50 protein-coding genes and 2 pseudogenes (1 of these 52 only partly in view) are annotated in these 56,654 nt (G+C 73.1%); 37 read left to right on the plus strand and 15 right to left on the minus strand.

The features are described from left to right. The 3 genes in view from ABD343_RS23870 to ABD343_RS23880 are tightly spaced (at most 53 nt apart) and all read left to right on the plus strand, a layout consistent with a single transcriptional unit that may run on beyond the window. Nucleotides 1-2,269, plus strand: partial view of an amino acid adenylation domain-containing protein gene (locus tag ABD343_RS23870; protein ID WP_344531363.1) — the 3' portion only. The gene continues 5,021 nt to the left of window position 1, outside the view; only the last 2,269 of its 7,290 coding nucleotides appear in the window; its start codon lies beyond the left edge, outside the window; it ends in the stop codon at nucleotides 2,267-2,269. A gap of 10 nt (nucleotides 2,270-2,279) precedes the next feature. Continuing rightward, complete coding sequence (locus ABD343_RS23875) at nucleotides 2,280-2,474, plus strand: MbtH family protein (protein ID WP_344531364.1); 195 nt, start codon at nucleotides 2,280-2,282, stop codon at nucleotides 2,472-2,474. 53 nt (nucleotides 2,475-2,527) lie between these two features. Next, a complete protein-coding gene (locus tag ABD343_RS23880) occupies nucleotides 2,528-3,835 on the plus strand; it encodes a DHA2 family efflux MFS transporter permease subunit (protein WP_425578288.1) in 1,308 nt (435 codons plus the stop codon). A gap of 339 nt (nucleotides 3,836-4,174) precedes the next feature. Here ABD343_RS23880 and fes read toward each other — a convergent pair whose 3' ends face one another. Then, on the minus strand, nucleotides 4,175-5,374 hold the full coding sequence (gene fes / locus ABD343_RS23885; RefSeq protein ID WP_344531366.1) for an enterochelin esterase: 1,200 nt from the start codon (nucleotides 5,372-5,374) through the stop codon (nucleotides 4,175-4,177). Between the two features lie 32 nt (nucleotides 5,375-5,406). Further along, nucleotides 5,407-7,647 carry a Fe(3+)-hydroxamate ABC transporter permease FhuB gene (fhuB, locus tag ABD343_RS23890; protein ID WP_425578253.1) on the minus strand — a complete coding sequence of 747 codons (2,241 nt, stop codon included), beginning with the start codon at nucleotides 7,645-7,647 and terminating at the stop codon, nucleotides 5,407-5,409. Between the two features lie 269 nt (nucleotides 7,648-7,916). Here fhuB and ABD343_RS23895 point away from each other — a divergent pair, with 269 nt between their 5' ends. The 7 genes from ABD343_RS23895 (at nucleotide 7,917) to ABD343_RS23925 (ending at nucleotide 15,780) form a co-directional block, all read left to right on the plus strand. Further along, the gene (locus ABD343_RS23895; RefSeq protein WP_344531367.1) at nucleotides 7,917-8,738 is read left to right on the plus strand and encodes a 2,3-dihydro-2,3-dihydroxybenzoate dehydrogenase; all 822 of its coding nucleotides are present in this window, start codon (nucleotides 7,917-7,919) and stop codon (nucleotides 8,736-8,738) included. Between the two features lie 94 nt (nucleotides 8,739-8,832). Then, on the plus strand, nucleotides 8,833-10,047 hold the full coding sequence (gene dhbC, locus ABD343_RS23900) for an isochorismate synthase DhbC (protein WP_344531368.1): 1,215 nt from the start codon (nucleotides 8,833-8,835) through the stop codon (nucleotides 10,045-10,047). Then, nucleotides 10,044-11,735, plus strand: coding sequence for a (2,3-dihydroxybenzoyl)adenylate synthase (locus ABD343_RS23905; protein ID WP_344531369.1), 1,692 nt, complete (start codon nucleotides 10,044-10,046; stop codon nucleotides 11,733-11,735). The genes dhbC and ABD343_RS23905 overlap by 4 nt, the downstream gene beginning before the upstream one ends. 22 nt (nucleotides 11,736-11,757) lie before the next feature. Further along, nucleotides 11,758-12,399 carry an isochorismatase family protein gene (locus ABD343_RS23910; RefSeq protein ID WP_344531370.1) on the plus strand — a complete coding sequence of 214 codons (642 nt, stop codon included), beginning with the start codon at nucleotides 11,758-11,760 and terminating at the stop codon, nucleotides 12,397-12,399. 11 nt (nucleotides 12,400-12,410) lie between these two features. Next, a complete protein-coding gene (locus tag ABD343_RS23915; protein WP_344531371.1) occupies nucleotides 12,411-12,680 on the plus strand; it encodes a phosphopantetheine-binding protein in 270 nt (89 codons plus the stop codon). Nucleotides 12,681-12,962: 282 nt separating this feature from the next. Further along, nucleotides 12,963-14,345 (plus strand): family 2B encapsulin nanocompartment shell protein, encoded by a 1,383-nt coding sequence (locus tag ABD343_RS23920; protein WP_344531372.1) that lies wholly within the window; start codon nucleotides 12,963-12,965, stop codon nucleotides 14,343-14,345. Continuing rightward, nucleotides 14,332-15,780: a SufS family cysteine desulfurase gene (locus tag ABD343_RS23925; protein WP_344531373.1), complete on the plus strand. Its 1,449-nt coding sequence runs from the start codon at nucleotides 14,332-14,334 to the stop codon at nucleotides 15,778-15,780. Before ABD343_RS23920 ends, ABD343_RS23925 begins: the two co-directional genes overlap by 14 nt. Before the next feature lie 6 nt (nucleotides 15,781-15,786). On the opposite strand, the gene ABD343_RS23930 is transcribed toward ABD343_RS23925, so the two are convergent. Next, the gene (locus ABD343_RS23930) at nucleotides 15,787-17,028 is read right to left on the minus strand and encodes an ROK family protein (RefSeq protein ID WP_344531374.1); all 1,242 of its coding nucleotides are present in this window, start codon (nucleotides 17,026-17,028) and stop codon (nucleotides 15,787-15,789) included. Nucleotides 17,029-17,167: 139 nt separating this feature from the next. Between ABD343_RS23930 and ABD343_RS23935 the strand changes: the two genes are divergently transcribed. The 11 genes and pseudogenes from ABD343_RS23935 (at nucleotide 17,168) to ABD343_RS23985 (ending at nucleotide 30,549) form a co-directional block, all read left to right on the plus strand. Further along, nucleotides 17,168-18,490: an ABC transporter substrate-binding protein gene (locus ABD343_RS23935; protein WP_344531375.1), complete on the plus strand. Its 1,323-nt coding sequence runs from the start codon at nucleotides 17,168-17,170 to the stop codon at nucleotides 18,488-18,490. Between the two features lie 25 nt (nucleotides 18,491-18,515). After that, a pseudogene (locus ABD343_RS23940) lies at nucleotides 18,516-19,430 on the plus strand (carbohydrate ABC transporter permease); the annotation flags it as partial. Beyond that, complete coding sequence (locus ABD343_RS23945; protein WP_344531376.1) at nucleotides 19,423-20,379, plus strand: carbohydrate ABC transporter permease; 957 nt, start codon at nucleotides 19,423-19,425, stop codon at nucleotides 20,377-20,379. The pseudogene ABD343_RS23940 and the gene ABD343_RS23945, both read left to right, overlap by 8 nt. A gap of 52 nt (nucleotides 20,380-20,431) precedes the next feature. After that, nucleotides 20,432-21,805 (plus strand): GH1 family beta-glucosidase, encoded by a 1,374-nt coding sequence (locus ABD343_RS23950; RefSeq protein WP_344531377.1) that lies wholly within the window; start codon nucleotides 20,432-20,434, stop codon nucleotides 21,803-21,805. A 196-nt stretch (nucleotides 21,806-22,001) separates the two neighbouring features. Then, nucleotides 22,002-23,756 carry a coagulation factor 5/8 type domain-containing protein gene (locus ABD343_RS23955; RefSeq protein ID WP_344531378.1) on the plus strand — a complete coding sequence of 585 codons (1,755 nt, stop codon included), beginning with the start codon at nucleotides 22,002-22,004 and terminating at the stop codon, nucleotides 23,754-23,756. Nucleotides 23,757-23,773: 17 nt separating this feature from the next. Continuing rightward, complete coding sequence (locus ABD343_RS23960) at nucleotides 23,774-25,213, plus strand: glycoside hydrolase family 30 protein (RefSeq protein ID WP_344531379.1); 1,440 nt, start codon at nucleotides 23,774-23,776, stop codon at nucleotides 25,211-25,213. Nucleotides 25,214-25,511: 298 nt separating this feature from the next. Beyond that, complete coding sequence (locus ABD343_RS23965; RefSeq protein WP_344531380.1) at nucleotides 25,512-26,318, plus strand: GHMP family kinase ATP-binding protein; 807 nt, start codon at nucleotides 25,512-25,514, stop codon at nucleotides 26,316-26,318. A gap of 11 nt (nucleotides 26,319-26,329) precedes the next feature. Further along, entirely contained in the window at nucleotides 26,330-27,373 is a 1,044-nt protein-coding gene (locus ABD343_RS23970; protein ID WP_425578289.1) for a cysteine synthase family protein, read from the plus strand. Then, nucleotides 27,370-28,587, plus strand: a complete 1,218-nt coding sequence (locus ABD343_RS23975) for an ATP-grasp domain-containing protein (RefSeq protein WP_344531382.1) — start codon at nucleotides 27,370-27,372, stop codon at nucleotides 28,585-28,587. Before ABD343_RS23970 ends, ABD343_RS23975 begins: the two co-directional genes overlap by 4 nt. Next, nucleotides 28,577-29,806 (plus strand): MFS transporter, encoded by a 1,230-nt coding sequence (locus ABD343_RS23980; RefSeq protein ID WP_344531383.1) that lies wholly within the window; start codon nucleotides 28,577-28,579, stop codon nucleotides 29,804-29,806. Before ABD343_RS23975 ends, ABD343_RS23980 begins: the two co-directional genes overlap by 11 nt. Next, the gene (locus ABD343_RS23985; RefSeq protein ID WP_344531384.1) at nucleotides 29,803-30,549 is read left to right on the plus strand and encodes a class I SAM-dependent methyltransferase; all 747 of its coding nucleotides are present in this window, start codon (nucleotides 29,803-29,805) and stop codon (nucleotides 30,547-30,549) included. The genes ABD343_RS23980 and ABD343_RS23985 overlap by 4 nt, the downstream gene beginning before the upstream one ends. Here ABD343_RS23985 and ABD343_RS23990 read toward each other — a convergent pair. Both ABD343_RS23990 and ABD343_RS23995 read right to left on the minus strand, forming a co-directional pair. Continuing rightward, the gene (locus ABD343_RS23990; RefSeq protein WP_344531385.1) at nucleotides 30,466-31,473 is read right to left on the minus strand and encodes a ferric reductase-like transmembrane domain-containing protein; all 1,008 of its coding nucleotides are present in this window, start codon (nucleotides 31,471-31,473) and stop codon (nucleotides 30,466-30,468) included. The genes ABD343_RS23985 and ABD343_RS23990 overlap by 84 nt on opposite strands. 291 nt (nucleotides 31,474-31,764) lie before the next feature. Continuing rightward, complete coding sequence (locus ABD343_RS23995; RefSeq protein WP_344531386.1) at nucleotides 31,765-32,622, minus strand: IclR family transcriptional regulator; 858 nt, start codon at nucleotides 32,620-32,622, stop codon at nucleotides 31,765-31,767. Between the two features lie 195 nt (nucleotides 32,623-32,817). Here ABD343_RS23995 and ABD343_RS24000 point away from each other — a divergent pair, with 195 nt between their 5' ends. The 5 genes from ABD343_RS24000 to ABD343_RS24020 all read left to right on the plus strand — a co-directional run bounded on the left by ABD343_RS24000 (nucleotide 32,818) and on the right by ABD343_RS24020 (nucleotide 40,927). Continuing rightward, complete coding sequence (locus ABD343_RS24000) at nucleotides 32,818-34,101, plus strand: hydroxyacid-oxoacid transhydrogenase (protein WP_344531387.1); 1,284 nt, start codon at nucleotides 32,818-32,820, stop codon at nucleotides 34,099-34,101. Nucleotides 34,102-34,128: 27 nt separating this feature from the next. Beyond that, nucleotides 34,129-35,502, plus strand: coding sequence for an MFS transporter (locus ABD343_RS24005; protein WP_344531388.1), 1,374 nt, complete (start codon nucleotides 34,129-34,131; stop codon nucleotides 35,500-35,502). Next, on the plus strand, nucleotides 35,499-38,429 hold the full coding sequence (locus ABD343_RS24010; RefSeq protein ID WP_344531389.1) for an FAD-linked oxidase C-terminal domain-containing protein: 2,931 nt from the start codon (nucleotides 35,499-35,501) through the stop codon (nucleotides 38,427-38,429). The genes ABD343_RS24005 and ABD343_RS24010 overlap by 4 nt, the downstream gene beginning before the upstream one ends. Nucleotides 38,430-38,433: 4 nt before the next feature. Further along, complete coding sequence (locus ABD343_RS24015) at nucleotides 38,434-39,246, plus strand: SDR family NAD(P)-dependent oxidoreductase (protein ID WP_344531390.1); 813 nt, start codon at nucleotides 38,434-38,436, stop codon at nucleotides 39,244-39,246. A 160-nt stretch (nucleotides 39,247-39,406) separates the two neighbouring features. Then, nucleotides 39,407-40,927, plus strand: a complete 1,521-nt coding sequence (locus ABD343_RS24020; protein ID WP_344531391.1) for a DHA2 family efflux MFS transporter permease subunit — start codon at nucleotides 39,407-39,409, stop codon at nucleotides 40,925-40,927. A 17-nt stretch (nucleotides 40,928-40,944) separates the two neighbouring features. On the opposite strand, the pseudogene ABD343_RS24025 reads toward ABD343_RS24020, so the two are convergent. The 4 genes and pseudogenes from ABD343_RS24025 to ABD343_RS24040 all read right to left on the minus strand — a co-directional run. Next, nucleotides 40,945-41,196, minus strand: a pseudogene (locus tag ABD343_RS24025) (diaminopimelate decarboxylase); the annotation flags it as partial. 122 nt (nucleotides 41,197-41,318) lie between these two features. Further along, nucleotides 41,319-41,513: an SAV_915 family protein gene (locus tag ABD343_RS24030; protein WP_344531392.1), complete on the minus strand. Its 195-nt coding sequence runs from the start codon at nucleotides 41,511-41,513 to the stop codon at nucleotides 41,319-41,321. Nucleotides 41,514-41,757: 244 nt separating this feature from the next. Beyond that, the gene (locus tag ABD343_RS24035) at nucleotides 41,758-42,225 is read right to left on the minus strand and encodes a hypothetical protein (protein ID WP_344531393.1); all 468 of its coding nucleotides are present in this window, start codon (nucleotides 42,223-42,225) and stop codon (nucleotides 41,758-41,760) included. A 56-nt stretch (nucleotides 42,226-42,281) separates the two neighbouring features. After that, on the minus strand, nucleotides 42,282-43,538 hold the full coding sequence (locus tag ABD343_RS24040) for a DUF6745 domain-containing protein (RefSeq protein WP_344531394.1): 1,257 nt from the start codon (nucleotides 43,536-43,538) through the stop codon (nucleotides 42,282-42,284). A gap of 206 nt (nucleotides 43,539-43,744) precedes the next feature. Between ABD343_RS24040 and ABD343_RS24045 the strand changes: the two genes are divergently transcribed. From ABD343_RS24045 to ABD343_RS24055, 3 genes are all read left to right on the plus strand, one after another. Beyond that, a complete protein-coding gene (locus ABD343_RS24045) occupies nucleotides 43,745-43,975 on the plus strand; it encodes a phosphopantetheine-binding protein (protein WP_344531395.1) in 231 nt (76 codons plus the stop codon). After that, nucleotides 43,975-45,249 (plus strand): beta-ketoacyl-[acyl-carrier-protein] synthase family protein, encoded by a 1,275-nt coding sequence (locus tag ABD343_RS24050; protein ID WP_344531396.1) that lies wholly within the window; start codon nucleotides 43,975-43,977, stop codon nucleotides 45,247-45,249. Before ABD343_RS24045 ends, ABD343_RS24050 begins: the two co-directional genes overlap by 1 nt. 70 nt (nucleotides 45,250-45,319) lie before the next feature. Further along, nucleotides 45,320-46,198, plus strand: a complete 879-nt coding sequence (locus ABD343_RS24055) for an alpha/beta fold hydrolase (protein ID WP_344531397.1) — start codon at nucleotides 45,320-45,322, stop codon at nucleotides 46,196-46,198. Here the strand turns inward: ABD343_RS24055 and ABD343_RS24060 are convergent. Next, entirely contained in the window at nucleotides 46,134-46,625 is a 492-nt protein-coding gene (locus ABD343_RS24060; protein ID WP_344531398.1) for a hypothetical protein, read from the minus strand. The genes ABD343_RS24055 and ABD343_RS24060 overlap by 65 nt on opposite strands. 122 nt (nucleotides 46,626-46,747) lie before the next feature. Between ABD343_RS24060 and ABD343_RS24065 the strand changes: the two genes are divergently transcribed. After that, a complete protein-coding gene (locus ABD343_RS24065) occupies nucleotides 46,748-46,993 on the plus strand; it encodes a hypothetical protein (protein WP_344531399.1) in 246 nt (81 codons plus the stop codon). A gap of 30 nt (nucleotides 46,994-47,023) precedes the next feature. On the opposite strand, the gene ABD343_RS24070 is transcribed toward ABD343_RS24065, so the two are convergent. Together ABD343_RS24070 and ABD343_RS24075 are read right to left on the minus strand one after the other, a co-directional pair. Beyond that, entirely contained in the window at nucleotides 47,024-47,785 is a 762-nt protein-coding gene (locus ABD343_RS24070; protein ID WP_425578254.1) for a restriction endonuclease, read from the minus strand. A gap of 86 nt (nucleotides 47,786-47,871) precedes the next feature. Further along, a complete protein-coding gene (locus ABD343_RS24075; protein WP_344531400.1) occupies nucleotides 47,872-49,326 on the minus strand; it encodes a glyceraldehyde-3-phosphate dehydrogenase in 1,455 nt (484 codons plus the stop codon). A gap of 399 nt (nucleotides 49,327-49,725) precedes the next feature. Between ABD343_RS24075 and ABD343_RS24080 the strand changes: the two genes are divergently transcribed. The 7 genes from ABD343_RS24080 to ABD343_RS24110 all read left to right on the plus strand — a co-directional run bounded on the left by ABD343_RS24080 (nucleotide 49,726) and on the right by ABD343_RS24110 (nucleotide 53,985). Next, entirely contained in the window at nucleotides 49,726-50,286 is a 561-nt protein-coding gene (locus ABD343_RS24080) for a hypothetical protein (RefSeq protein WP_344531401.1), read from the plus strand. A 100-nt stretch (nucleotides 50,287-50,386) separates the two neighbouring features. After that, nucleotides 50,387-50,575, plus strand: coding sequence for a hypothetical protein (locus ABD343_RS24085; RefSeq protein ID WP_344531402.1), 189 nt, complete (start codon nucleotides 50,387-50,389; stop codon nucleotides 50,573-50,575). 411 nt (nucleotides 50,576-50,986) lie between these two features. Further along, nucleotides 50,987-51,118, plus strand: coding sequence for a hypothetical protein (locus ABD343_RS24090; protein WP_344531403.1), 132 nt, complete (start codon nucleotides 50,987-50,989; stop codon nucleotides 51,116-51,118). Between the two features lie 36 nt (nucleotides 51,119-51,154). Beyond that, on the plus strand, nucleotides 51,155-51,562 hold the full coding sequence (locus ABD343_RS24095) for a hypothetical protein (protein WP_344531404.1): 408 nt from the start codon (nucleotides 51,155-51,157) through the stop codon (nucleotides 51,560-51,562). Beyond that, nucleotides 51,505-52,113, plus strand: coding sequence for a Shedu anti-phage system protein SduA domain-containing protein (locus ABD343_RS24100; RefSeq protein WP_344531405.1), 609 nt, complete (start codon nucleotides 51,505-51,507; stop codon nucleotides 52,111-52,113). The genes ABD343_RS24095 and ABD343_RS24100 overlap by 58 nt, the downstream gene beginning before the upstream one ends. Before the next feature lie 434 nt (nucleotides 52,114-52,547). Next, nucleotides 52,548-52,988 carry an STAS domain-containing protein gene (locus ABD343_RS24105; RefSeq protein WP_344531406.1) on the plus strand — a complete coding sequence of 147 codons (441 nt, stop codon included), beginning with the start codon at nucleotides 52,548-52,550 and terminating at the stop codon, nucleotides 52,986-52,988. Then, on the plus strand, nucleotides 52,981-53,985 hold the full coding sequence (locus ABD343_RS24110) for an anti-sigma factor RsbA family regulatory protein (protein ID WP_344531407.1): 1,005 nt from the start codon (nucleotides 52,981-52,983) through the stop codon (nucleotides 53,983-53,985). The genes ABD343_RS24105 and ABD343_RS24110 overlap by 8 nt, the downstream gene beginning before the upstream one ends. On the opposite strand, the gene ABD343_RS24115 is transcribed toward ABD343_RS24110, so the two are convergent. The 3 genes from ABD343_RS24115 to ABD343_RS24125 all read right to left on the minus strand — a co-directional run bounded on the left by ABD343_RS24115 (nucleotide 53,960) and on the right by ABD343_RS24125 (nucleotide 56,607). Beyond that, complete coding sequence (locus ABD343_RS24115) at nucleotides 53,960-54,682, minus strand: ANTAR domain-containing protein (RefSeq protein WP_344531408.1); 723 nt, start codon at nucleotides 54,680-54,682, stop codon at nucleotides 53,960-53,962. The genes ABD343_RS24110 and ABD343_RS24115 overlap by 26 nt on opposite strands. 82 nt (nucleotides 54,683-54,764) lie before the next feature. Continuing rightward, nucleotides 54,765-55,520, minus strand: coding sequence for a GAF and ANTAR domain-containing protein (locus ABD343_RS24120; protein WP_344531409.1), 756 nt, complete (start codon nucleotides 55,518-55,520; stop codon nucleotides 54,765-54,767). Nucleotides 55,521-56,127: 607 nt separating this feature from the next. Then, entirely contained in the window at nucleotides 56,128-56,607 is a 480-nt protein-coding gene (locus ABD343_RS24125) for a DUF5994 family protein (RefSeq protein WP_344531410.1), read from the minus strand. Nucleotides 56,608-56,654: the final 47 nt, after the last annotated feature.

Consider the following 56,654-nt stretch of genomic DNA (forward strand, 5'->3'; position numbering starts at 1 on the left):
CGCCGCGTACGTCATCTACACCTCCGGCTCGACCGGCCGCCCCAAGGGCGTCGTCGTCACGCACGACAACGCGACGCGGCTGCTGTCCGCCACGGACCACTGGTTCGGCTTCGGCCCCGACGACGTGTGGACGCTCTTCCACTCCTACGCCTTCGACTTCTCCGTGTGGGAGCTGTGGGGCGCGCTGCTGTACGGCGGTCGCGTCGTGGTCGTCCCGCACCTGACCAGCCGCGACCCGCGCGCGTTCCTGCGGCTGCTGGTGGACGAGGGCGTGACCGTCCTCAACCAGACGCCGTCCGCCTTCCACCAACTGGCCGCCGCCGACCGCGAAAACCCGGAGCTGGGCGCCCGGCTCGCCCTGCGCTACGTCGTCTTCGGCGGCGAGGCCCTGGAGCTGGCGCGGCTGGACGACTGGTACGCGCGGCACGCGGAGGACGCGCCGACGCTCGTCAACATGTACGGGATCACCGAGACCACCGTGCACGTCTCCTATCTCGCGCTGGACCGGGCCACGGCGGCGGGCGCGACATCGAGCACGATCGGCGTCAACATCCCCGACCTGCGCGTCTACGTCCTGGACGCGCGCCTGCGGCCCGTACCGCCCGGCGTGACGGGCGAGATGTACGTCGCGGGGCGGGGCGTGGCCCGCGGCTATCTGGGGCGGCCGTCGCTGACGGCGACACGCTTCGTCGCCGACCCGTACGCGCACCTCTTCGGCGAGAGCGGCGCCCGGATGTACCGCTCCGGGGACCTGGCCCGGCGCCGTGCCGACGGCACGCTCGAATACTCCGGCCGCGCCGACCAGCAGGTGAAGCTGCGCGGCTTCCGCATCGAACTCGGCGAGATCGAGGCCGTCCTGGCCGCGCATCCCGCTGTCGCGGACGCGGCGGTGACGGTACGGGAGGACGTACCGGGCGACCGGCGGCTGGTGGGGTACGTGGTCCCGGCGGGTACGTCGTCGGCGGGCACCTCGTCTGCGGACGGTCCGCCGACGGACGTTCCGTCCGCGGACGGTCCGCCGACGGACGGTCCGCTCGCCGATGATCTGCTACGGGAGCATGCCGCGGCGGCGCTCCCCGCGCACATGGTGCCGTCCGCCGTCGTGACGCTCGACGCGCTGCCGCTCACCGGCAACGGCAAGCTGGACCGCGAGGCGCTGCCCGCGCCCGGGGTGCCCGCCGCCGGGACCGGGGGGCGTCCGCCGCGCACCCCGCGCGAGGAGCAGCTCTGCGCCGTCTTCGCCGAGGTGCTGGGGCTTCCCCGGGCCGGCGTGGACGACAACTTCTTCTCGCTGGGCGGCCATTCGCTGCTCGCGGTGCGGCTCGCGAGCCGGATCGAGGCCGCGTTCGGCACCCGCGTCTCCATCGGCACCGTCTTCCAGCACCCCACGCCCGCCGCGCTCGACGCGGCGCTGGACGCGGACGGCGGAGCGGGGTCCGACGACCCGCTCGACGTGCTGCTCCCGCTCCGCCCCGCGTCCGGGGGCGGCGACGACGCGCGCGCCCCGCTCTTCTGCGTCCACCCGGCCGGCGGCCTGAGCTGGTGCTACGCGGGCCTCATCCGCAACCTGCCGCCGGACGTGCCGATCTACGGCCTCCAGGCCCGGGGCGTCGGCGCCGCCACCGCGCACGAGCCGCTCCCCGCCTCCCTGGAGGAGCTGGCCGCGCACTACGCCGACCGCGCCCGCGAGGTGCAGCCCGCGGGACGCCCGTACCGGCTGCTCGGCTGGTCGACCGGCGGCATCATCGCGCACGCGATGGCGGCGGTGCTCCAGGAGCGCGGCGAGGAGGTCGAGCTGCTCGCCGTCCTCGACGCCTACCCGGCCGAGGGCTTCCGCGAGCTGCCCGAGGCGGACGAGACCGAGGCACTGGAGTCGCTGCTGGCGATGGGCGGTTACGGGCCCGACGCGCTGGAGGGCGCGCCGGTCACGCCCGAGGGCGTGGTGGAGGTGCTGCGCCGCGAGGGCAGCCCCCTCGCATCCCTCCCGCCGTCCACGATCGAAGCTCTGGGTGCGATCTATCTCAACACCAACCGTCTGGTACGGAACTACGACCACCGGCCCCTCGACGGCGACGTGCTCTTCTTCCGCGCCACGGTCGACACGATCGACGAGGCGCTCACCCCGGACACCTGGACCCCGTACGTGCGCGGGCGCATCGACAACACCGACGTCGCCTGCTCGCACAAGGACATGACCCTGCCCGAACCGATCACGCACATCGCCCGCGTGGTCGCCGACCGCCTGACGGCCCTGGCCCTGGAGCACTGAGGCACCCGCCATGAGCGACGCACCCACGAACCCCTTCGACACGGACGACGACGCGGCGACGTTCCTCGTCCTCGTCAACGAGAGCGGCGAGCACTCGCTGTGGCCCGAGTTCGCCGAGGTCCCCGAGGGCTGGACGGCCGCGCACGGCCCGTGCGCCCGCCAGGAGGCGCTGGACTGGATCGGCCGGGCCTGGATCGGCCGGTGAGCAGAATTCTGCCGGGGCCCCGTACCTGCGTGGTCCTCGTCTACACGGCCGCGATGTGCATGAACGGCCTGGACTCGACGATCGTCAACCCGGCCCTCTTCACCATCGCGCGGGACTTCGGGCAGCCGGTGTCGGCGGCGAACACCGTGGAGACGGCGTTCCTCGTCGCGCTCGCGCTGACCCTGCCGGTGGCGGGCCGGCTCGGCGACCGGTACGGCACGAAGCGCGTCTTCCTCGGCGCCCTCGCGGTCTTCACCGCCGCGAGCGCGGCCTGCGGGCTGGCGTGGGACCTGCCCTCGCTCGTCGTCGCGCGCGGCGTCCAGGGCCTGGCGGGCGGGCTGTTGACGCCGGTCGGGATGACGCTGTTGTTCCGCGCGTTCCCGCCGCACGAACGGGTGAAGCTGTCGAAGGTGCTGATCGTGCCGACCGCGCTGATGCCCGCGCTGGGGCCGCCGCTCGGCGGCTTCCTGACCGCGCATCTCTCCTGGCACTGGCTGTTCTTCGTGAACGTCCCGGTCGGCGCGGCGGCGGTCGCGCTCGGCGCGGCCGGGCTGCGCGAGCATGTGGAGGGCACGGACGCAGCGTTCGACCGTACGGGATTCTGGCTGGTCACCCCCGCGCTGGGGCTGCTGACGTACGCGCTGGGCTTCGGGCCGACGCGCGGCTGGGCGGACCCGCCGGTCGCGGTGGCCACGGTGCTGGGCGCCGCGCTGCTGATGGCGGCGGTGGCCCACCAACTCCGGGCGCCCGCACCCCTGTTGAGACTCGGCCTGCTGTCGGACCGGGTCTACGGCGCCGCGACGGTGCTGGCCGCGCTGACCGGCGCCGGGCTGATGGGCGTGCTGTTCGTCTTCCCGCTGCTGTACCAGGCCGCGCTGGGCGCGTCGGCGCTGGACGCGGGGCTGAGCGTCTTTCCCGAGGCGCTGGGCCTCATGCTGGCCTCGCAGGCCGTCGACCGCCTCCTCCCGCGGCTGGGCCCGCGCCTCCTCACGGTCCCCGCGCTGGCGCTGGCCGCCGCGGTCTTCGCGGCCCTGGCCCTCCCCGGCGTCGCGGAGAACGTCTGGGCCGTACGGGCGCTGATGTTCGCGATCGGACTCGTCCTCGGGACGGCGGTCCTCACGATCCAGATCGCGGGCTTCGAGGGCGTGAGTCCCGCCGATACGGGCCATGCGATGGGGCTCTTCCAGATCGTCCGCACCGTCGGCGGTGCGCTCGGTATCGCCCTGTGCGCCGCCGTCGCCCACGCGTCCTCGTTCCGAGCGGCGATCGCGACGACGGCGGCGCTCCTCGCCCTGAGCGCCTTCCCCGCCACCCGCCTCCCCACGACAACCCCCGCAACCCCACAAGAGTCCCCGGCCTAACACCCCCGCGCCGTGCTGCGCTGCGCTGCGCCCGGGAGGCCTGGCACCCCGGCAAGGGGCAGGCCCCTTGCTCCCCCCTCCCGCTGCGCTTGGGAGGTCTGTGCGTGGGGGCGCCCCCTGCTCGAAGAGCTTGGGGGAGCAGGGCTGGCAAGCGCAGCCCCCTTCGCCGGGCGGGCCGGACATGAGGGCTGGGTACGGGCTGCCCCGTGCCGTGCTTTGCAGGCTGCGGCTGCGCCGTGGCCGGTCGCGCCCACGCGGCGGAGCCGCAAGACAAACACAGGCCCGCGCCCCTTATGGGGCAAGCCCCGACGTCTCGGGCCCCCTGTGGGGCCGCTGGGCCTACCGCGCCGGCGGGGCCAGCAAGGTGGTGAGGCCGGTGGCGAGGCCGCCTCGCCAGCAGGCGTAGTCGTGGCCGCCGTTGAATTCCGCGTACGCGACCTCGTAGCCCCGAGCCCGCAGCACGTCGCGCAGGCGACGGTTCTCCTCCAGGAGCATCCACTCCTGGTGCCCGACCTCAAGGTAGAAGCGGACCGGACGGCGCGGAGCCGTCCCGTACTGGCGCGTGAGCCACTCGGGGTCCTCGTCCGGCCACCAGAACGAGCCGGACTGGCAGAGCGCGAGCCCGAACGCGTCGGGGCGGCGGTGCGCCGCGTACGCCGCGGTGAGCCCGCCCGCGCTCTGGCCGGCGATCAGGGTGCGGGAGGGCCCCGGCCCGGAACCGTACGTGCGGGCCGCCCACGGCAGCACCGCGTCCGCGAGCCAGTCCGTGAACTCCGCGCTGCAACTGAGGTCCTCGTGCCGCGAAGCCATCGTGTCGACGAGCAGCGCGAGCGTCGGCGGCAGCGCGCCGTCCGCGTGGAGGTTGTCCAGCGTGTCGCCGACGCCCAGCACCGGGCCCCACATCTCGCCGTCGAGCAGCACCGCGACCGCGTACGGGCCCGGTACGGGCGGGACGTGGGCCGTGACGCCGCGCCCGTCGATCTCGTGGCGGACGGTGCGCCCGCGCCGTACGCCGGGCCGCCGCGCCACGTACGGCTGCGGCGGCGCGTCCTCCAGCGCCAGTACGGACGCGGGGTTGCGGCCGTCGCGGGCGGCGAGGACGGGGCGCGGGCCGAACGGGTCGGGGAGCGCCTCGTCGAGGACGCGCAGCCACGCCTCGCGGTGCGTGCCGGGCACGCCGTCCGCGCACACGGCGAACTGGTACGAGGCGCGGTGGTCGGCGCGCAGCCGGTAGGCGAGGACCCAGACCTCGGTACCGGGGATCCGTTCCATGGCGTGCGGCGTGAGGTCGCCCGCGTGCCGGTCCTTGTCGGTGACGGTGTGGAGGAGGGTGACGACGGCCGCGGCCTCGCCCCGCCACAGGAACGTCACCTCGCGGTACGCCGGGTCGCCCCGGGGGTCGGGGGCGACGAGCGGGGTGCCCGTGGCCTCGACGCGGAGCCAGAAGTCCCGTTCGGCGCCGGGGACTCCGGCACGTACGGCCTCGCGGAGAGCGGCGAGAGCGGCGAGAGCGGCAGGAGCGGTGGGGGCGTTCGGCATGGTGGTCGGGCCTTTCGTTCTCGTACGCGCGGTCATACGCGGGTCGCCGCCGACCGCCCGAGCAGCACCCACAGCAGGAACGGCCCGCCCAGCACCGCCGAGACGACGCCGACCGGCAGCTCCGTGCCGTCGAACACGATCCGGCCGAGCGTGTCCGCGAGGACGACCAGCGCGGCGCCCGTCAGCATCGAGCCGAGCAGCGGGACGCGCAGCGGCCCGGAGAGGCGGGAGGCGATCACGGGCGAGGCGAGCGCGACGAAGCCGACGGGGCCGCAGACCCCGACGGCGAGCCCGGCGAGGGCGACGGCGAGCAGCAGGCACAGCAGCCGGGTGCGGGCCGGGCGGGAGCCGAGGGAGGCGGCGGTCGCGTCGTCGAAGCGCAGCACGCGGAGACCGCGGCCGACGGCGAGCGCGAGCGGCACCAGGACGGCGAGGCCGATGAGCACGGGGACGGCGACGGAGTAGCCGCGCCCGTTGAGGCTGCCGGAGGTCCATACGTACAGCGAACTGGCGGAGTTGAGGGAGCGGCGGGCGAGCACGACCTGGGTGACGGCGGAGGCGAGCGCGGACATGGCCAGCCCGACGACGAGCACGCGGTAGCCGCGCTGCCCGAGCCCGCCGGAGACGGCGGTGACGACGAGGACGGCGACGAGCGCCCCGACCGGCCCCGCCCACCAGGCGCCGAACGTGCCGCTCGCGGAGAGCGAGACGGAGACGAGGACCGCGGCGGTGGCGCCGTCGTTGACGCCGAGGAGTTCGGGGGTGGCGAGGCGGTTGCGGGCGAGGGTCTGCGTCAGGCACCCGGCGAGCCCGAGCGCGGCGCCCGCGGCGAGCCCGGCGACGATCCGCCCGAGCCGGAACTTCTGCACGAGCAGCACGTCGAAGTGGTCCCCGTACCCGAACACGGCCCGGAAGGTGCGGGCGAGGCCCATGTCGCTCTGCCCGGCGTACGCGGAGAGCGTCACGGCGCACCCGACGACGAGCAGCAGGCCGAGGACGGCGAACGCGGGCCGGTAGGGCAGGAGGAGCGAGAACGGGCCCCGCCGCACCGCCACTTCGCCGCGCACCGCCACTTCACCACGCACCCGCGCGGCCCACGCGAGTCGCGCGCCGCGCGCCGCTCGCGCGCCGCGCGCCCCTCGGGCGGCGCGTCCACCCCGGTCGCCGCCCCGGTCGCCGCCCCGGTCGCCGCTCCGGCGCGCACCCGAGGGCCCCTCCTCCGCCGCCGGGTCCGTCATGCCCAGGGAGGCGAGGTGCTTCGACCGTACGATCGCGATCAGTACGGGGGCGCCGATCAGGGCGACGATGACGGAGACCGGGGCCTCGTACGGGCGGGAGACGACCCGCGCGGCCACGTCGGCGGCGACGAGGACGGACGCGCCGATGAGACCGGCCAGCAGCAGTCGCGCGGCGAGGCGCGTCCCGGCGAGCGCGCGGGCGAGGAACCCGGCGAGGAGGCCGAGGAAGGAGATCGGTCCGGCGAGTGCGACGGCGGCGGCCGTGAGGAGGGTGACGGCGACGGCGACGGCGGTGCGGATCAGGCCGGGCCGGTGGCCGAGGCCGCGCGCGAGGTCGTCGCCGAGCGCGAGCGCGGAGAGCGGGCGGGTGACGAGGAGCGCGAGGAGGAATCCGAGCGCGAGGACCGGTGCGAGCCGGGTGAGTTCGCCGGTGCCCTCGACGCCGGCGAGCGAGCCGAGGACCCAGAAGCGGAACGTGTCGTAGGTCTCCGCGGAGTTGACGACGAGCACATTGGTGAGGCCGCCGAAGGTCGCGCCGAGCGCGGCGCCCGCGAGGACGAGCCGCATGGGCGAGCCGCCGCCGCGCCGGCCGGCGATCAGCAGCACGAGGCCGCTGGCGACGACGGCGCCGGTGAACGCGCACACCAGATACGCGTATCCGGAATCGAAGCCGAAGAGCGCGATCCCGGCGACGACGCCGAGCGAGGCGCCCGCGTTGACGCCGAGCAGCCCGGTCTCGGCGAGCGGGTTGCGGGTGACGGCCTGGAGCAGGCAGCCCGCGACGCCGAGCGCGGAGCCGACGAGCAGCGCGGTGAGCGTCCGGGGCAGCCGGAGGTCTCCGACGACGAGCGAGAGGCGGGCGTTCGCGCGGGCCCCGTCCCGGTCGAGGAGGTAGTCGAGCACGCGGCCCGGGCCGACCTCCCCGGCGCCGACGGTGAGCGAGAGCGCGGTCAGCGCGAACAGCGCCGCGGCGAGGGCGATGACGGTCGGCGTGACGGTACGGGACGCGCGCGCGGCCTCGGGAGGGGGTTCCACGGGATGGCCCTGAGTCTGATCCGGAACCTGACCCCGAGCCTGGTCCGGAACCTGACCCCGAGCCTGGTCCGGAACCTGACCCCGAGCCTGGTCCGGAACCTGACCCCGAGCCTGGTCCGGGGCCTGGTCCCGAGCCTGGTCCGGGGGCTGTTGGGGGTCCTGGACCGGCGTTCCCGTGGGCGGCGTGAGCATGAGGTGAGGTTAGCCTAAGCTATCCCGCGTCACATAGGTTAGGCTCACCTAATTAAATGAAGGGGAAAGGACGGGTCATGCCCGAGCACATACCCGACGGCACCGGCGAGTTCGCGGGCCGCACGGCCCTGGTGACCGGGGCCGGACAAGGCATCGGTGCCTCGGTCGCCCTCTCCCTCGCCGCCGCCGGCGCGCACGTCGCGGCGACCGACCGCGAGCCGCACGGCATCGAGGCCCTCGCCACCGAGTGGAGGGCCCGTGCCGCGGACGGGCCCGGCGCCGTCACCCCGTACGTCCTCGACGTCACCGACGCCGACGCCGTCACCCGCACCGTGGACCGCGTCGAGGCCGAACTGGGCCCGCTCGACATCCTCGTGAACGTCGCGGGCATCCTGCGCACCGGCCCCGCCACCGAACTCGCCGACCAGGACTGGGCCGACACCTTCGCCGTGAACACCACCGGCGTCTTCCACACCTCGCGCGCCGTCGCCGGGCGCATGGCCGCGCGCGGATCCGGCTGCGTGGTGACCGTCGGCTCCAACGCGGCCGGGATCCCGCGCTCCGGGATGGCCGCGTACGCCGCGTCCAAGGCCGCGGCCACCATGTTCACCAAGTGCCTCGGCCTGGAGGTCGCCCGCAGCGGCGTACGCTGCAACGTCGTCGCGCCCGGCTCCACCGACACCCCGATGCAGCGCGGCATGTGGGCGGACGACCCCGAGGGGCGCGGCGAGCGCCGCGTGATCGACGGCGACCCCGCCGCGTACCGCACGGGCATCCCGCTGGGCCGGATCGCCGAGCCCCGGGACATCGCCGAGGCCGTGGTCTTCCTCGCCTCCGACCGCGCCCGGCACATCACCTTGCAGGAGCTGTACGTCGACGGCGGCGCGACCCTGCGCTGAGCCCCGTGCGGTCCCCGCCCGTATCTCGTTCTCCTCAACGCCCCCTCATCCCCCTCACCCTCCTCATCACGTCATCCGAGCATTGGAGCGCCCCGTGTCGACGGTCCCTGATGTCGCCACGCACGTCACCCTGGCCGACCCGGCCCACCCCGCCGTGGGAGCGGCCACCTCGCTGCTGGACGCCTACACCCCCGGCGCCCGCTTCCTCGCCACCCCCACCCGCACGCTCCTGGCATACGGCGTGCACAGACCCGTGCCGCACGGCGCGGATCCCCTGCCGCACAGAGTCGAGGCCACGCTCGCCGAGGCCCGCGCCGCCGGGCACCGGGCGCCGCTCGTGATGGGCGCGATCCCGTTCGACCAGACCGCGCCCGCCGTGCTCGCGGTCCCCGAGGACGTACGGACCGCTCCCCCGCTGACCGCCGACCCGCTCATCGCGCTGCCCTCCGCGGCGCCCGCGGACGCCGCGGACTGGCGGATCCGCGCGGTGCCCGACCCGGAGGCGTACGGGGAGGGCGTGGCCGCCGCCGTCGCGCGCATGTGGCGCGGCGAGTTCAGCAAGGTCGTGCTCAGCCGCACCCTCGAACTCACCTCGCGCGCCCCGCTCGACGTCCCCGCGATGCTCCAGCGGCTCGCCCGCCGCGACCCGTCCGGCTATACGTTCGCGCTCCCGGCGGACGCCACGGGCGACCGTACGCTGCTGGGCGCCAGCCCCGAACTCCTCGTCTCCCGGCGCGGCGAGCGCGTCGTCGCCAACCCCCTCGCGGGCTCGATCCCGCGCAGCGCCGACCTCGCCGAGGACGTGCGCCGGGCAGCGGCCCTCCTCCAGTCCTCGAAGGACCTGCACGAGCACGCGGTCGTCGTGGACGCCGTGCACCAGGCGCTCGCCCCGCACTGCGCCGCCCTCGACGTGCCCGCGAAGCCGACCCTCATCCGTACGGCCGCCATGTGGCACCTGTCCACGACGGTCACCGGCACCCTGGCCGAACCGCACGCCTCCGCGCTGGAGCTGGCCTGCGCGCTGCATCCCACGCCCGCCGTGTGCGGCACGCCGGTGGACACCGCGCGCCGGGTGATCGCGGACACCGAGCCGTTCGACCGGGGCCTCTACACCGGCATGGTCGGCTGGGGCGACGCGGAGGGCGACGGCGAGTGGGTCGTCACCCTGCGCTGCGCCGAAGCCGCCGAACGGAAGCTCCGCCTCTACGCCGGGGCGGGCATCGTCGCCGCCTCCGAACCGGACGCCGAGGTCGCGGAGACCGCGGCCAAGTTCCGCACATTCCTCGACGCGGTGGGAGCCTCGCTGTGAGCCGCACGCTTACGGGCGGGAGGCCCGACGCCCTCGCGCCCACCTGGCCCGCCGAGTTCGCGGAGCGATACCGCGCTGCCGGGTGGTGGGGTGGGGAGACCTTCGGGCAGGTGCTGCGTGACCGGGCCGCGGTTCACCCCGGGCGGCTCGCGGTCGTCGATCCCGCGTCCGGGCACCGCTGGACGTACGCGGAGCTGGACCGGCGCGCCGACCGGCTCGCGGCCGGGCTGCTCGCGCGGGGCATCGGCAGGGGCGACCGGGTCGTCGTCCAGCTCCCGAACATCGCCGAGTTCTTCGAGGTGATCTTCGCCCTCTTCCGGATCGGCGCCCTCCCCGTCTTCGCGCTGCCCGCGCACCGGGAGACGGAGATCGCGTACTTCTGCTCGTTCACCGGCGCCGCCGCGTACGTGATCGCGGCGGCGCACGGCGGGTACGACTACCGTGAGCTGGCCGCGCGGACGAAGGCCGACGTGCCCACGCTGCGGCACGTGTTCGTCGCCGGGGACGGTGACCCGGGGCCGTTCGAGCCGCTGGCCGCGCTGCGCACGGAACCGGCCGCCGACCCGGCGGACCTCGCCGGGCCCGCGCCGCACGAGCTGGCGTTCCTTCAGCTCTCCGGCGGCAGCACGGGCGTCCCCAAGCTGATCCCGCGCACCCACGACGACTACATCTACTCGCTGCGGGGCTCGAACGAGATCTGCGGCGTGGACGAGGAGAGCGTCTTCCTCTGCGTCCTCCCGGCCGCGCACAACTTCACGCTCTCCTCGCCGGGTTCGCTCGGCGCGCTCTACGCCGGGGCCCGCGTCGTGATGTGCCCGGACCCCAATCCCGACACCGCCTTTCCGCTCATCGAGCGCGAGGGGGTCACCCTCACCGGGCTCGTGCCGCCGCTCGCGCTGGTGTGGACGGAGGCGGCGCCCGAGGCCCGTTACGACCTCGGGAGCCTCCAGGTACTGCTGGTGGGCGGCGCCAAGTTCAGCGAGGAGGCCGCGCGGCGTGTACGGCCCGCGCTGGGCTGCACCCTCCAGCAGGTGTTCGGCATGGCCGAGGGGCTGGTCAACTACACCCGCCTGGACGACCCCGAGGAGACCGTCGTCACCACGCAGGGGCGGCCGATCTCCCCCGACGACGAGATCCGCGTCGTGGACGACGAGGACAACGACCTGCCCGTCGGCGCCACCGGGCACCTCCTCACCCGGGGCCCGTACACGATCCGGGGCTACTGGAACGCGCCGGAGCACAACGCCCGTTCGTTCACCGCCGACGGCTTCTACCGCACCGGCGACGTCGTACGCCTCACCCCGACCGGGCACCTCGTGGTCGAGGGGCGGGCCAAGGACCAGATCAACCGGGGCGGCGAGAAGATCGCCGCCGAGGAGGTCGAGAACCACCTCCTCGCCCACCCCGCCGTGCACGACGCGAACGTCGTCGCCGAGCCCGACCCGTACCTGGGCGAGCGCACCCGCGCGTACGTGATCCTGCGCGCCGGGGCCGCCGAGGGCGAGCGCCCGAGGCCCGTGGAGCTGAAGAAGTTCGTGCGCGCGCGGGGGCTGGCCGCCTACAAGGTGCCGGACCGCGTCGAGTTCGTGGACGCCTTCCCGCAGACGGGCGTCGGCAAGATCTCCAAGAAGGACCTGCGCGCCGACGCCGCGACCGTCACCGACGCCGCGACCGACCACACCCGCTGAACGACGAAGGACCCCGCGCCCCATGGCCCTGCCCGCCATCACCCCGTATCCGCTGCCCACGGCGGCCGAGCTGCCCGCCAACCGCGTCGGCTGGACCGCCGACCCGTCCCGCGCCGTGCTGCTCGTGCACGACCTCCAGAACCACTTCCTGTCGGCGTACGAACGCGACCGCGCGCCCGTCCCCGCGCTCCTGGCCAACGTCGCCGCGCTGAAGGAGACCGCGGGCCGCCTCGGCGTGCCCGTCCTCTACACCGCGCAGCGCGGCGGCCAGACGCCCGAGGAGCGGGGGCTCCAGCAGGACTTCTGGGGCCCCGGGCTGCCCGCGGACCCGCACGCGGAGGCCGTCGCGGACGAGGTCGCTCCGGGCCCGGACGACGCGGTGCTCACCAAGTGGAAGTACAGCGGCTTCGTCCGTACGGACCTGGAGGAGCGGATGCGCGCGCTGGGCCGGGACCAGCTCGTGCTCGTCGGGGTCTACGCGCACATCGGGGTGCTGATGACGGCGGCCGACGCGTGGATGCGGGACATCCAGGCGTTCGTGGTCGCCGACGCGGTGGCCGACTTCTCGGCCGGCGAGCACGCGCAGGCCCTGCGCTGGGCGGCGGGCCGCTGCGCCGTCGTCACCACGGCCGCGACCGTCTTCGACAGCTCCGAGGGAAAGTAGGGCACACGACCATGGCACTCACGGCACTCACACGCGCACGGCTCAGGGCCGACGTCGCCGACGCGCTGGGCGAGGACCCGGCGGACATCCCCGAGGACGAGAACCTGGTCGACTACGGCCTCGACTCGGTCCGGCTGATGTCCCTCCTCCAGCGCTGGCGGCGCGACCACGCGGACCAGGCGGGCGAGGTCGCCTACGCGGACCTGGCCGAGGAACCCGCACTGGAGCGGTGGGCGGTGCTGCTGGGGGTACCGGGGGCGCCGGGGGTGCCGGAATCCTAGGCCTCTCCCCCGGTACGTGAACCGGCCGTTTCTCCCTGATTTCCCCGTGACCGGGAGGGACGGCCGATTGCGTCCGGCACGTGCCGGGGGAAGGTGCCCCGTGTCCCTGCCGAGGCCAGGCGAGTGGTCGGCCCAACCCGGTCTAACCTTCACATATTTGTGCGTTCTCCCTTTCGAATGTTTCCGGACCGTGAGGGCAAGGTGGCCCCTTGTGAGTTCCGGCGGCCAACCGGACGATCGGGCGGCAATCCATCCGCACTCGGTTCCCGGAGGATTCCGCCCATGTCCGACCGTTTGAGCCTCAGCCCCGATGTCGCACGGCAGTTGGCCACCGCCACCAAGACCCACCCCCAGATGCGCGGCATCACCCCGCGCTACGTCCTGCGCGCCCTGCCCTGGGTCGACGTCGAGGCCGGTGTCTACCGCGTCAACCGCCGCCGCTCCTTCGTGCTCGGCGACGACCGCATCAGCACGTACACCCAGGACGGCGACCGCCGCGTCCTGCCCGAGGACCTGCGCGAGATCCCCTATCTGCGCGAGGCCGACGGCACCGCCCTCTCCCAGCTCGCCGAGGCCTTCGAGGAGGTCTCCTTCGAGGCGGGCCAGGAGCTGGTCGCCGAGGGCGCCTCCGCCGAGAAGCTGTGGGTGCTGGTGCACGGCCGCGCGGAGAAGCGGGCCTGCGGGCGGTACGGGGACGACGCGCTGATCGAGGTCATCGGCGACGGCCAGTACTTCGACCTGGACGCGTGGAGCCGCTCCGAGCCCATGCCGTACCAGGTCAAGGCCATCACCTCGGGCACGGCCCTGTGCCTGGACCGCTCGGCGCTCGCCCGGGTCGCCGACGGGGACCCGGCGCTGCACTCCTCCCTCCAGGCCTACACCTCGGCCGACCGGCCTGCCCCGGGCGCCGAGGTGCCCTGCGAACTGGCCGCCGGGCACACCGGGGAGCCGGACCTCCCGGGCACGTACGTCGAGTACGAGGACGCGCCCCGCGAGTACCACATGACGCTCGCGCAGACCATGCTGCGCGTCCACACCCGGGTCTCGGACCTCTACAACGAGCCCATGGACCAGACCCGCACCCAGGCCGACCTGACCGTGCAGGCGCTGCGCGAGCGCCAGGAGTGGTCGATCCTCAACCACCGGGACTTCGGCCTCTTCCACAACGTCCCGGCCGGGCAGCGCGTCCAGACCCTCGGCGGCCCGCCCACCCCCGACGACCTGGACGAGCTGCTGTCGCGGGTGTGGAAGCAGCCCGGGTACTTCATCGCCCACCCCCGGGCCATCGCCGCGTTCGGCCGGGAGTGTACGCGCCGGGGCGTGCCCCCGGTGATCGACTCACGCTTCGGCAGCCCGCTGCTCACCTGGCGCGGCGTGCCCCTCCTGCCCTCCGACAAGGTCCGGCTGACCGGCCCGGCGGGCGCCGGCACCTCGGAGATCCTGCTCATCCGCACCGGCGAGGCCGAGCGCGGTGTGGTGGGCCTGCGCCCGTCCGGCGTGCCCGACGAGATCGAACCGGGCCTGTCCATGAAGAACATGGGCGTCGACAGCAAGGGCATCACCTCGTATCTGATGACGGCGTACTTCAACGCGGCGGTCCTCGTCGAGGACGCCATCGCCGTGCTCCAGAACGTCGAGGTGGGCATCTACCATGACTACTCCTGACCTGCTGGGCGGCCTCTCTCCCCGTCCCAACCCCACGCTCACGCCCACCACTCCGGTCACCGCGCTCACGCCCCCGGTCCCCTCGACGGCCGCGGTCCCCGCGGAGGCGCCGCCCGAGGTCCCGGCGGAGGTGAGGGCGGAGGTCCCGGCGCAGCCCGTTTCCCCGGCAACGGCCCCCGAGTCCCCGTCGCTGATCCCCCCGCCCGCGGGAGGGTTCACCCCGGAGGCGGCGCGCGCGGACGTGCCCGCGCTCCACCGGACCGTGAACGGGCACCCGCTGGTCTGGCTCGACAACGCCGCGACCACGCAGAAGCCCCGCCAGGTCATCGAGATGCTCGGCACGTACTACAGCGCGGCCAACTCCAACATCCACCGCGGCGCGCACACCATGGCCCGCGAGGCGACGGAGGCGTACGAGGCGGGACGCGCGGCGGTCGCGGACTTCCTCGGCGCGCCCTCCCCCGACAGCGTCGTCTTCGTACGCGGCACCACCGAGGCGGTCAACCTCGTGGCGCAGAGCTGGGGCCGCGCCCACGTCGGCCCCGGGGACGACATCCTGGTGCCCGTCCTGGAGCACCACTCGGACATCGTCCCCTGGCAGCAGCTCGCCGCCGAACGCCGGGCGCGGGTCGTCCCCGTGCCGCTCACGCCCGAGGGCACGATCGACCAGGACACCTTCGCCGACCTGCTCTCGTACCGCACCCAACTGGTCGCGATCAGCCACGCGTCGAACGTCCTGGGCACGATCTCCCCCGTCCGCGAGATGACGGCGCTGGCCCACCGTTACGGCGCGAAGGTGCTGGTCGACGGCGCCCAGGCGGTCGCCCACCTCCCGGTGGACGTCACCGAACTGGACGCCGACTTCTACGCCTTCTCGGGGCACAAGATCTTCGGCCCCACGGGCATCGGCGCGCTCTACGCCAAGCCCGAGGTCCTGGAGACGATGCGCCCCTGGCAGGGCGGCGGCAACATGATCGAGGACGTCACCTTCGCCCGTACGGCCTTCGCGCCCGTCCCGCACCGCTTCGAGGCGGGCACGGGCCACATAGGCGGCGTCGTCGGCCTCCTCTCCGCCCTCAACTGGCTCTCGGGCTTCGACCGCGAGGCCGTCGCCGCCTACGAGACGGCGCTGACGGAGTACGCCCACCAGGCCCTCGGCACCGTCCCCGGCCTGGAGCTGATCGGCCCGGCGGCCCAGAAGGTCGGCGTTCTCACGTTCACCCTCGCCGGGTGCACCCCCGAGGAGACGGCGGCCTGGCTCGACAACGACGGCATCGCCGTCCGCGCGGGCCACCACTGCGCCCAGCCGGCCCTCCGCCACTACAACCTGGAGTCCGCCACCCGCGCCTCCCTCGCCCTCTACAACACCAAGGAAGACCTCGACCAACTCACCACCTCCCTCCTGCGCCTCCAGGACCAGCAACCCACGGCCTGACGGCCTTCACCCCGACGGGGCGGGGTCCGGAGTCCGGATCCCGCCCGCGTCGAGGAAGCGGCTCAGGGGGAGGGTCGCGGCGCCTACCGTGACCGCGTCGGGGCCCAGTTCGCCGAGGGCGAGGGTCGTGCGGGACGCCGGGTGGTGGAGGGCGTAGGCGGTGACGGACTCGCGGATCGCGGGGAGGAGGCGGGGGCCCAGCAGGAGTCCGGCCCAGCCGGCGAGGACGATGCGTTCGGGACTGTAGAGGTTGACGAGGTCGGCGATGCCCGCGCCCAGGTACTCGGCGGTCTCCGCGAGGACCGCGTCGGCCTCGGGGGTGCGGGAGGCGAGGAGTTCGGCGAGGTCGGATTCCTCGCCGGCGCCGTGGCGGCGCGGGCCGCGCCAGCGGTCGAGGATCGACTCGGCGCCCACGTACGCCTCCAGGCAGCCGCGCGCCCCGCAGCGGCAGGGGCGGCCGCGGAGCTGGACCGTCGTGTGGCCCCACTCGGCGGCGCCGCGCGAGGCGCCGCCGTACGCGCTGCCGTGGGTGACGACGCTCGCGCCGACGCCCGAGCCGAGGAGCGCGACGACCGCGTCCTGGGCGCCGCGTCCGGCGCCGAACCACATCTCGGCCTGGCCCAGCGTCTTGGCGCCGTTGGAGATGAAGAGGGGGACAGCGGGCGGGAGGCCCGTCTCCTCTCTCAGCAGGGCTTCCAGGGGGACCGCGTCCCAGCCGACCGTCTGGCCGTGGACGACGGCGCCGCCGCGTGCCGGGTCGCGTTCGACGATGCCGGGGACGCCGATGCCGACGCCGAGGAGGGGGATCTCCGGGTCCTCGGACGCCCGTACGGCCGCCAGGCCCTCGGCGATCAGCCGGGCGACGTGGGTGACCTCGTGCCCGCGGTCCTCGGCCCGCAGGGGGTATTCGGCGCGGGCCTGCTCCATGAGGGATATGTCAAAGAGTTCAACACGTACGCCCGTTTCCCCGACATCGACGCCGATGAGCGATCCGGCCCGCGCGGCGACCCGCAGCAGGGTGCGCGGGCGGCCCCCGTCGGAGTCGACGGAACCCGCCTCCTCCAGCAGCCCTTCGGTCAGCAGCCCGGAGGTGACGTTGCTGACCGAGCCGGAGCTGAGGCCCGTCGCGGGGCCCAACTCCTGGCGGCTCAGCGGGCCCTCGAAGTACAGATGTCGTAGCAGTGTGGCGCGGTTCGTACGGCGCAGATCGCGCACGGTCCGCCGGTTCCCCAGGTTCCCTACGGGCATGTGGCTCCCTTCCCCGCCTGAACTTACCTGTGCGTGACGTCTTGACGGCCACTTATTTCACTACTTAACTCACGCTCCGAGTTAAGAGCGAGCCGTGTTCAAGCCTTAACGTCCGCCTCCCGGAGGGGCCACCACGACCATGCGCAGATTCCGTACACCCGCGAAGCCCGCAGTGGCAGCCGCAGCCGCCCTCTCCGTCCTCGCGGCCGCGGGCTGCGGCGGCGGCACCGCCACCGACAGCGAGGGCAGCAACGCCAAGCCCAAGGAGCTGACCTACTGGGCGACCAACCAGGGGACCAGCCTGGAGCACGACAAGAAGGTGCTCACCCCGGAGCTGAGGAAGTTCGAGAAGCAGACCGGCATCAAGGTCAAGCTGGAGGTCATCCCCTGGTCCAGCCTCCTGGACCGGATCCTCGCCGCCGCCTCCTCCGGCCAGGGCCCCGATGTGCTCAACATCGGCAACACCTGGTCCTCGTCGCTCCAGAAGGGCGGCTCGCTGCTGCCGTTCGACGACAAGACCCTCGCCAAGGTCGGCGGCAAGGACCGCTTCAGCCCCGCCGCGCTCGCCGCCACCGGAGCCAAGGGCAAGGCCCCCGCGGCCGTCCCGCTCTACTCCCTCACCTACGCGCTCTACTACAACAAGAAGCACTTCGAGGAGGCGGGCATCTACAAGCCGCCCGCCACCTGGGACGAGCTGGTCGAGGACGGCAAGAAGCTCACGAAGGACGGGCGGCAGGGCCTCGCCGTCGAGGGCGGCGACCCCGTGGAGAACTCCCACCACGCCTTCGTCTTCGCCAAGCAGCACGGCGCCGACTTCTTCGACTCCGAGGGCAAGCCGACCTTCGACAAGCCGGGCAACGTCAAGGCCGTCAAGCAGTACGTCGACTTCGTCGCCCGCGACAAGATCGCCGCCAAGGGCAACGCCGAGTACGCCCAGCGCCAGTCCGTGAAGGACTTCGCCACCGGCAAGGCCAGCATGCTGCTGTGGCAGGCCGCCCGCTCCTCGCTGCTCGCCAACGGGATGAAGACCTCCGAGTACGGTCTCGCGCCCGTACCGCTGCAGAGCGCGAAGCCGCCCGCCGGGCGGAAGGTCACCTCGATGGTCGCGGGCATCAACCTCGCGGTCTTCAAGAACACCGACAACACGGACGGCGCCCTGAAGTTCGTGAAGTTCATGACCTCCACCGCCGAGCAGAAGGTCCTCACCCGCGCCTACGGGGCCCTCTCCCCCAATCTGGAGGCCCAGAAGGCCGCCCCGCGCGACCCCGACGAGAAGATCATGCGCGAGGTCCTCGCCGACAGCGCGGCCCCGCTGCCGCAGGTGCCGAACGAGTCGCAGTTCGAGACGCTCGTCGGGACCGCGATGAAGGAGATGTTCGCGGACGCCGCCGCGGGCCGCACCGTGTCCACCGCCTCGGTGAAGGAACGCCTCACCAAGGCCCAGCAGCAGATGCGCAAGTGAGCCGCCGGCCATGAGCGCTCTCGTCGAACGCGTCCGGCGCGGCGGCCTCCCCTACCTCCTGCTGCTGCCCGCGCTGGCCCTCGAACTCCTCATCCACCTCGTGCCGATGGCCATCGGCATCGTGATGGCGTTCAAGGAGCTGACGCAGGAGTACATCCGGGAGTGGGGCGCCGCGCCCTGGGCGGGGCTCGACAACTTCAGCGTCGCCGTGGACGTCAACGCCCCCGTCGGCGAGGCCCTGCTCCGCTCCTTCGCCCTCACCTGCGCCTTCACGGTGCTGGCGGTCGGGCTGGCCTGGCTGCTGGGGGTGACGGCGGCGATCCTGATGCAGGACAGCTTCCGGGGGCGGGGCCTGCTGCGGGCGCTGTTCCTCACGCCGTACGCGCTGCCGGTGTACGCCGCCGTCATCACCTGGTCGTTCATGCTCCAGCGCGACACGGGGCTCGTGAACCACGTGCTGCACGAGCAGTTGGGCCTCACCGACTCGCCCTCGTTCTGGCTCGTCGGCGACAACAGCTTCGTCTCGCTCGTCGTGGTGTCCGTGTGGCGCACCTGGCCGTTCGCGTTCCTCATGCTGACGGCCGCGCTCCAGAACATCCCCCGCGACGTCTACGAGGCCGCGCAGATGGACGGCGCCGGGATCTGGCGGCAGATACGCCACGTCACGCTGCCCTCGCTGCGCCCCGTCAACCTCGTCCTGCTGCTGGTGCTGTTCCTGTGGACGTTCAACGACTTCAACGTCCCGTACGTGCTCTTCGGCAAGTCGGCGCCCGAGTCCGCCGACCTGATCTCGCTGCACATCTACCAGTCGTCGTTCGTGACCTGGGACTTCGGAGCGGGCTCGGCGATGTCCGTGCTGCTACTCCTGTTCCTGATGGTCGTGACGGGCCTCTATCTGCTGCTGACCCAGCGCGGAGGGAAGGCGGAGCCGCATGTCTGACGTCCGCTCGCTGGAGCGCCCCCCGGAGCCCACCCCGGAGCCCTCGGTCGACGGGCCCTCCCCCTCGTCCCCGCCCGGCGGCCCGCCGAGGGAGAAGCGCCGCAGCCCCACAGCGCCGCCGCCCTCGTTCCTCTGGACGCGCAGGGTCCTGCTCACGCTGCTCGGGATCTTCGCCGCGGTCCCGCTCTACGCGATGCTGAGCAGTTCCCTCAAGCCCCTTGAGGACGTGACCGGCGGCTTCCGCTGGATCCCGACGCGGCTCACGCTCCAGCCGTACGCCGACATCTGGGACACGATCCCGCTCGCCCGCTACTTCATGAACTCTTTGATCGTGGCGGGCGCCGCGACCGTCTGCTCCGTCGTCGTCGCGGTCTTCGCCGCGTACGCGGTCAGCCGCTACCGCTTCCGGGGCAAGCGGCTGTTCACGGTCACCATCCTGTCCACGCAGATGTTCCCGGGCATCCTCTTCCTCCTCCCCCTCTTCCTGATCTTCGTCAACCTCGGCAACGCCACGGGCATCGCGCTCTACGGCTCGCGCGGCGGGCTGATCCTCACCTACATGACGTTCACCCTGCCGCTGTCCATCTGGATGCTCGCCGGGTACTTCGACTCGATCCCCCGCGACCTGGACGAGGCCGCGCAGGTCGACGGCTGCGGGCCGCTCGGGGCGCTCTTCCGGGTCGTCGTCCCGGCGGCCGTGCCCGGCATCGTCGCCGTCGCCGTCTACTCGTTCATGACCGCCTGGGGCGAGGTCCTCTTCGCCTCGGTCATGACGAACGACACGACCCGCACCCTCGCGATCGGCCTCCAGGGCTACGCCAACCAGACCGAGGTCTACTGGAACCAGGTCATGGCCGCCTCGCTCGTGGTGAGCGTGCCCGTCGTCGCCGGGTTCCTGCTGCTCCAGCGCTATCTCGTCGCCGGTCTCACCGCCGGTGCCGTCAAGTGACCCGGCGCCCGGGTCACTTGTTCCTCCTTCCTCTCCTCCCGAAAGGAACTCCGTGAGCGACACGCACCGCCCCGACCTCGCCGCGCTCCCCGCCGACTTCGTCTGGGGCGCCGCCACGGCCGCGTACCAGATCGAGGGGGCGGCGGCCGAGGACGGCCGTTCCCCCTCCATCTGGGACACCTTCAGCCACACCCCGGGGAAGGTCGCGGGCGGCGACACCGGCGACGTGGCCTGCGACCACTACCACCGGTGGCCCGAGGACCTCGCGCTGCTCGGCGAACTCGGCCTGGACGCCTACCGCTTCTCCATCGCCTGGCCCCGCGTCGTCCCCGACGGCGACGGAACGGTCAACGAGCGCGGGCTCGCCTTCTACGACCGCCTCACCGACGCCCTCCTGGAGGCGGGGATCACCCCCTTCCCCACCCTCTACCACTGGGACCTGCCGCAGGCCCTCCAGGACCGGGGCGGCTGGCCCGCGCGCGAGACCGCCGAGCACTTCGCGGCGTACGCGGCGGCCGTCGCCGACCGCCTCGGCGACCGTATCCAGAACTGGGCCACGCTCAACGAGCCGCTCTGCTCGGCCTGGATCGGCCACTACGAGGGCACGATGGCGCCCGGCCTGACGGACATGGCGGCGGCCGTCCGCGCCTCCTTCCACCTCCACCTCGGGCACGGGCTCGCCACCCAGGCGATACGCGCCGCCGTCCCCGACGCGCGCGTCGGCATCGTCAACAACCTCACGCACTGCGACCCCGCGACCGACAGCGAGGCCGACCGCGCGGCGGCGTACCGCTCCGACGGGCACAACAACCGCTGGTGGATGGACCCGCTGCACGGGCGCGGCTACCCGCAGGACATGGTCGAGCTGTACGGCACGGAGCCGCCCGCGCGGGCGGGCGACCTGGAGACCATCGCCGCGCCGCTCGACTGGCTCGGCCTCAACTACTACTTCCGCAGCGTCACCGCCGACGATCCGTCCGGGCCTCTCCCGCACGCCCGCCCGATCGACCTCCCGGCCGGGACGCCGGTCACGGGAATGGGCTGGGAGGTCCACGCCGAGGGCCTGACGAAGACCCTGCGCCGGATCACCGAGGAGTACGGGGCCCGCTGCCTGTACGTCACGGAGAACGGCTCGGCGTACCCGGACGTCGTCGGGCCGGACGGCCAGATCCACGACCCGGAGCGGACCCGGTACCTGGACGAGCACCTCGCCGCGTGCGCGCGGGCTGTGCGAGCCGGGGTGCCGCTGGCCGGCTATTTCGCCTGGTCGCTCCTCGACAACTTCGAGTGGGCGTACGGGTACGCGCAGCGTTTCGGTCTGGTCCACGTCGACTACGGCACGCAGCGCCGCACGATCAAAACGAGCGGCCACCACTACGCGGACGTTGTCCGCGGTCACCGCGCCAGAAGGTCCCGCGCCGCCTGACCCCCCACAGGAGGGGGCACCCCCTGACTCCCCTCTGCACAGGGGGTGCCCCTGCCCCGCCGTCGCAGTCCGCGGGCACGCCGTGGCCGCTCGCGCAGTTCCCCGCGCCCCTGACGGGGCAACCCCACCTCTTCCCGCTGCGCACCCGCCACCGGGCCGCACCCGTACGACGTCCACCACCTGAGAGGAAACGCACATGTCCCCCCACATACATAGACGTACCGTCCTCAGCGGGCTCGTCGCCGCCGGTGTCGGCGGGCTCGGGATCGCCGCCGGGGCGAACGCCGTGCCCGGCGGCAAGGACAAGGCCGAGCCCGACTTCGGGCCGAACGTGCACGTGTTCGGGCCCGATACGCCGATCGCCGAGATCCAGAAGACACTCGACGACATCTTCGGCAAGCAGGAAGAGGCCCAGTTCGGCGACGGCCGCCACGCCCTGCTCTTCAAGCCCGGCACCTACGACGGCATCGACGCCAACATCGGCTTCTACACCCACATCGCGGGCCTCGGCCTCTCCCCCGACGACGTCACCGTCAAGGGCGCGGTGCACGCGGAAGCGGACTGGTTCGACGGGAACGCCACGCAGAACTTCTGGCGCTGCGCCGAGAACCTGAGCGTCACCCCGAAGGGCGGCGCCGACCGCTGGGCGGTCTCGCAGGCCGCGCCGTACCGCAGGATGCACGTACGCGGCGATCTCCAGCTCGACGACGGCGGCTGGTCCAGCGGCGGGCTGATGGCCGACACGAAGGTCGACGGGCAGGTGCGCTCCGGCTCCCAGCAGCAGTGGCTCTCGCGGAACACGGACTGGGGGAGCTGGGACGGCTCCAACTGGAACATGGTCTTCGTCGGCGCGAAGAACGCCCCCGCCGGGGACTTCCCCGAGCCGCCGTACACGCGCGTCGAGAAGACGCCGAAGGTGCGCGAGAAGCCGTTCCTGTACGTGGACGACGCGGGCGCGTACGCCGTGTTCGTGCCCGCGCTGCGCACCGGCTCGACGGGCACGTCCTGGGACGGCGGGGCGCCCGAGGGGGAGTCGCTGCCGCTCGGCGACTTCCTGATCGCGACCCCGGACACCTCAGCGGACGCGATGAACGAGGCACTGGGCGGCGGCAGGCACCTGCTGCTGACGCCCGGCGTCTACCGGCTCGGGGAGACGCTCGAGGTGACCCGCGCGGGCACCGTCGTGCTCGGCCTCGGGCTCGCCACGCTCGTACCGGCGGCGGGGAAGGCCGCGATGGCCGTGGCGGACGTGGACGGCGTGAAGCTCGCCGGGTTCCTGGTCGACGCCGGGGAGGAGGGCTCGCCCACGCTGATGGAGATCGGCCCGGAGGGCGCCGACGGGGACCACGCGGCCGACCCGACCTCGCTGCACGACGTCTTCTTCCGCATCGGCGGCCCGCACGCCGCGCGGGCGGCCCGCAGCCTGGTCGTGCACAGCAACCACGTCATCGGCGACCACACCTGGCTGTGGCGCGGCGACCACGGGGACGGGATCGGCTGGGAGACCAATCCGGCCGACACCGGGCTGGTCGTCCACGGCGACGACGTGACGTTCTACGGGCTCTTCGCCGAGCACTACCAGAAGTACCAGGTCGAGTGGCACGGCGAGCGGGGCCGGACGTACTTCTTCCAGAACGAGATGCCCTACGACCCGCCGGACCAGGGCTCCTGGATGAACGGGGAGACGCGGGGCTTCGCCGCGTACAAGATCGCCGAAGGGGTGGCCGACCACGAGGCGTGGGGCATGGGCTCGTACTGCTTCTTCAACGTGAACCCCTCCGTCACCGCCGACCGCGCCTTCGAGGTGCCGGACGCGGCGGGCGTGAAGCTGCACCACATGGTCGCGGTCTCGCTCGGCGGCACCGGCACGATCGCGCACGTTGTCAACGGCACCGGGGGCCCCGCCGACAAGGCGAACCAGGTCGCGTATCTGACGGAGTACGGCGGCTGAGGCGGGAGGATCCCGGCATGCACACGAGAAACCCCAGGAATCTACGGAAAGCGGCACTTCTCGGCGCCGCCTGCCTCGTCGCCCTGACGGCCGCCGGACAGGCGGACGGGGCGGCGCAGGCCACCACCGCCCAGGTCTGGATCACCACGGCGGACGGCGAGCAGCGGCTCGCGCGCGGCGACGACGCGGCGTTCGACGGGAGCGCGCAGCCCATCGACATCGGTGTGGACACCGGCACGAAGGAGCAGGAGTTCACCGGCGCGGGGGCCTCCGTCACCGAGGCCTCGGCGCGGCTGATCGGCGGCCTGCCGCAGGGCGAGCGGGACGCGCTGCTCGCCGACCTCTTCGGCGACGGCGGCGGGGGCGACGGCATCGGCCTGGACTATCTGCGCCAGCCGCTGGGCGGCTCGGACTTCGTCGCCGAGCTGCCGTACTTCACGTACGAGGACCAGCAGGGCGCGTTCTCCCTCGCCCGGCACGAGAAGGAGGTGCTGCCCCTCGTCCGCGAGGCCCGGCGGATCAACCCCGGCATCCGCGTCATGGGCACGCCCTGGTCGCCGCCCGCCTGGATGAAGGACGGCGGCAAGCTGGAGGGCGGCTCCCTGGCGCGCGAGCACTACGAGGAGTACGCGGACTATCTGGTCCGCACGGTGAGGGCGTACGCCGACGCGGGCGTGCCCCTCGACGAGCTGACGGTGCAGAACGAGCCGCTGTTCGAGACGACGTACCCCTCCACGCACATGTCCGCGGCCGAGCAGGCCGGCTTCCTCCGGGTGCTGGACGGCAAGCTGGCGGCGGCCGGGCTCGACACCGGGCTGTTCGCCTACGACCACAACTGGGACAAGCCCGAATACCCGCTCGAAGTCCTGGAGAAGACGAAGGACCTCGACCGCGTCCGGGGCGCCGCCTTCCACTGCTACGGCGGGCAGCCCGAGGCCCAGCAGCGGGTACGGGACGCGGGCGCGCGGGTCTTCTTCACCGAATGCTCGGGAACGGACAGCGAGGACCCGGCGCGGACGTTCCCCGACACCCTGAAGTGGCAGACGGAGAACCTCGTCATCCGCAGCCTGCGCTCGGGCTCCGAGACGGTCGTGCTGTGGAACCTCGCGCTCGACGCGAAGGGCGGCCCGCACTTCGGCAACTGCGGGACGCGCTGCAACGGCGTCGTGGAGGTCGAGGGCGGCAAGGCCGCGAAGAACGCCGAGTTCTACGCGCTGGGCCACGTCTCCCGGTTCGTGGACCGGGGCGCGCGACGCGTCGGCTCCACGACCGAGGGGCCGGGCGGCGTGCAGAACGTCGTCTTCGAGAACCCGGACGGCTCCCGTGCGGCCGTCGTGCTCAACGCGACGGACAGCACCAAGCGGTTCTCCCTCACGGAGGGCGGCAGGTCGGCCGAGTACGAGCTGCCCGCGGGGGCTGTGGCGACCTTCAACTGGCCCGGAGTGCCCGAAGCGTAGACCGTGCCCGGCGGTCCGGGCCGCGAAGGGGCTGCCCCTGGCCGTACGTCGCGGAGCGCGCGTCCGCCGTGGCCGGTCGCGCAGTTCCCCGTGCCCCTTCGGGGCACGGCCCGCCGGGAACTGAACCGTCGATCTCACCGACCTCTTCCGTAACCGCACCCGTCACGTCATATTGGACTGGACCTTTGACCGGGCCGCATACGGAAGGTCTCCCATGCCGCCGCAGCCGCACCCGTACCCGCCCCGGACCTTCTCCGGGACGTGTCACGGCACCCTCGGCGAGCTGTACCAGGGACCCGTGACACACGGCGGGGAGCGGCACATCGGGCTCGTGTCGCTCCCCGTCGACCGCCACTCCTGGCACCACTTCACCACCGGGGCCAAGCCCGGAAAAGCCCCTTCCCTCCCTCCCGGCGAGAAGGCCGCACGCGCCGTCCGGCTCTTCCTGGAGCGGTACGGGCACACGCTCCCGCCCGGCTCCTGGGACCACCACTCCGAGCTGGACGTCGGGGTGGGGATGGCCAGTTCGACGGCCGACGTCGTCTCCGCGCTGCGCTGCCTCTTCCAGGCGCTCGCTCTCCCGTACGACCAAGGGGCCGTGGTGGACACGCTGGCGGCGATCGAGCGTGCCGACAGCGTCTTCCTCGACGAGTTCGCGCTCTACCTCAGCGCCCGGCACCGCGTCGTGCGCCGCCTGGGCACCTCCGTCCGCTTCCACACCGCCTACGTCCGCGAGCCCGGCACCGTCGACACCGAGGCCGTGACCGGGGCGCTCCTGACCCACTACCGGCGGCGCTCCACCGAGTACGGGCGCTGCCTCGACAGCATGCTCAAGGGCTTCTCCGCGCACGACCCGCGCGCGGTGGCGCGCGCCGCGACGAGCAGCGCGGCGCTCGGCCAGGAGGTCCTGCCCAAGGCGGTGTTCGAGGCCGTGCTCGACGCCCGCCACGAGTTCGCCGCCGACGGGGTGTTCGTCGCGCACACCGGCCGCCTCGCCGGCTATCTGTTCGCCGACCGCCCGGGACCCCGGCTCAAGGGTGAGCTGTCCGCGTTCTTCCGCACGCTCGGGCATCAGTGTTCGTTCGCCCAGGGAGGCTGCTGGTGATCCACCGTCACATGGCCGAAGCCCTCAAGTCCCCGCTGCTGGTCCGGCTCTCGGAGCGGGTCGTGCTGGCCCGGTTCGAGTCGATGAAGATCTACTCCGCGCTGGCCGCCGTCCGCGGCCTGCTGGAGCGCGGCACGATCCGGCCGGGCCACACCCTCGTCGACAGCTCCAGCGGGATCTACGCGTACGCCCTCGCGCTCGCCTGCCACCGCTACGGCACCCGCTGCCACATCGTCGCCTCGACCACCGTGGACACCACGACCCTCGCCCAACTGGAGATCCTGGGCGCGACGGTGGAGCAGGTCGCCCCGTCCGAGGACCTCAAGCTCGACCAGAAGCTGCGCGTGGCCCGCGTCAAGGAGATCCTCGCCGAGCGGCCCGACGCGCACTGGATGCGCCAGTACCACGACCGGATCCACTGCGCGGGCTACCACGAGATCGCCGGGAAGCTCGCCGCCGCGCTCCCGGCCGGCCGGCCGCTGACCGTCGTCGGCGGCGTCGGCTCCGGCGCCTCCACCGGCGGGCTGGCCGAACGGCTGCGCGACCGGCTCGCGGACGTCCGCCTGGTCGGCGTCCAGCCCTTCGGCAGCGTCACCTTCGGCAGCGAGGACCACCACGACCCCGAGGCGATCATCGCGGGCATCGGCTCCTCGATCCCCTTCGACAACGTCCGCCACGACCTCTACGACACCGTCCACTGGCTCGACTTCACGCACGCGATGGCGGGCACGGTGGCCCTGCTGCGCGAGCACGCCGTGTTCGCCGGGCTCTCCACGGGGGCCGCGCACCTCGTCGCCCGCTGGGAGGCGCGGCGCGAACCGGGGCGGCTGCACCTGGTGATAGGCGCGGACACCGGCCACCGCTACGTGCCCCGGGTCTTCGCGCGGCACAAGGAGGCCCCGGACCCGGCCGGGCTCCGCCCCACCGAGATCGGCTCGCTCGCCGAACTGGCCATGCCCTGGTCGGTGATGGCCTGGGACCGGGCGACGTACGACCACGGCCATGACCAGGACCACGACCACGAGAAGGACCACGAGAAGGAGCGGACCGCATGACGGTCGTCTCGCTGGAGGCGCTCACCTTCGGCCTCGGCCGGCTGGCCGAGGCGGCCGGCCGGTCGGGAGAGCGCCTCGTCCTGCTGACCCGCGACCCCGCCTACTACCACCACGAGCTGGAGTCCCTGGACGAGGACGCGCTGGACGTCGTCCGCGTCGAGACCTTCGACACCGAGGCCGTCGCCGGTGCCCTCGCGCGCGTACCGGAGCCGCGCGCGCTCATCAGCTCCACCGACACCTGGATGCTCCCGGGCGCCGAACTGACCGAACGGTTCGGGCTGCCCGGCCTGGACCCGGCGGTCCTGCGGCTGGCCCGCGACAAGGCGCGCGTACGCGAGCGGCTGCACGCGGCGGGGCTGAGCCGGGGACGCGCGGTGGAGGACCCCGACCCGGACCGGTTCGCGAAGCGGGTCGAGGCGGAGACCGGCTTCCCCGCCGTCCTCAAGGACACGGCGGGCACCGGCAGCATGAACGTACGCCTGGTGCGCGACGCCGACGAGCTGCGCGCGGCGCTCGCCGAGTCCCCGCCGGACCTCAAGGGCAGGCGCTTCGCCGAGCCGTACTTCAGCGGGCCGGTCTACAGCGCCGAGACCCTCACCTGGGACGGGCACACCCGGCTGCTCGGGGTCTCCAGCAGGCTGATGTCACGCGAGCCGCTGTTCCGCGAGGAGATCACCGCGTTCCCCGTCGCCTTCCCGGAGGGGCGGCACGAGGAGCTGGAGGCGTGGCTGGACCGCGTGCTGGCCGCGCTCGGCTACAGCGACCGCTTCGCGCACGTCGAGTTCGCGCTCACCGTGGACGGGCCGGAGATCGTCGAGGTCAACCCGCGCATCGGCGGCGCGCTCGTCGCCGAGGGCATGTGCCGGGCGCTGGGCGTCAACGTGTACGAGGCGATGGTCGAGGCCGCGCTCGGCACGCGGCCCGGCCTGATGGACGCGGCCGTACCGGGCGACGGGCCCGCGAGCGCCTTCGTCCTCGGCTACCCGGACAGGCCCGGCAGGCTGACCGGCGTATCCGGACTCGACCGGCTGGCGGGGATGCCGGGCGCGCCACGCTGGTACCCGACGAAGCCGCCCGGCGCCCTGCTGGAACACCTCGCCGACAGCCGCGGCTACGCCGGGATCCTCTACGCGGAGGGCCCGACGGCGGAGCTGGCGACGCACCGTGCGGTGGCGGCAGCGAACGCATTGCGGGTCCGCACAAGTGCCCCGTAAGGGGCGCGGGGAACTGCGCGACAAGCCACAGAACACCAACAGCCCGCGACGGATACTCAGGGGCACCCCCTACTCGGTCCGTTTCCTCCTGCTCAGCTCGTTCCTGATCCCGCTCGGCAGCTTCATGGTGCTGCCGTTCATGTCCGTCTTCCTGCACGAGCGGCTCGGCATGGGCATGGGCGCGGTCGGCGTGGTGCTGGCGGTCGCCTCGCTCGTGCAGTTCTCCGGCGGGATCTTCGGCGGCGCGCTGGCCGAACGCGCGGGACTGCGGACGACGATGGTCGCGGCGCTGGCGCTGCGCGCGGCGGGCTTCGCGGCGTTCGCGGCGGCACTGCGCTGGCCCTCGCTCTCGGTCGTCGCGCTGCTGCTGACGTGCTGCGGGGCCGCGCTCTACCTCCCCGCGAACAAGGCGTACCTGGTGCACGGCGTGCCCGACGGGCGCCGCCCGGCCTTCCTCTCGGTCAGCAACGCCGCGCTGAACGCGGGCATGGCTCTGGGCCCGCTCATCGCGGGCCCGTTCGTGCTGTCGGCGCCCGGCGGGCTGTTCGTGGCCGTGACGGCGCTGTTCGTCCTGATGACGGCGGGGCACGCGCGACTGCCGGACCGTAAGGCGACGGACCGTCCGGCACGGGACGGTCCCGTAACGGACGATCCGCCCGGCAACGGTCTCCTCCGGGGCATCGCCCCGCTCCCCTTCACCGCCACCGTCCTCAGCTTCTACCTCTACTTCTACTTCCAGCACTACCTGGCCGTCTTCGCCGTCGAGCGGGCCTCCGCCGAGTTCTACAGCCTCGTGCTGCTCACCTGCTTCCTCCAGGTGATCGTCGTCCAGCCGCTCGCCTCCGGCTGGATCGGGCGGCTGCGCTACGGCCGCGCGCTCACTCTCGGCTTCGCCGCGCTCGCCGCGGGCATGGCCGTGCTGTCCGGCGGCTCGCACGGCGCGATCCTGCTGGGCGCGGCGTTGATCACCTTCGGCGACCTCGTGCTGTTCCTGAAGAACGACCTGGAGGCGCTGGCCCGTTCGCCCCGCTCCGACGCCGTCGTCTTCGGCCGGCAGCGCCTCGCCGCCGGGCTCGGCGCGTGCGCCAGCGGGGTGCTCGGCGGGGCGCTGGGCGGCGGCGACGGGCCGCTGTTCTGGCTGCTGGCGGCGGCGCAGTGCGCCGTCCTCCCGCCCCTGCTCATCCTCTGCCGCGACTCACGAGAACGGGAGCCCGTATGAACACCTCCGTGAACACCTTCGACACCGAGGACTTCTGGACCGACTTCTACGACATCCTCTTCCCCGAGAGCCGTCACACGCAGGCGGCCGAGCTGGTCGCGGACGCGCCGCTGCTCGCGTTCCCGCCGGGCGCGCGGGTGCTCGACATGTGCTGCGGCGCGGGCGTGTTCACCGTCCCGCTCGCCGCGCGGGGCTACGAGACGACGGGCGTGGACCGCAGCCCGGCCATGCTGGAGCGCGCGGAGGAGCGGTGCCGGGCCGCCGGGGTGGGCCCGCGCCTGGTCGAGGCCGACGCGCGGCACTTCGCCGAGCCCGGCGCGTACGACGTGGTGCTCAACCTCTTCACCTCGTTCGGGTACTTCGAGGACCCGGAGGACAACGCCGCCGTCCTGCGCGCCATGCGGGCCTGCCTGCGCCCCGGCGGCACCCTCCTGCTCGACCTCGCGGGCAAGGAGATGCTGGTGCGCCGGGGGAACGGCACGAGGCTCGTCCGCCACGGCGACGACCTGGTCTTCCAGACCGACACGGCACTGGAGGGGTACGAGCGGATCCGCAGCGAGTGGGTGCTGGTGCGGGGCGAACGGGCTTACCGGGCGCGGCTGGAGTGGTTCATGTACAGCGCGGCGGAGCTGCGCCGGATGCTGCTGGACGCCGGGTTCTCACACGTGGAGACGTTCGGCGGGTTCGACGGGCGCCCCTACGACGGGGAGGCCCCGCGCATGATCCTGCGCGCCCGGCGCTGAGGCCCTGGCCCGGCCGCCGTCGCGGCCGGTGCAGAGCACCACGCACAGCGCGATCAGCGTCGCGACGGCCGCGAGCAGCACCGCCCAGCGGGCCAACTGCCGTGCCCCCGTGGGCCCCCCGGGCCGCTCGCCGCGCCGCAGGGGCCGGGCCAGGCGGTACAGGAAGAGCGCGGCGAGGGGGAGCTGGAGCAGCCACAGGACGGTGCGGGGCCAGCCGTCGTACCAGACGTTGGTGCCGTAGAGCAGGGTGTGCCAGACGCTGAGGACGTAGACGACGATGACGCAGCGGTGCAGGGCGCGCCAGGCGCGGGCGCCGATGCGGTGGCGCCAGTAGAAGAGCAGGCCGAGCGGGATCGCGGCGTAGAGCGCGGCCTGGCCGATGGGGATGGCGACCTCGCCGGTCCCCGAGGAGTAGCCGCCGGGGACGAAGGTGTCGACGAGGGCCTTCCCGAAGCGGGTCGGCCAGCTCAATTTCGTTTCGTAGCGGATGAGTTCGGCGGCGAACATCAGCGCGTGGGCGAACATCAGCACGATGGTGCTGAGGCTGGTCGTCCGGTGGAGCCGTTCCATCGCCGCGTGGGACCGTGCGAACCGTCGGGGCCGGGGACCGGCGAGCAGCAGCCCGATGACGACGGTGCCGTACGCCCACAGCAGCGCCGACCAGCCGAACGCCTGGCTGAGCCAGTACATCCAGAAGGTGTCGGCGTCCTCCATGAACGGCATGATCTTCACGGTGTCGGAGGCGCCGGACCGTATCCGCGCGTACAGGAAGGCGAAGACGGCGGCGGTCACCAGGAGGCTCACGCCGAAGTCGGGTCCGGCGGCGCGGAGGTCGCGGCGGAGCGTGACGCGCCGCTCGCCGCCGGGCTGCCGCGCGGGGCCGGGGAGCGGTTCCGTCACCGCAGCCGTGTCGTCGGAGACCATGGGGGAGCAGACCCTTTCGCTGACGTGGGGAGTTCCGGGCCGTGCGGGGCCCATTGTGCTGAGCGCCCCGCATCACGTCATTGGTCTGGTCCAGACTGGCAAAAGTTCCCGCCCTTGCCGAAAAACTGCCCCGGGACCGGCACATCGCGCTCGGACAAGCACCCCGTCAGGGGCGCGGGGAACTGCGCGCGCAACGACAAGCCACCCGCAGGCTGCGGCGGACAGGCAGGGGCGGGTGCTCCCCAGCCCTGGAGAAGGGGACGCGAGGGCCGCGCCGGGAGCCCCGGGTTCTCAGACGCGCCCCACCCGCATGGGCCGGTCGGCCGGAAGGACCTCTGCCACCTGGCACGCGATCTCCCGCAGGCGCGGGGCCAGTTGGGCGATGCGCTCCGGCGGGAGGCGGACCGTGGGGACCTGGACGACCAGGGCCGCGTGCGCCAGGCCGCGCCCGTCCAGCACGGGCGCGCCGACGCTGGAGACGCCCTCGACGTTCTCCTCGCTGTCGATGCTGTATCCCCGCTCGCGGGTGCGCTCCAGTTCCTCCGCGACCTCGGCCGGGGTCGCGAGCGTCCGCGCGGTGACGCCGGGCAGCGCGGCGGGCAGCCCGGCGAGATACTGCTCGGCGTCCTCGGCCCAGGCCATCAGGACCTTGCCGGACGCCGTCGAGTAGAGCGGGAAGCGGGCGCCGGGGTGCTGCTCGAAGCGGAGCGGCATGGTGGACTGCACGCGCATGACGACGACCGACTCCTCGCCGTCCCGCACCACGAGGTTCACGGACTCGCTGGTCTCCCCGTTGAGCTGCTTCAGCAGCGGCATCACCCGGTCGGCGCCGAGCGCGCGCTGCGCGGCCTGGCCGAGGAGGATCGCGGTGCTGCCCAGGTAGTAGCCGTCGTTGGCCGGGTTGCGGGTGAGGAAGCCCTCGGCGGCGAGCGCCCGTACGACGCGGTGCGCGGTGCCCGGCGTCAGGCCCAGCCGGGCGACGATCTCGCTGACCTGGATGTCGCCCTCGGCCTCGATGAACAGCCGCAGCACGGCCATGGCCCGGTCGATCGCCTGCGTGCCCGACCGCCCCTCGGACCGGTTCTCGGCCCGACCCCCGGACCGGCTCTCGGCCCGGCGCTCCGACCGGCTCTCGGGACTCCTGGTCACCCGGTTTCGCTCCTTACGGCGGGCCTCGCGGCGCGCGGACGGACGTACGGAATGTCGCCCCCGCAGCCTACCCAGCGGCCCGGAACAGGTCCGTGCACACCCATTGACCCCTCCGGCCAACCCCTCCTAGCGTGACGCCAATCCACATTGTGGAGCACCTTCCACATTGCGTCACGCGCCAGGAGGTTCCGTTCCATGCCGCGCTTCGACCACCCCACCGAGACCGTCTTCACCTGGGCCGCGCCCTCCCTCAAGTTCGGGCTCGGGGCCCTCGCCGAGATCGGCGAGGACCTGCGGGCGCTCGGCGTCACCCACGCGCTCGTCCTCACCGACCCCGGCGTCGCCGCCAGCGGCGTCCCCGACCGCGTCGCCCACGCCGTCAAGGCGGCCGGACTCGGCGTCGACGTCTACGACAACGTGGGCGTCGAGCCGACCGACAAGAGCATCGAGGAGGCCGTGGCCCACGCCCGTACGGGCCCCTGGGACGGCTTCGTCGCCGTCGGCGGCGGCTCCGCGATGGACACCGCGAAGGCCGTCAACCTGCTCACCAGCCACGACGGCACCCTCATGGACTTCATCGCCCCGCCCATCGGCGGCGGCCGGGTCCCCGACGGGAAGCTCAAGCCCCTCGTCGCCGTGCCCACCACCGCGGGCACCGGCTCCGAGGCCACCTCGATCTGCGTCGTCGACCTGCTCGACCTGCACCTCAAGGCCGGGATCAGCCACCCCCGGCTGCGCCCGCAGCTCGCCGTCGTCGACCCGCTCACCACGCTGTCCGTGCCGCCGCAGGTCACCGCCGCCAGCGGCATGGACGTGCTCACCCACGCCGCCGAGAGCTACACGGCGCTCTCCTTCGACGCCCGCCCCGCGTTCCCCGACGCCTCGGCGCGCGCGGCGTTCTGCGGCGCCAACCCGATCAGCGACGTGTGGTGCGAGAAGGCCATGGAACTGGTCGGCACCCACCTGCGCAGGGCCGTGATGAACGGCAACGACCTCGACGCGCGCTACGGCATGGCCTACGCCTCCGCCGTCACCGGCATGGGCTTCGGCAACGCGGGCACCCACATCCCGCACGCCAACGCCTACCCCATCGCCGGAGCCGTCGAGGACTACCGGGCCGAGGGCTACCCCGAGATGCCGATGGTCCCGCACGGCCAGGCCGTGGCCTCCACCGCGATGGCCGCGTTCCGCTACACCTTCCCCGCCGACCCGAAGCGCCATCTGCGCGCCGCCGAACTCGTCGGCGGACGCCCCGTCGACCCCGACGAGGGCGCCGAGGCACTCCCGCGCGTGCTGCGCGAACTCATGCGCGACATCGGCATGCCCAACGGCATCTCCGCATTCGGCTACGGCGAGCCCCACCTCGACACGCTCGTCGCCGGAACGATGAAGCAGTCCCGTCAGCTCTCCGTCGTCCCCCGCCCGCTGACCACCGAGGCCGCCGGACGGATATTCCGCGAGTCACTGCGCAACTGGTGACGCGCCCGGTGAGAAGGAGGCACCGCCATGCCCGCACCACCAGCGACACAGAACCCGGCCCCGGCTCCGACCCCCGCCCGTAAGGTCGCCCTCGCGGGAGCCATCGGCACCACCATCGAGTGGTACGACTTCTTCCTCTACGGGACAGCCGCCGGCATCGTCTTCGACAAGCTCTTCTTCCCCGAGTTCGACAGCCTCGTCGGCACCCTCATCGCGTTCTCCGCGTTCGCGATCGGCTTCGTCGCCCGGCCCCTGGGCGGCATCATCTTCGGCCACTTCGGCGACCGCGTCGGCCGTAAGACCGCGCTCGTCACGACCATGTTCCTGATGGGCGCCGGCACCTTCCTCATCGGCGTCCTGCCCACCTACGACTCCATCGGCGTGTGGGCGCCCCTCCTCCTCGTCCTCCTGCGCATCGTGCAGGGCATCGGCATCGGCGGCGAGTGGGGCGGCGCGGTGCTGATGTCCGTGGAGCACGCGCCCGAGGGCCGCAAGGGCTTCTTCGGGAGCTGGCCGCAGATCGGCGTGCCCGCCGGACTCATGCTCGGCACCGGCGTGTTCGCGCTGCTGTCCTCCACGCTCAGCAGCGAGCAGTTCCTCTCCTGGGGCTGGCGCATCGCCTTCCTGCTCAGCGCCGTCCTCGTGCTGATCGGGCTGTGGATCAGGCTCCAGGTCTTCGAGACCCCCGCGTTCACCTCCGTACGGGAAGAGGGCGCCGAGGCCCGTATCCCCGTCGTCGAACTGCTGCGCACCTCCAAGCTGAGCCTGCTGCTCGGCATGGGCACGCGCATGGCCGAGGGCATCGCCTTCAACACCTGGGGCGTCTTCGTCATCGCCTACGCGACGACCGAACTCGACATGCCCCGCACCCACGTCCTGATCGGCGTGATGGTGGCCTCGGCGGTGTGCGTGCCCATGATCCCGCTGTGGGGCCATCTCTCCGACAAGTACGGCCGATTGCGCACCTTCGGCCTCGGCACGGTGCTCTTCGGAGTGGCGGCCTTCCCCGCGTTCGCGCTGTTCAATACCGGCTCGGCGCTGCTGATGGGCGGCGTGCTCGTGGTGACGCTCGGCATCTTCTACGGCGCGATGTACGGCCCACAGGCCGCGCTCTACGCCGAGCTGTTCCCCGCCCACGTCCGCTACAGCGGCGTCTCCTGCGTCTACCAGATCTCCGGCGTCGTCGCGTCCGGCATCACCCCGCTCGTCCTCACCGCGCTGCTCAAGGCGGGCGGCGGCAGCCCGTGGCTGCTGACGCTGTACGTCGTGGGGATGTCGGCGGTCAGCCTGGTCTCGGTGGTCCTCATCGCGGTACTGCGCCCCGCGGAACGGGCGGCGCAGGCGCGGCCCGCTCCCCCGAGGACCGTCGGGGACGCCGCGCCCGCGGAGGTGGCCCCGTGACCGGCGATCTCACCGCGGCCCTGCGGCGCGCGGGGGTGGGCGATCTGGACGACTCCGGCCTCGCCCGCTCCCTCTACGCCTCCGACGCCTCGCTCTACCGGGTCCGCCCCCGCGCCGTCGTCCGCCCCCGGGACGCCGACGAGATCGCCGCCGTACGGGAGGTGTGCGCGGAGCACGGAGTGCCGGTCACGATGCGCGGCGCCGGCACCTCCCTCGCGGGCAACGCCGTCGGCCCCGGCGTCGTCCTCGACACCAGCCGCCATCTGCGCCGGATACGCGAGCTGGACCCCGAGGCCCGTACGGCGCTGGTCGAACCCGGCGTCGTGCAGGCCGACCTCCAGCGCGCCGCGGCCCCGCACGGACTGCGCTTCGGCCCCGATCCCTCCACCCACAACCGGGCGACCCTCGGCGGGATGATCGGCAACAACGCCTGCGGCTCCCGCGCCCTCGGCTACGGCCGCACCAGCGACAACGTCCTCGGCCTCGACGTCCTCGCCGGGACCGGCGAGCGGCTGCGCCTCGGCGACGTGCCGGGCCGCACCGCGGACCCGCCCCTCCTGCACCGGCTGCGCGACCTCGCGGACGCCGAACTGGCGCTCCTCCGCACCGAGCTGGGCCGCTTCCCCCGGCAGGTGTCCGGCTACTCGCTCGAACACCTGCTGCCGGAGCGCGGCTTCGACGTGCCGCGCGCCCTCGTCGGCAGCGAGGGCACCCTCGCGCTCACCCTCGCCGCGCGCGTCCGGCTCGTACGGGACGCGCCCGCCAGGCTCCTCGTCGTCCTCGGCTATCCGACGATGGCCGAGGCGGCGGACGCCGTGCCCGCGCTCCTCCCGCACTCCCCCGTGGCGTGCGAGGGCCTGGACGCGCGGATCACCGACACCGTGCGCGCCCGCAAGGGCCCGGGCGCCGTGCCCGCACTGCCGCGCGGCGGCGGCTGGCTGCTGGTCGAGCTGGCGGGGGACGACGGGCCGTCGCTGCCGGCCGCCGCCCGCCGCCTCACCGCCGACGCGGGCGCGCTCGACGCCCGTACGGTCACCGACCCGGCGCAGGCGGCGGCCCTGTGGAAGATCCGCGAGGACGGCGCGGGCCTCGTCGCCCGTACGCCCACCGGGGAGCCCGCGCACGCCGGATGGGAGGACGCGGCGGTGCCGCCCGACCGGCTCGGCGCCTACCTGCGGGAGTTCGAGGAGCTGCTGTCCGCGCACGGGCTGACGGGCACGCCGTACGGGCACTTCGGCGACGGTTGCGTGCACGTACGGATCGACTTCCCGCTGCGCGAACGCCCCTCCGCCTTCCGGGACTTCCTCCTGGAGGCGGCCGGTCTCGTAGCCCGGCACGGCGGCTCGCTCTCCGGCGAGCACGGGGACGGGCGGGCGCGCGGCGAGCTGCTGCCGCTGATGTACTCGCCGAAGGCCCTCTCGCTCTTCGAGCGCGTCAAAGGCGTCCTCGACCCCGACGACCTGCTCAACCCGGGCGTGATCGTCCGCCCCGACCCGGTGGACGGGACACTGCGCGCCGCGCACGCCCCGCCGCTGACCCGCCGCGAACTCCCCACGCTCGCCCTCGCCCACCGGCACGACGGCGGCGACCTCTCGCGCGCCGTCCACCGCTGCACGGGCGTCGGCAAGTGCCGCGTCGGCACGGCCCATACGGGCGACGCGGCGGTGATGTGCCCGAGCTTCCAGGCCACGCGCGACGAGAAGGACTCCACGCGCGGTCGGGCCCGCGTCCTCCAGGACGTGGTCTCCGGCGCGCTCGGCCCCGACGGCTGGCGCTCCGAGGCGCTGCACGACGCGCTCGACCTGTGCCTCGCCTGCAAGGGCTGCGCCTCCGACTGCCCTACGGGCGTGGACATGGCCACGTACAAGGCGGAGGCCCTGCACCAGCGCTACCGCCACCGCCTCCGCCCCCGCGCCCACTACGCGCTGGGCCTCCTCCCCCGCTGGACCCGGCTCGCCGGACGGCTGCCCGGCGGCCGTGCGCTGGCCAACGCCGTACTGCGCTCGCGCGCCCTGCGCCCGCTGCTGGCGTGGGGCGCGGGCATCGACGGGCGGCGCGACCTGCCCGCGTTCGCCCGCCAAAGCTTCCGCCGCCGGTTCGCCCGCCATGTCTCCCCGCCGGGGCGGCACGGGGACGTGGTCCTCTTCGTCGACACGTTCACCGACGCGTTCGCCCCGGAGACCGGCATCGCGGCCGTCGCGGTCCTGGAGGACGCGGGCTACCGCGTGACGGTCACCGAACGCCCCGTCTGCTGCGGCCTCACCTGGATCTCCACGGGCCAGTTGGACGGCGCCCGCCGCCAGATCCGCCGGACGGTACGCGCCCTGGCCCCGCACGTACGGGCGGGCGCCACGGTCGTCGGCCTGGAACCCTCCTGCACGGGCGTGCTGCGCACGGACGCGGCGGAACTGCTGGGCGGCGCGAAGGCGGACGGCGGGGAAGCGGACGGAGGAGAAGCGGACAGCGGGGATACGGACGGAGGGGAGGCGGGCGGCACGGATGCGGACGCCGCCGAGACCGTCGCCGCCGCCACCCGCACGCTCGCCGAACTCCTCACCCGTACCCCCGGCTGGGAGCCGCCCGACCTGACCGGCACCGCCGCCGTCGCACAGCCCCACTGCCACCACCACGCGGTGCTCGGCTGGGACGCGGACGCCGCGCTGCTGCGCGGGGCCGGCGCCGAGGTGCGGCGGCTCGGCGGCTGCTGCGGCCTCGCGGGCAACTTCGGGGTCGAGCGCGGCCACCACGAGGTCTCCGTCGCCGTCGCCGAGCAGCGGCTCCTGCCCGCCGTCCGCGAGGCGGCACCGGACACCACGGTCCTCGCCGACGGCTTCAGTTGCCGCACCCAGCTCGCCGCGCTGAGCGACCGCCGGGGCATCCACCTGGCACAACTCCTGGCGCGCGCCCGGGGGCTGCCCGGAGGATGACCCGATGACGATGCGATTCGAGGGACACCGGGTTCTGCTCACCGGCGCGGGACGGGGCATCGGCGAGGCCACGGCCCGCCGCTTCGCCGCCGAGGGCGCCGCCGTCCTGGTCACCGACCGCGAGCCGGAACGCGCGGACCGCGTGGCCGCCGCGATCCGCCAGGAGGGCGGCACCGCCGAGGCGTACGGCTGCGACGTCACCGACGACGTGGCCGTCCGGGAAGCCGTCACGCGCGCGGCGGAGACCTACGGCGGCCTGGACACCCTGGTGAACAACGCCTACTCCTGCCACCCCGACCCCGCCCCGTTCGAGGACCTGGACAGCGCCCTGTGGTACCAGGACATCGACGTCACCCTGCACGGCGCGGCCCACTGCGCCCGCGCCGCGCTGCCGCACCTCGCGGCGGCGGGGCGCACGGGCCGGGGCGCCGCGATCGTCAACGTCGGCTCGGTCAACGCCGAGCGGCACTTCGGCGACCACGCCTACAGCGCCGCGAAGGCCGCCCTCGCCTCCCTCACCCGTACACTCGCCGTCTCCTGCGCGCCCCGCGGCGTCCGCGTCAACCTCGTCGAACCCGGCACCGTCCGCACCCCCGCCTGGACCGACAGGGCGGAGGCCCTCGACCGCGTCGCCGCGCACTACCCCCTGGGCCGCGTGGGCGAGCCGACGGACATCGCCGCCGCCATCGCGTTCCTGGCCTCCCCGGACGCCGCCTGGATCACGGGCGTCACCCTCCCGGTCGACGGCGGCCTCCTCGTCAGCAACCTGGGCATGAACGAGGCGATGCGGGCCGGAACCGGGCTGAGCAGGGGCTGAGCAGGGGCTGCCGCTTGCTGTGCGTCGCAGACCGCGGGCGCGTCGTGGCTGGCCGCGCAGTTCCCCGCGCCCCTTCGGGGCGCACCCTTGCTCCTCCTCTGCGCTTGCCCACCACGCCGGGCAACGGGAAATCGGGCCCGACAGCGCTTAGAGTCCCGGCATGACGGGCGATCAGCACAAGAACGGAAACGGAGCAGGCTCGGTAGTGCTGGCGTCCCGCAAGGGGCGGTGGGTGCTGAGCGCATCCGTGCTCGCCTCCGGCATGGCCCTGCTGGACGGCACGATCGTGAACATCGCGCTGCCCCGCCTCGGCCGCGACCTGGGCGCCACGCTCGACGTCCTCCAGTGGACCGTCAACGCGTACATGCTGACCCTCACCGGCCTCATCCTCCTCGGCGGCGGGCTCGGCGACCGCTACGGGCGGCGCCGGGTCTTCCTCGTCGGCGTCGTGTGGTTCGCGCTCGCCTCCGCGCTGTGCGGGGTCGCGCCGAACAGCGAGGTCCTGATCGCCGCGCGGGCCCTCCAGGGCGTGGGCGGGGCGCTGCTGACGCCGGGGTCGCTGGCGCTGGTGCAGTCGACGTTCCGGCAGCAGGACCGGGCCAAGGCCGTCGGCGCCTGGTCGGGCCTCGGCGGGGTCGCGGGCGCCATCGGCCCGTTCCTCGGGGGCTGGCTCGTGGACGGGCCCGGCTGGCGCTGGATCTTCCTCATCAACCTGCCGCTCGCGGCGGCCGTCGTCCTCGTCGCACTGCGGCACGTGCCGGAGAGCCGCGACCCGGAGGCCACCGGCGACTTCGACACGCTCGGCGCGACGCTCGCCGCGCTGGGCCTCGCGGGCGTCACCTACGCGCTGATCGCCGCGTCCGGACACGAACCCGCCACCGCGGTCGTGGTGTCGGCGGTGCTCGGCCTGGCCTGCGGCGCGCTCTTCGTCCAGGTCGAGCGGCGCCGCGCGCACCCGATGCTGCCGCTGGGCATCTTCTCGGTCCGGCTGTTCTCGGCGGTCAACGTCGTGACGCTGTTCCTGTACGCCGCGATCGGCGGCGTCTTCTTCATCCTCCCCGTCCAGCTCCAGACCGCCGCGGGCTACAGCGCCTTCCAGGCGGGGGTCTCCACGCTGCCGATCACCGTGCTGATGCTCGTCCTCTCCGCGCCCGCCGGTGCCCTGGCCCAGCGCGTCGGGCCCCGCCTCCCGCTGACGCTGGGCCCCCTGATCACGGCCGCCGGGCTCGTCCTGCTGCGCCGTACGGGGCCGGACTCGACGTCGTACGTCGCGGACGTGCTGCCCGCCGTGGTGATCCAGGGCCTCGGCATGAGCCTCTTCGTCGCGCCGCTCACCGCCACGGTCCTCGCCTCGCTCGACGTCTCCCGCTCCGGCATCGCCAGCGGCGTCAACAACGCGGCGGCCCGCGCTGCCCAGCTCCTCATCGTCGCCGTCCTGCCCCTGGCCGTCGGGCTCTCCGCGCACGACTACACCTCGCCGGGCGCCGTCGACCACGCCTTCGGCTCCGCGATGCTGCTGTGCGCGGCGCTGTGCGTGGTCTCCGCGGCGCTGGCCTGGTTCCTGGTCCCCACGTCGGCCCTCGAACCCACCCCGGACCACGAGGTCGCCCACCCGGAGTGCCACACGAACCTCGGCGTCTCGGCCCCGCCCCTGGAACCGGGCGAGGACACGGGCCGCTGAGCCCCCGGCGCGGACCCTCACCCCACGTCGCGCCGCCGGAAGTCGGCCAGGGTCTCGCGGCGTACGAGGGTGCGCGCGTGGCCGTCACGTACGGCGACAACCGGCGGGCGGCCGACGAGGTTGTACGCGGAGGCCATCGACAGGTGGTACGCCCCGGCCACGGGCACGGCCAGCAGATCACCGGCCCGTACGTCCGAGGGCAGCGCGGCCTCCTCCGCCAGCACGTCCCCCGCCTCGCAGTGCCGCCCGACGACGGTGGCGGGCACGGGCGGACCGGCCGCACGGCGGCCGACGGCGGTGGACCCCGGCCACACGGCCAGCTCGTCCCGGCCGTCCGGTCCGTTCCGGCCGCCCGGCCGGGCCCCGCGCCGTACGGCCAGGGGCGGCGCGCTCATCGCACACCGCCCCGCGCGACCGGGTCGACCGTCAGGCCGACTCCGCCCAGCGGTTCGGCCAGTGCCCGCAGCGCCGCCTCGGACAGCCGGACGAACGACTGCCCGCCGCCCAGGACGGCCGTCAGCCGCCCCTCGGACGTGAACCCCACGGCCGTACGCCCGCCCCACGGCGTGCGGAACAGCCGCGCCACGCATCCCGTCCTGCCCGACCGGACCGGAACGAACAGCGGCCCGGCCGGGCCCCGTTCGGCAGGCTCCGAGTCCTCACCACGGCAGCACTCACCCATGTCGTACGCTCCTTCGATATTCCGGAAGAACACACCGAAGCTATGCCCGCTCCACCCCCTCGGCCCCGCCTCCTGACGGGACACTGACGTGAACGGGGAGCGCGTTGACGCGCCGCTGGCACGCCCGGCGCGTACGACTGGGGGCGGGTCAGTCCTGGATCATCCGGTTCCCCGCCGTCCAGCGCCCGTTCCCCACGCCCCGCTCCCGCTGGCGCCGGACGACGTACCGCCCCGGGGCGATGCCCGACGCCCCGTGTTCGGGGTGGATCAAGTACGCGACCGCCGTGGCCTCGAACATGCCGAGGGTCAGCCCCGTCAGGTCGTGGACGGTCGTGGTCCAGCGGCAGGTGCCGGGGTCGGCGACGAGCGCGTGCGGATTGCCGCCCCCGGCGCCGCGGAGCAGCTCGACGCCGCCGGGCGGCACCTCGGTCCAGCGGACGTAGCGCGACTCCCGTACGTTGTCCAGGAGTTCGGCGGGGACGACGATCAGGTCGCCCTGCGCCTGGAGCCCGGCCACCACGGGGACGGTGACCTCGCGCTCCAGATGGGCGAGGACGTCGCGGCCGGTGCGCTCGGCGAGTTCACCGAGAGTGGTCGTGGTCGTGGTCGTGGTCATGCGGCATCACCTCTGGGTGTGAGAAGGGGAGAAGGGAAGGCGGCGGGAGGGGGTGCTCATGTGCGGCGGACGAGCCCGGCGTACGCGCGCCCGCTCAGCCCGTACGACCAGCCCGCCGCCGCCACCGGATCGTCGAAGTACGGCGGCACGCTCAGCCCGTACCGGCGCCGCCGCCCGTCCGGCTCGACCGAGCCGTTGACCGCGAGGAGGACCCGCGCGGGGGTGCCCTGGACCTGCCGGGGCACGTGGTAGAGGCGCAGTTCGGAGCCGGGGTTGCCGGGGTCGGGCGCGGCGGATACGAGAACGAGCCCCGCCCGCCGTACGTAGGTCTCCCAGCCGATGCGTTCGATCGCGCAGCGCCGCACCTCGACATTGGTCTCGGCGTGGACGCGCTCGACGGTCGGATCGGTGACGACCCACTCCGGGACGGGCGTGCCGTGCAGCGCGTGGACGGCGGTGCCGTCCGGGAACCGCACCGCGGGCCCGTCGTCCCGGTGCGGCCGCAGCTCGCCGTGCCGGGCGTACGGCAGCGGCTCGGTCCGTACGTCCACCGGCCGTTCGGCCAGGAGGCACCGCCGCTCGGACGGCCACCACCAGCCGGCCGACCGGGCCAGCGCGGCCCACAGGTCGAGCTGCCGCTCGTCACGCGGCCGGTAGGAGAGGAGCCCGGTCCGCCGCCGGATGTCGTACGGCCCGATCCAGGCGGAGTCCTGCTGCCCGTACCAGGTGAGGCCGATCACGGGACCCGCGTCCCCGAGGAGCGCGGTCCGCATCGGCCCGCACAGCGCGTCGCGCAGCGTGGTCTCCAGCGATTCGCGGACGACGGTGTCGATATACGTCTCCAGGGTCACGCCCGCCTCGCGGGCCGCCTCCGGGTCGCCGCCGGAGTCCAGCGCCCGCGCGGCCTCCCGCACGGGGCTGCCGCTCCACAGCCGGGGGTGCCCGTCGGTCCACCGGTCGAGCCGGGCCCGCAGTCCGGACATCAGGGAGGCCAGCCGCCCCGCGACGGTCGGCCGGTCCCACCCGTCGCTCAGCCGCCAGGCCGCGCCGTCGGCCGTACGTCCCCCGGCGAGCAACTCGCGTGCGGCGGCGGGGGAATCGACCCACTCGCAGGTGGGCGGCGGGGCGCCGATGAACCGGTAGAGCTCCGCCACGGCGTCCTCGGCGCGCTGCCGGTCGGCGGGGAGGGCGGCCAGGCCGTGGCCCAGCCACTCGTCGCGCAGGGCGCGGACCCGCCGGAGCCGTTCGGGAGAGGGGAAGGAATGAAGTGATGCGTCGGTGCCCCGGCTTCCGGGGCGCGTCGCTCCGCTCATCGCTGGATGGCGGAGTCCGCCTTTCGCGTCGTCATGGCGCCGAGGATGACACCCGACACCCCATCCTCGCAAGCACGTTCGTCCTCGCCCCGTTCCCCTTTCACTCCCGGGTGGCCGGGCGGTGAATTCACGCCACGCCCGTGACTCGCGCCGCGTACGCGGCGTTGTACGCCTGTGTTAAGCCCGGTGGAGGGGTGTGGAGACTGATGGATGTAGCGACGCACGTAGGCGAGGTGCTGTCCAGTAATTTCGGCATCGACACGCGTTCGGTGCCCGAGGACACGCCGCTGTTGCAACTGCGGCTCGACTCGCTGGCCTTGGAAGAGCTGAGAGTGCTGCTGGAGGAACGTTACGGCGTCGATCTGGAGGACATCGAGCTGTCCTCCCGCAACACGTACGGCCAACTCCTCGCGGCCGTACGCCGGAGGACGACCTGATGGCCGGCTCCGACGGGTCCCGGGCCCGGACCTCCCCGGCCCGGACCCGGGCCGACGATGTCGCGGTGACCGGCCTCGGGCTCGTCAGCGCGGCGGGCATCGGCGCCGAGGAGACCTGGCAACGGGTGACGACCACGACGTCCCCGTCCCACGTCGGCCCGCACGAGAACCTGCGCGACCTGCCCTGCGACTTCGCGTACACCGTCGCCGGGCTCGACATCGACCGGTGGATGGACGTCGCCGCCTCCCGGGTGCTGGCGCCCTTCGCGCGCTTCGCGGTCGTCGCGGCGCACCAGGCCGTCACGGACGCCGGGCTCGACCCGGAGGCCTGGGAGGGCGGGCGCGTCGCCGTCGTCATCGGCTCCTCGCACGGCGGGATCACGTACCACGACGAGCAGCAGCGCGTGCTGGCCGAGCGCGGCCCCCGCCGCGTGGCCCCGTCGATGGCCTCGGCCATCACCGTCAACAGCGCGGCGGGCGCCGTCTGCCGCGCCCTCGGCGCCACGGGCCCGGGCCTCGGGATCTCGACGGCCTGCGCCTCGGGCACCGACGCGATCGGCACCGGGCTGCAGTTGCTGCGCGCCGGGGTCTGCGACGTGGCCGTCGTCGGCGGGGCCGAGGCGCCCTGCTCGCGACCGCTGATCGCCAGCGGCTGCCAGATGCGGGCGATGAGCAGGCGCCGCGACGAACCGGCGGCGGCGATGCGCCCGTTCGACGCCGACCGCGACGGCTTCGTCGTCGGCGAGGGCGCCGGGCTGCTCGTCCTGGAACGCGGCGACCACGCGCGCGCCCGCGGCGCCGCCCCCCGCGCCTGGCTGCGCGGATACGCCGCGACGAACGACGCCCACTCCCCCGTCGCCCCGTCCCCCGAGGGCGAGGGCCTGGAGCAGGCGCTGCGCTCCGCGCTGCGCGCGGCGGATGTCGCCCCGGCCGAGGTCGGGCACGTCAACGCCCACGGGACGTCCACGGTGCTCAACGACACGATCGAGTCGGCCGTGCTGCACCGCGTGTGCGGCGAGGGGCCGCTCGTGACCTCCACCAAGGCGATGACCGGCCACACGCTGGGCGCGAGCGGCGGCATCGAGACCGCCCTCACCGTGCTCGCGCTCCAGCACCGGAGCGTGCCGCCGACCGTCAATCTGGAGGCCCTGGACCCGCGGATCGCCGTGGAGGTGGTCGCCAAGGAGGCCCGTCCGGCGCGTCTGGAGTGCGCCGTGAAGACGTCCTCGGGCTTCGGCGGCCACAACGCCGCCCTGGTCCTCACCACGGCCTGACCGCTCCCCCGCTCCCCCTCTCCTTCTTCGCCCGTCCCCCCTCGCCGACCGGACTCACGTTGGGAACCCCATGCCAGAGGAAGTGCTCCGCCGTCTGAACATCGACGGCCTGTCCTACTCCTACCGGCTGCTGCCCAACTCCCGGCCGTCGACCGAGGCGGTACTGATCGTCGGCGGCGTACGCCAGGGCATGTACGGCTGGCCGCAGATGGAGCACCGGCTCTGCCCCGAGGCCACCGTGATCACCGCCGACCTCCCGGGCATGGGCGCCTCCGACACCCTGCGGGACGAGCACGACAGCTCGCTGCTGTGCGGCGCGATCGACCAGATCATCGACGACGTGGCCGCCCTGGGAGCGGCCGACCGCGTCAACGTCTTCGGCTACTCCTACGGCGCCGCGCTCCTGTTCACCTGCGCGCAGCGCCGCCCCGAGCGCGTCGCCCGGCTCATGCTCGGCGGCGTCCCCACGGACTTCAGCGACGCGCAGCTCGCGTACTGGCAGGACGCGGCGGACGTCCTCCGGGCCGGGCGCCACGAGGAGTTCGTCACCATGGCCACCGAGGGCATGCTGTGCATGGACCCGCGCCGCCATGTCCACCGCCGCGACCTGGCGTACCGCTACGTCCGCCGCACCCTCCTCAGCAACATCAACAGCGCCTCCGAGATCTACCGCGCCCTGGAGGAGCGCCTCCCCCTCGCGGGCGGCCTCACCGGCGTCCCCACCCTGGTCTTCTGCGGCGAGCACGACACCCTCACCTCCACCGCCTCCCAGCGACGCTTCGCCTCGACCATCGCCGACAGCACGTTCGTGTCCGTCCCCGACGCCGACCACTGGGTCGTGCTGGAACGCGCCGACGTCGTCGCGGACCTCGCCCACGGCTTCTTCACCTCCCACCAGGAGAACGTCCTCCCCCTCGCGCCCCCGGTCCCGCTCCCGGCCCAGCGCTGAGCGGGGACGCGGCCGCGCGGCTCGCCGGCAGGAGAGTCCGCAGCATCCCGGCCCCCGCCGCCACGGCCACGGCGTGCACCGCCACGGCCGCCACCGGCTCCTCCGGCAGCTCCAGCCCGACCGGCACGCCGAGCGCCACCAGCGCGGTGACCGGCAGCTCCCAGCCGCTCCACGCGAACAGCGAGCCCGACCCGAGGCACCCCAGCACGAACACCGCCCAGCGCGGCACCCGCCGGGGACGTCCCCGTACGAGCGCCCGTACGGCCGCGGCGCCCGCCAGCGCCCAGCAGCCGTTGCCCGCGCCCATCCCGACGAAGCTCGCCTGGAGGAGCCAGGCCTCCCAGCCGCTCTCGTGCGAGACCTGGTGCGATGCGAGGCCTGGTGCGAGGCCCGCGTGAGGCGTCCAGCACGGCGCTGAGCAGCGCATACGGCAGGACCGGGACGAGGAACCCGGCCCCCGTCCAGGCGCCGAGGACCACCAGCGGGGCCGGAATCCGGTTCCCCCACGGCCGTACGAGCGCGAGGGCCAGCGCGATGCCGGTGCCCGCCATGCCGATCGTCACGGCGTTGAGGAGCACCCACCCCGCCGTGCCGGACCCGGCCCCGGCGGGGGCCGATCCGAGCGGGGCGCCGGCCACCCACATCACCTTGATCACCGGATACGGGGTCAGCGCGAGCGCGGCCCCGTACGCCGCCCACCGCCCCGCCCGGTCCCAGAAGTCCACCCGGGGTTCCCTCCGTTCGTCGGGGATCCCGGCCTCGGACGGCGCGCTTCCGGACGCGTCCACCCCCTGAACCCGCCTCCGCCGCGCGGCGGAGGCGGGTTCAGGGGCGCCGGTAAGTGTTCCGCAGGCGTCGGCGGTGGGCGCGGTCGCCCTGGCCCGCGCCGTTGAGGGGCAGCAGGGCGGGCAGGGGCGTGCCGTTGCTCCACTGGCCCAGGAGGTCGCGGTGGACGGCCAGCACTCGCTGCTGGACGGCGTAGTCGAGCGCGGCCCGGCTGAACGCGCAGGTGGCCACGAAGACGGCGACGTCCGCCCTGTGGTGCAGCCAGGCCGTGCCGACGAACTTCTGCATGTCGCCGCTCGGCACGTACCGGTGCGGGGCGTAGTGCTTGCACTGGACGACGAGCCGCCGCCCGTCGGGCATCCTGGCCGTCACATCGGCGCCCAGGTCCCCCGCGCCGCCGGTGACCTCGACGTCCGTACAGCCGTCACGGCGGCACAGGCCCGCGACGTACCGCTCGAACTCCTGCCAGCTCATGGCGTCGACGTCGGCGAGCGAACGCTGCCGCGCGGGGATCGCGGCTCCGCGGCGTACGCCGAGGGGCGGGAGCCGTCCCGTGCGGGGGAGCCGTCCCGTACGCGGGAGCCGTCCCGTACGCGGGAGCCGCCCCGTACGCCGGAGCCACACCGCCGCCGGGAGGACGACGCCGAACACGGCGACGAGGGACAGCAGAACCGGCCAGAGCCAGGACCGGTCGGCCACCGCCAGGAACACGGCGAGCCCCCAGAAGCCCAGGTAGGCGTCCCGCCTCCGCCGCCGCGCGGCAGGGCCGGAACGGCGTCGCCGTGTGCGCTTCTTCGCCACCGCGCCCTCCCCCTCTCCCCCGGCCCCCCTTCATTCTGGGGGCGTTGGGGAGAGAGCAGAAGGGCGCGGGAGGCGGCGTCCGGAGGTCAGCTCAGCGGCGCGGGGTACGTCGGGTACTCGGCGCCGGAGACGTGCTGGACGACGCGGATGACCTGGCACGAGTAGCCGAACTCGTTGTCGTACCAGAGGTAGAGGATCGCGTTGTCGCCCTCGACCTTGGTCGCGCCGGCGTCGACGATCGAGGCGTGGCGCGAGCCGATGAAGTCGTTGGAGACCGCGTCGGGGGCGCTGGTGAAGTCGATCTGGCGCTTGAGCGGGGAGGTCAGCGAGACCTCGCGCAGATGGTCGAGGACCTCCTCGCGGCTGGTCTCCCGGGAGAGCTGGAGGTTGAGGATCGCAATCGAGACGTCCGGCACGGGGACGCGGATCGAGCTGCCGGTGATCTTCGCCTTGAGGTCGGGCAGCGCCTTGGCGACGGCGGAGGCGGCACCGGTCTCGGTGATCACCATGTTGAGCGGCGCCGAACGGCCGCGACGCTCCGACTTGTGGTAATTGTCCAGCAGGTTCTGATCGTTCGTGAACGAGTGGACGGTCTCGACGTGGCCCCGCTCCACCCCGAACTCGTCGGCCATCGCCTTCAGCGGCGGCACGATCGCGTTGGTGGTGCAGGACGCGCAGGAGATGATGCGCTCGTCCGGCTTGATCATGTCGTGGTTCACGCCGTGCACGACGTTCGGCACGTCCCCCTTGCCCGGGGCCGTCAGGACGACCTTGTCGACGCCGGGGCGCAGGTGCTGCGAGAGGCCCTCGCGGTCGCGCCACTTGCCGGTGTTGTCGATGAGGACGGCGTCCTGGATGCCGTACGCGGTGTAGTCCAGCTCCGAGGGGTCGTCGGCGTAGATCACCTTGATCTCGTTGCCGTTCGCGACGATCGTGCTGTTCGCCTCGTCGACGGTGATCGTGCCCTGGAACTGGCCGTGGATCGAGTCCCGGCGCAGCAGCGAGGCCCGCTTGACCAGATCCCCGGCGGCGCGCTCGCCGCCGCCGCGCACGACGATGGCGCGCAGCCGCAGCCCGTTCCCGGACCCGGCCTTCTCGATCAGCAGCCGGGCCAGGAGCCGTCCGATACGGCCGAAGCCGTACAGCACGACGTCCCGCGACCTGCGGCACTCGATCTTGTTCGCCCCCGTCGCCCCGGCGACGGCCTCCGCGGTGAAGGCCTCGACCGAGAGCCCGCGGTCGTCCGTCCTGTACGTCGCGGCGAGCATGCCGATGTCGATCTGGGAGGGCCCGAGGTCGAGCGCGGTGAGCGCCTCCAGGAACGGGAGGGTCTCGGTGACCGAGAGCTCCTCCCCGGCTATCTGCCGGGCGAACCGGTGCGTCTTGAGGATGCTGACCACCGACTTGTTCACCAAGGAGCGGCTGTGCAGCAGGACGGTCACGTCCCGCTCACGGTGCAGCTTCCCGATGATCGGGATCATCGACTCCGCGATCTCCTCGCGGATCTTCCAGTTGGTGAACACGTCGTCATTGACAGCCACAGAGATCTATCTTTCGAGCTAGGCGGTGCTCACATGTTAACCCGCCCCACTCACGCCTTCGGCGGCCCCCGCTGTGACATGGAGCATGCGCGCGCGGCGACACGAGGCATACGCGCGCGGCGACATGGCGCGTGCGCGTGCCGTGACGTGGCGCGTGCGCGTGCCGTGACATGAGGCATGCGCGACGGGACCCGGCCGCGAAGCGGACAGGCCGGACCAGATGGGGACGCACCCGCGAATAGACGCGCGAATTTCCCCCGGCCGGAGAATTCCCTTTCAGCCCATTTCTCGGGACGAAACCGCCGGCGAACGCGATCCAACGCCTCGGTAAGGTGAACGCCGAAAGAACAGCGCACCGGCAGATGCGCGAACAGAAATACCGCCAAAAGGACAGCGCACATGAAACTGAATAAGCTTCGGATATCCTCGGCAGCCGCCAAAAGGGCCCTCTCGGTCGCGCTCGTGGGCGCGGCGGTGGCCGGCGTCTCGGCGGTCACCACGTCCCCGGCGTCCGCGCTGAGCTGGAAGTGCAACTCCAGTACCCGCACGATCGACGACGCGGGCTACTCCGGCCCCTGGGGCGACAACTGGGACTTCACGGTGAAGAACTGCGTGGCCCGTTCCGGCGGTTACGTCTACGCCAAGGCCAAGGTGAGCTGGGACGCCCCGCCGTGGTATTCCGGCACGGACCTCTCCGAGACCTTCGACAGCGCTTACTTCCGCCTCTACCTCAAGCACGCGGACGGCGGCGCCGACACGGTGCTGGGCAAGAAGACGTTCTCCATCCGGGACAACCTGGCGAAGATGAACGGCTCCGGAAACGGCTCCTGGACCACGTCCACGGCGAAGAAGTACGTCGGCAACAAGAGCGCGTACGCCGACGGCGCGCTGAAGCTCAACTGGGACGAGGACGGCAAGGGCCTCCGCCACTACAGCTTCCAGGGCTCGGGCTCGCGCTGACCCGCGGCGCGCGGCTTGCGGCTTGCGGCTTGCGGCTTGCGGCTTGCGGAAGGGGGGTCCGGCGAAGCGGCGCCGGGCACGTACCTGGGGCGTGTTCCCGTTGACCGGCGAACAGCACGAGGACCACCCGGACAAGCCCCCGGACAACACGCTCGTCCTGATCGACAACCGCGGCGAGATCGTTACGGACCCCCGGAAAACCGCCGAACAAGTCGAATCCTTCACCCGCACCACACCGGGCGTGGCGTCCTGCCGGGTGGGGTCTTTGCCGGTGGAGGAGGAGTCCTGACGGGGCATCACCACGGCCGTCATCAGGCCTCAGGGGGCGCGAGGGGAAGCGGCTCGCTGTACGGCCACGTGAACGTACGGTCGGGTTCGAGTCGGGCTTGACCCCAGTGAATCGCGTGGATGCCATTTTCCGGATCAGCGGTGAGGTGCACGACGTGGGCGCGCGCCAGTTGCACCGGTATCGCCCTGGTGAGCGCGCCTGCCTGGCGCCCGAACCGCTCGACGGCCCACGCTGAGGCCGAAGGGATGAGATCGCCGCTTCCCGACACGAGTTCCCCCTCACCGAGATGCCCCGCCCACCTACGTGTGTGACACACCGACGGCAGGCCCACAAGGGCGCAAGCGGGTCGCACGAGACGACGCGGGTCTCACCAAGTCCGTTCCGTGAGTGCCCACTTCTGAGGTGACCCGCATGACGAACTTCCGCTCCAGCTTCACGCTCAGGCACATGGTCGGCGAGGCTCAGAAACTCACCGAGCACGCGAGCGTACGGGAACGCATCGACGCGGTGCTGCGCCTCATGGGCGGCATCGGCGGGGACTAGGGAAAGGGCCGGCCTCTGGTCAACGCGTTGGAGGACGTGGCCCAAGAACCGACCCTTCACGGAGACTTCGACCTGGCCCGGCGCTTCCAGCACTTCGCCTCGTACGCCGAAGGAGAGCTGTTCCTGGAGATCCTGGAGCACTACTACGACGAGGAGGCACGGGAGCGCAGCGAAGAAGGCATGCGGAGAACGATCGCCATGGGTGCCGATCGCGCGGTCGCGGCCCTGGACGTCCTGTGCCGGGACAACCCCGACGCGACCGCCGCCGGTGCCCGTGACCTGTTCCGCGGCATCGCCCGCTCCGCGGATTACCTGGGGCTCGGGAAAGGCACGGGGGAATCCAACTGTCCACTCGGGAGGCGCGACGGCTCCAGCGGTACGGGCACATGGAAATCGTGCTCCGTGACCTTCCCCGCCCCGCCTCCGCCGAGACGGCACGGATGATGAACGATGTCCTGGCCGGCGTGGACGCGGAACTGCTGGCCCAATCGCTCGAACTCCGGACCAGACAAGCCGGACTCGCGGCCCTGCGAGCCGCACAGGCCGACCCGGACAGCTCCGAGAGCACGCTCCATTCCTGCCTCAAGAACCAGGAATGGATCTTCGGAGCATACGTGGCAGAGCTGGCCCGCCGTCAGTACACCCCGGACACCATCCTCGACATCCCCCTGTTGCGCGGCGACGGTTCTCTGCACGTCGTGGAACTCAAGCGCGGCAACATCAAGAACCTGGTCATCCGGCTCCACGGTCACCTCATGCTGGGCGCCCCGGTGCATCACGCCGTTTCCCAGACGCAGAACTATCTCAGAACCATGGACGAGAACCGCGGGAGCATCCTCACCACCCATGGCGTCGACACCCGCCGCGCCTCGGCAACGGTCGTCATCGGCCATCCGCGCTACGTGACCGACGGCATCACACCACAGGAGATCGCGGAGACCCTGCGGACGTACAACACTCACGCGGCAAAGCCACCTGGCCGGCCTCCTGCCTAGCCGCCTCCCACCACCTCCGCCACGGCCACTCATGACCCGCCCAACGACCGTGGCCGTGTCCTCCTCAACGGAGCAGGACACGGCCCACGACCCAGGTGCGACCGGACCGAGTTGGTCGGCCGAGCCGGCGGCCGGGCCAACGGTGTTCGGGTTCGGACGAGCGGTGTCCTCTGTGCGGCGTCGGGTAGGCGTACGGTTGAAGGGAATCCGTGAATGCCCTCACTGATGCGAGCACTCTCCGCGCTGTCGGCGTTCGGCGGTCCCGTCGTAGGGAGGCGTCATGCCGCCAGCGGAAACGAGTCCGGCCCCGTGCGGCCGTTCGACAGCCACGTTGCGCGGAAGCCCCAGCGTCCCGGCGTTCCCGGATGTCCGGCATGGGCACCGTTCGAGGCCCTGCGGGGCTCTTCGCGGAACGAGCAGGGAAGAGGACGCTCGTGTCCGCCTACGACGGGCCCGCCCTCTACGCAGACGCGCTGCTGCAGGTCTGGCGCTCCGACGACGCGCGCGGCCTGCGTCTGGTCGGCCAGGTGGACCTGACCAACCAGGCAGCGGTCCTGGGCCACTTGCTCGATCTCCTTGACCGGCAGAAGGCCGACCGGTCGTGTTCCGACGCGCCCGCCGCGGACCTGACGGCGGATCCGGCCGTGGACCTGACGGCGGATCCGGCCGTGGACCTGACGGTGGATCTGACCGAGGTGACCTTTCTGAGCTTCGCCGCGCTGCACACCCTGGTGGCCTTCGCCGAGGTGCTGGACCCCGGCCGGCGCCTGGTGCTGCTCGCCCGGGACCTCGCGATCGCGGAAATGCTGGCCGCCTGCGGCTGGGACCGGCCCGAGGTGCCACTGACCCTCCTGGAGGAGACTCCCGATGACTGACCCGCGCGTGCCGCCCCCGCCAGGGGCGCCGTCCCACGCGCACCACCTGATGCTCTACGGAAGCGACACGGAATTCCTGGAAGCCGCCATGCCCTTCGCGCGCGACGGGCTGGCCCTCGACGAACCGGTGTTCGTCGCCACGACCCGGCACAACTCCGCACTCATCCGCCGACACCTGGGACCACGCGCCAACGGGATCGCGTTCGCCGACGACGACTGGTACCACAGCCCCGCACAGGCGCTGCTGGCCTACCACGACAAGGCCCGCCACACACCGGGCCGTTCGCGGGTGCTGGGAGAGCTGCCCTGGGACGGGCTCACACACGGTCAGGTCCGGGAGTGGACGCGCTACGAAGCGCTGCTGACACTGGCTCTGGCCGCGACAGGCGCCTGGCATCTGTGCCCGTACGACACCCGGGCGCTGCCCTCCGGACTGGTGCGCTCCGCGCAGCTCACGCACCCCACGCTCACCAGCGGGGCGAAGCACCGGGCGAATCCCGCCCACGTCGCGCCCGAGAAGTTCAGCGCCGCCTGCGACACGGCGGCCCTGGACGAACCGCCCGACCGATGCGAGGAGTTCGCCTTCGCGGGGCCCGACGAACTCGCGGCGATGCGGAGGTTCGTCGCCCGTCACGCCCGCCGCGCCGGGCTCTCCTCCGCGCGTGGGGAGAACCTTCTGATCTGCGTGGACGAGGCGGCGGCGAACGCGATCCGGCACGGCGGCGGCGCCGGGCACTGCCGGATCTGGTCCACGCCCGCTGCCCTGTTCTGCGAGATCGCCGACCCCGAGGGGACCTTGAGCACCGCCTTGGCCGGCTACCTGCCGCCCGGTACCGCTTCGCTCGACGGCCGCGGCCTGTGGATCATCAGGCAGCTCAGCGACGCCGCCGACATGCGCACCACCAAGGACGGCACGCTGATCCGGATCCGCATGGCCCGCACCGTGCCGACCGGCCCCGGCGTCCGCGGGATCAAGGCTGGGGGCAGAGGTCGGTGAGGGGCTCGGCCTCGTTGATGAACGCGGTGGCCAGGTCGGTCAGCCGACGGTTGTGGGAACGGGCGTAGCCGCGCAGCAGGGTGAACGCCTCCTGCATGCTCAGTCCGTAGCGCTCGGCGAGTTTGCCCTTGGCCTGCTCGATGACCACGCGGGTGTCGAGGGCCTGCTCCAGTTGCCTGTTGAGCAGGTCCTGGTCCTCGATGACGCGCTTTTGCAGGAGGCTGATGGTCGCGACATCGGCGAGCGCCTGGGCGATCGCGGTGACCTGCGGGTCCAGGGCCCGGGTGGTGGTGTGGAAGAGGTTGAGGGCGCCGATGGTCCTCTCGCGCAGCCGCATCGGAAGGGCCTGGACGGCGGCGAAGCCGCGGCTCCGGGCGTCCTCGGCGAAGCGCGGCCAGCGCTCGGGCGCCAGGTCCAGGTCGGTGACGGTGACCGCCTGCCCGGTGCGGTAGCAGGTCAGGCAGGGGCCCTTGTCGTTCTGCACCTGGAGCAGTTCGATCAGGCGTACGTCGTCGCTGGAGGCGGCCAGTACGCGCAGCACCCCGTCCCGGTCGGCCAGCAGCACCCCCGCCGCGGCGACCTCCAGCGTGCCCACGCAACGGTCCGTGAGCCGGGACAGGAAGTCGATCAGGTCGAAGTCGTCGACCAGGCTGTCGGCCAGCTCTACGAACGCCGGAGCCAGGTTCCGTTCATCCATGCTGTTCACCTTCGCTCCTGGGGGGACTGCGCGGGCGCCGCGCGGAGAACGCGCGCGAGCGGGGGCGGGCAGGGCACCGTTGTCACTCTCCTTCGGGGACGCGCACGGTGCCGTCCGGATCGAATCGCAGTCGGCGCGTCACCACCTCGACGGCGATGTCCGCGACCTTCTGCGACTGGGCGTAGGCGTACGCACGCAGCCGTACGGCCGCTTCCTCGGGGCCCACCCCCATCTGCTCGGTGAGCATGCCGACGGCCTGGTCGATCTCCGCCCGGTACTGGTCGTAGCCCAGCGCGTGCTCCATCGCACCGGGGTCGGGCTGCTGGACGAAGCCGACACTGGGCGAGGCCAGGACCAGCAGCGTGGCGGCGGTGTCCGCGAAGGCCAGCGCGTCGGCGAGCACGTCGCCCTCCAGCGTGCCGGGGCGGGCCGCGTACATGTCCAGCACCCCCGGTGCGCCCCGCCCGGTGCCCAGCGGCAGCGCGAACAGCGCGCGGGCTCCCGTGGCGTGGGCGGCCGGGGCGAAGGCCGGCCATCGTGCGTGCAACTCCTGATCGGCCAGGTCGTCGGACAGCACGGGACGCCCGGAGTTCAAGGCGTCCACGCACGGGCCCTCGCCCAGCGTGAGCTGAAGCTCTTCCAGTTCGTCGCTGATCCGGTCAGTGGTGTGCAGAATGTGTCGCAGGGCCGGGGTGGACATCGCCGAGATACCGACTCCGTCCACGGGCAGCGCCTCCACCGCGGCGGCGCACACGTCCCGGACGTCCACCTGCCCGCCACGGCGCCTGGCCTGCAGAGCGACCAGTTCCAGGACCCGCAGCGCGCGAGAGTCAGGCATGACGGGCGGCTGAGGTGTGAGGGGAGGGGCAGCACATGCGTCTTCTCCGTCCAGCGGCAAGGGAGGCCGCGACGGAGCCCGAGGTTCGAACAGCGGGGACTTGACCATCAGCCCTGATCCCACGAGGCAGCCCTGTCCTTGAACCCTACAGCGCCGGGCCTCCCAGGGCAGCCGGTGCCGACGTGCACTGCCGAATTCCCGGTTCCGTATCCGGGCGGCCCGAAGGTGCATAAATGCGCTTACCGCGGAAAGTTGAAAAGTACGGTAACCCGCTGTCGGCGTCGGACACGGCGCGGTCGGCCGCCCCCGGATGGCTCGGCGACGGCCGCCCTACGGCCCGGGCGCGCAACCCCCCTCACGCGACCCGGGCCACCCCGGCCCTTCCCACCCGAGGTTGTGGGGGAAGGGAAATGCCAAGGAGCCGCTCACCCGTCACGGAAAGGAACGGGCCCTGGCACCGGGGTCATCCCCTCGCGCTCCCCGCACACGCGGGGCGCGCCGCTCGCCAGGGTCTGGAGCGAACTGTCACTCGCAGCGTACGGCTGACAGCACAGCGCGGCAACGGCGCCTCGGTACGGCCGCCGCCTCCGGCAACCGGGGCGCGGGTTCAGGCGGCACCGGAACCGGTACCGGTGTCGATGAGGATCTGCTCGGCCCGTGTGACGTTGTCGACGCGCACGGCTTCGGCCATCGCGGCGCGGGCCGCGTCCGGTGGGGTGTGCGGCGGGACCACCAGGAGGGAGAAGAGGTCGCGGTCGCCCCGGGTGATGAGCACGGTGTCGTCACCGGCCGGGAAGGAGTCGATGTGGACGAGGCGGCCGTCGATGGTCATCCTCGTCGGCAGTTCGTCCCATGCGGCGGCGTCGAGACCGACGCGCGAGATCGCCCCGAGATACCTGGTCAGAGCGGTGATCAGAGCGGGAAGCTCGGCGGCGATGTCGCGGGAACGCGGCCACCACGCCCCGTCGAGCATCCCTTGCCGGTCCTTCCTCGTCTCCAGGCGTACGACAGCCGTCCCCGGTCTGACCGCCTGGTGTACGGCGTCGGGGAGGAGCCGGGTCACGTGCGGCGCGTCGGGTTCAGGCATCGTGCTCGCCTGTCTGTGAGGGGGGGGACGGATAACGGGAGGTCCTG

Origin of the sequence: Streptomyces albiaxialis (genome assembly GCF_039530985.1) — a bacterium.
Lineage (GTDB): Bacteria > Actinomycetota > Actinomycetes > Streptomycetales > Streptomycetaceae > Streptomyces > Streptomyces albiaxialis.

Excerpts from the sequence above, each read along its gene's own strand:
- ABD343_RS23875 (WP_344531364.1), top strand. The coding sequence starts at position 2,280 with ATGAGCGACGCACCCACGAACCCCTTCGACACGGACGACGACGCGGCG.
- ABD343_RS23880 (WP_425578288.1), top strand. The coding sequence starts at position 2,528 with ATGTGCATGAACGGCCTGGACTCGACGATCGTCAACCCGGCCCTCTTC.
- fes (WP_344531366.1), bottom strand. The coding sequence starts at position 5,374 with ATGCCGAACGCCCCCACCGCTCCTGCCGCTCTCGCCGCTCTCGCCGCT.
- ABD343_RS23895 (WP_344531367.1), top strand. The coding sequence starts at position 7,917 with ATGCCCGAGCACATACCCGACGGCACCGGCGAGTTCGCGGGCCGCACG.
- ABD343_RS23910 (WP_344531370.1), top strand. The coding sequence starts at position 11,758 with ATGGCCCTGCCCGCCATCACCCCGTATCCGCTGCCCACGGCGGCCGAG.
- ABD343_RS23915 (WP_344531371.1), top strand. The coding sequence starts at position 12,411 with ATGGCACTCACGGCACTCACACGCGCACGGCTCAGGGCCGACGTCGCC.
- ABD343_RS23920 (WP_344531372.1), top strand. The coding sequence starts at position 12,963 with ATGTCCGACCGTTTGAGCCTCAGCCCCGATGTCGCACGGCAGTTGGCC.
- ABD343_RS23925 (WP_344531373.1), top strand. The coding sequence starts at position 14,332 with ATGACTACTCCTGACCTGCTGGGCGGCCTCTCTCCCCGTCCCAACCCC.
- ABD343_RS23930 (WP_344531374.1), bottom strand. The coding sequence starts at position 17,028 with ATGCCCGTAGGGAACCTGGGGAACCGGCGGACCGTGCGCGATCTGCGC.
- ABD343_RS23935 (WP_344531375.1), top strand. The coding sequence starts at position 17,168 with ATGCGCAGATTCCGTACACCCGCGAAGCCCGCAGTGGCAGCCGCAGCC.
- ABD343_RS23945 (WP_344531376.1), top strand. The coding sequence starts at position 19,423 with ATGTCTGACGTCCGCTCGCTGGAGCGCCCCCCGGAGCCCACCCCGGAG.
- ABD343_RS23955 (WP_344531378.1), top strand. The coding sequence starts at position 22,002 with ATGTCCCCCCACATACATAGACGTACCGTCCTCAGCGGGCTCGTCGCC.
- ABD343_RS23960 (WP_344531379.1), top strand. The coding sequence starts at position 23,774 with ATGCACACGAGAAACCCCAGGAATCTACGGAAAGCGGCACTTCTCGGC.
- ABD343_RS23970 (WP_425578289.1), top strand. The coding sequence starts at position 26,330 with ATGGCCGAAGCCCTCAAGTCCCCGCTGCTGGTCCGGCTCTCGGAGCGG.
- ABD343_RS23975 (WP_344531382.1), top strand. The coding sequence starts at position 27,370 with ATGACGGTCGTCTCGCTGGAGGCGCTCACCTTCGGCCTCGGCCGGCTG.
- ABD343_RS23985 (WP_344531384.1), top strand. The coding sequence starts at position 29,803 with ATGAACACCTCCGTGAACACCTTCGACACCGAGGACTTCTGGACCGAC.
- ABD343_RS23990 (WP_344531385.1), bottom strand. The coding sequence starts at position 31,473 with ATGGTCTCCGACGACACGGCTGCGGTGACGGAACCGCTCCCCGGCCCC.
- ABD343_RS24000 (WP_344531387.1), top strand. The coding sequence starts at position 32,818 with ATGCCGCGCTTCGACCACCCCACCGAGACCGTCTTCACCTGGGCCGCG.
- ABD343_RS24005 (WP_344531388.1), top strand. The coding sequence starts at position 34,129 with ATGCCCGCACCACCAGCGACACAGAACCCGGCCCCGGCTCCGACCCCC.
- ABD343_RS24015 (WP_344531390.1), top strand. The coding sequence starts at position 38,434 with ATGACGATGCGATTCGAGGGACACCGGGTTCTGCTCACCGGCGCGGGA.
- ABD343_RS24020 (WP_344531391.1), top strand. The coding sequence starts at position 39,407 with ATGACGGGCGATCAGCACAAGAACGGAAACGGAGCAGGCTCGGTAGTG.
- ABD343_RS24035 (WP_344531393.1), bottom strand. The coding sequence starts at position 42,225 with ATGACCACGACCACGACCACGACCACTCTCGGTGAACTCGCCGAGCGC.
- ABD343_RS24040 (WP_344531394.1), bottom strand. The coding sequence starts at position 43,538 with ATGAGCGGAGCGACGCGCCCCGGAAGCCGGGGCACCGACGCATCACTT.
- ABD343_RS24045 (WP_344531395.1), top strand. The coding sequence starts at position 43,745 with ATGGATGTAGCGACGCACGTAGGCGAGGTGCTGTCCAGTAATTTCGGC.
- ABD343_RS24050 (WP_344531396.1), top strand. The coding sequence starts at position 43,975 with ATGGCCGGCTCCGACGGGTCCCGGGCCCGGACCTCCCCGGCCCGGACC.
- ABD343_RS24055 (WP_344531397.1), top strand. The coding sequence starts at position 45,320 with ATGCCAGAGGAAGTGCTCCGCCGTCTGAACATCGACGGCCTGTCCTAC.
- ABD343_RS24060 (WP_344531398.1), bottom strand. The coding sequence starts at position 46,625 with ATGCGCTGCTCAGCGCCGTGCTGGACGCCTCACGCGGGCCTCGCACCA.
- ABD343_RS24065 (WP_344531399.1), top strand. The coding sequence starts at position 46,748 with ATGCCGATCGTCACGGCGTTGAGGAGCACCCACCCCGCCGTGCCGGAC.
- ABD343_RS24080 (WP_344531401.1), top strand. The coding sequence starts at position 49,726 with ATGAAACTGAATAAGCTTCGGATATCCTCGGCAGCCGCCAAAAGGGCC.
- ABD343_RS24090 (WP_344531403.1), top strand. The coding sequence starts at position 50,987 with ATGACGAACTTCCGCTCCAGCTTCACGCTCAGGCACATGGTCGGCGAG.
- ABD343_RS24100 (WP_344531405.1), top strand. The coding sequence starts at position 51,505 with ATGGAAATCGTGCTCCGTGACCTTCCCCGCCCCGCCTCCGCCGAGACG.
- ABD343_RS24110 (WP_344531407.1), top strand. The coding sequence starts at position 52,981 with ATGACTGACCCGCGCGTGCCGCCCCCGCCAGGGGCGCCGTCCCACGCG.
- ABD343_RS24115 (WP_344531408.1), bottom strand. The coding sequence starts at position 54,682 with ATGGATGAACGGAACCTGGCTCCGGCGTTCGTAGAGCTGGCCGACAGC.
- ABD343_RS24120 (WP_344531409.1), bottom strand. The coding sequence starts at position 55,520 with ATGCCTGACTCTCGCGCGCTGCGGGTCCTGGAACTGGTCGCTCTGCAG.
- ABD343_RS24125 (WP_344531410.1), bottom strand. The coding sequence starts at position 56,607 with ATGCCTGAACCCGACGCGCCGCACGTGACCCGGCTCCTCCCCGACGCC.